The sequence below is a fragment of the Pantoea sp. paga genome (assembly GCF_007558755.1).
Lineage (GTDB): Bacteria > Pseudomonadota > Gammaproteobacteria > Enterobacterales > Enterobacteriaceae > Pantoea > Pantoea agglomerans.
Map to the genome: position 1 here is coordinate 747,250 of NZ_VLTF01000001.1, position 57,381 is coordinate 804,630.

General features: G+C 54.6%; 52 protein-coding genes, 1 tRNA gene and 1 pseudogene (2 of these 54 cut by a window edge). 27 read left to right on the plus strand and 27 right to left on the minus strand.

All coding sequences use genetic code 11. The features are described 5' to 3' along the window. The 12 genes from fliI to FOV68_RS03610 all read left to right on the plus strand — a co-directional run. Nucleotides 1-929, plus strand: the 3' portion of a protein-coding gene (gene fliI / locus FOV68_RS03555) for a flagellar protein export ATPase FliI (protein WP_031593205.1). Its footprint begins 433 nt before the window's first position; only the last 929 of its 1,362 coding nucleotides appear in the window; its start codon lies off the left edge, out of view; it ends in the stop codon at nucleotides 927-929. A 28-nt stretch (nucleotides 930-957) separates the two neighbouring features. Beyond that, complete coding sequence (gene fliJ / locus FOV68_RS03560; protein ID WP_003854478.1) at nucleotides 958-1,401, plus strand: flagellar export protein FliJ; 444 nt, start codon at nucleotides 958-960, stop codon at nucleotides 1,399-1,401. Then, entirely contained in the window at nucleotides 1,398-2,666 is a 1,269-nt protein-coding gene (locus FOV68_RS03565) for a flagellar hook-length control protein FliK (RefSeq protein WP_143990331.1), read from the plus strand. Before fliJ ends, FOV68_RS03565 begins: the two co-directional genes overlap by 4 nt. A 127-nt stretch (nucleotides 2,667-2,793) precedes the next feature. Next, nucleotides 2,794-3,282: a flagellar basal body-associated protein FliL gene (fliL, locus tag FOV68_RS03570; RefSeq protein WP_039388789.1), complete on the plus strand. Its 489-nt coding sequence runs from the start codon at nucleotides 2,794-2,796 to the stop codon at nucleotides 3,280-3,282. Between the two features lie 4 nt (nucleotides 3,283-3,286). Continuing rightward, nucleotides 3,287-4,294, plus strand: coding sequence for a flagellar motor switch protein FliM (gene fliM / locus FOV68_RS03575; RefSeq protein ID WP_003854473.1), 1,008 nt, complete (start codon nucleotides 3,287-3,289; stop codon nucleotides 4,292-4,294). Further along, nucleotides 4,287-4,694, plus strand: a complete 408-nt coding sequence (gene fliN / locus FOV68_RS03580) for a flagellar motor switch protein FliN (protein ID WP_010247669.1) — start codon at nucleotides 4,287-4,289, stop codon at nucleotides 4,692-4,694. Before fliM ends, fliN begins: the two co-directional genes overlap by 8 nt. 11 nt (nucleotides 4,695-4,705) lie before the next feature. Next, on the plus strand, nucleotides 4,706-5,104 hold the full coding sequence (gene fliO, locus FOV68_RS03585) for a flagellar biosynthetic protein FliO (RefSeq protein ID WP_010247672.1): 399 nt from the start codon (nucleotides 4,706-4,708) through the stop codon (nucleotides 5,102-5,104). Then, a complete protein-coding gene (gene fliP / locus FOV68_RS03590) occupies nucleotides 5,104-5,835 on the plus strand; it encodes a flagellar type III secretion system pore protein FliP (RefSeq protein WP_010247675.1) in 732 nt (243 codons plus the stop codon). The genes fliO and fliP overlap by 1 nt, the downstream gene beginning before the upstream one ends. Before the next feature lie 26 nt (nucleotides 5,836-5,861). Next, nucleotides 5,862-6,131: a flagellar biosynthesis protein FliQ gene (fliQ, locus tag FOV68_RS03595; RefSeq protein ID WP_003854466.1), complete on the plus strand. Its 270-nt coding sequence runs from the start codon at nucleotides 5,862-5,864 to the stop codon at nucleotides 6,129-6,131. Continuing rightward, a complete protein-coding gene (gene fliR, locus FOV68_RS03600; protein ID WP_010247683.1) occupies nucleotides 6,131-6,916 on the plus strand; it encodes a flagellar biosynthetic protein FliR in 786 nt (261 codons plus the stop codon). Before fliQ ends, fliR begins: the two co-directional genes overlap by 1 nt. A gap of 627 nt (nucleotides 6,917-7,543) precedes the next feature. Continuing rightward, nucleotides 7,544-8,179, plus strand: coding sequence for a transcriptional regulator RcsA (gene rcsA, locus FOV68_RS03605; protein WP_010247685.1), 636 nt, complete (start codon nucleotides 7,544-7,546; stop codon nucleotides 8,177-8,179). Nucleotides 8,180-8,320: 141 nt separating this feature from the next. Beyond that, the gene (locus FOV68_RS03610) at nucleotides 8,321-10,027 is read left to right on the plus strand and encodes a methyl-accepting chemotaxis protein (RefSeq protein ID WP_083068887.1); all 1,707 of its coding nucleotides are present in this window, start codon (nucleotides 8,321-8,323) and stop codon (nucleotides 10,025-10,027) included. A gap of 108 nt (nucleotides 10,028-10,135) precedes the next feature. On the opposite strand, the gene dsrB is transcribed toward FOV68_RS03610, so the two are convergent. Both dsrB and FOV68_RS03620 read right to left on the minus strand, forming a co-directional pair. Beyond that, entirely contained in the window at nucleotides 10,136-10,330 is a 195-nt protein-coding gene (gene dsrB, locus FOV68_RS03615; RefSeq protein ID WP_010247689.1) for a protein DsrB, read from the minus strand. 62 nt (nucleotides 10,331-10,392) lie between these two features. Beyond that, nucleotides 10,393-10,551, minus strand: a complete 159-nt coding sequence (locus FOV68_RS03620) for a YqaE/Pmp3 family membrane protein (RefSeq protein ID WP_010247691.1) — start codon at nucleotides 10,549-10,551, stop codon at nucleotides 10,393-10,395. 318 nt (nucleotides 10,552-10,869) lie between these two features. Between FOV68_RS03620 and FOV68_RS03625 the strand changes: the two genes are divergently transcribed. The 3 genes from FOV68_RS03625 to FOV68_RS03635 all read left to right on the plus strand — a co-directional run bounded on the left by FOV68_RS03625 (nucleotide 10,870) and on the right by FOV68_RS03635 (nucleotide 13,499). Continuing rightward, the gene (locus tag FOV68_RS03625) at nucleotides 10,870-11,103 is read left to right on the plus strand and encodes a DUF2525 domain-containing protein (RefSeq protein ID WP_010247694.1); all 234 of its coding nucleotides are present in this window, start codon (nucleotides 10,870-10,872) and stop codon (nucleotides 11,101-11,103) included. A 353-nt stretch (nucleotides 11,104-11,456) separates the two neighbouring features. Beyond that, entirely contained in the window at nucleotides 11,457-12,248 is a 792-nt protein-coding gene (locus tag FOV68_RS03630; protein ID WP_022625472.1) for a mannosyl-3-phosphoglycerate phosphatase-related protein, read from the plus strand. 30 nt (nucleotides 12,249-12,278) lie between these two features. Continuing rightward, entirely contained in the window at nucleotides 12,279-13,499 is a 1,221-nt protein-coding gene (locus FOV68_RS03635) for a glycosyl transferase (protein WP_010247700.1), read from the plus strand. Between the two features lie 85 nt (nucleotides 13,500-13,584). On the opposite strand, the gene FOV68_RS03640 is transcribed toward FOV68_RS03635, so the two are convergent. The 5 genes from FOV68_RS03640 to FOV68_RS03655 all read right to left on the minus strand — a co-directional run bounded on the left by FOV68_RS03640 (nucleotide 13,585) and on the right by FOV68_RS03655 (nucleotide 15,850). Beyond that, the gene (locus FOV68_RS03640; RefSeq protein WP_010247703.1) at nucleotides 13,585-13,764 is read right to left on the minus strand and encodes a YodC family protein; all 180 of its coding nucleotides are present in this window, start codon (nucleotides 13,762-13,764) and stop codon (nucleotides 13,585-13,587) included. A 191-nt stretch (nucleotides 13,765-13,955) separates the two neighbouring features. Further along, nucleotides 13,956-14,087 (minus strand): hypothetical protein, encoded by a 132-nt coding sequence (locus tag FOV68_RS24265; protein WP_003854444.1) that lies wholly within the window; start codon nucleotides 14,085-14,087, stop codon nucleotides 13,956-13,958. A 33-nt stretch (nucleotides 14,088-14,120) separates the two neighbouring features. Next, complete coding sequence (locus FOV68_RS03645) at nucleotides 14,121-15,032, minus strand: DUF808 domain-containing protein (RefSeq protein ID WP_010247708.1); 912 nt, start codon at nucleotides 15,030-15,032, stop codon at nucleotides 14,121-14,123. 10 nt (nucleotides 15,033-15,042) lie between these two features. Then, complete coding sequence (locus FOV68_RS03650; RefSeq protein WP_010247711.1) at nucleotides 15,043-15,318, minus strand: hypothetical protein; 276 nt, start codon at nucleotides 15,316-15,318, stop codon at nucleotides 15,043-15,045. Nucleotides 15,319-15,370: 52 nt separating this feature from the next. Next, nucleotides 15,371-15,850, minus strand: coding sequence for a very short patch repair endonuclease (locus tag FOV68_RS03655; protein ID WP_031593194.1), 480 nt, complete (start codon nucleotides 15,848-15,850; stop codon nucleotides 15,371-15,373). 190 nt (nucleotides 15,851-16,040) lie between these two features. Here FOV68_RS03655 and dcm point away from each other — a divergent pair, with 190 nt between their 5' ends. Next, nucleotides 16,041-17,417: a DNA (cytosine-5-)-methyltransferase gene (gene dcm, locus FOV68_RS03660; RefSeq protein WP_010247715.1), complete on the plus strand. Its 1,377-nt coding sequence runs from the start codon at nucleotides 16,041-16,043 to the stop codon at nucleotides 17,415-17,417. 43 nt (nucleotides 17,418-17,460) lie between these two features. On the opposite strand, the gene FOV68_RS03665 is transcribed toward dcm, so the two are convergent. Both FOV68_RS03665 and FOV68_RS03670 read right to left on the minus strand, forming a co-directional pair. After that, nucleotides 17,461-17,742 carry an Arc family DNA-binding protein gene (locus FOV68_RS03665; RefSeq protein ID WP_143990333.1) on the minus strand — a complete coding sequence of 94 codons (282 nt, stop codon included), beginning with the start codon at nucleotides 17,740-17,742 and terminating at the stop codon, nucleotides 17,461-17,463. 71 nt (nucleotides 17,743-17,813) lie between these two features. Continuing rightward, nucleotides 17,814-18,518, minus strand: a complete 705-nt coding sequence (locus FOV68_RS03670) for a phosphohydrolase (protein WP_010670862.1) — start codon at nucleotides 18,516-18,518, stop codon at nucleotides 17,814-17,816. Between the two features lie 618 nt (nucleotides 18,519-19,136). Here FOV68_RS03670 and FOV68_RS03675 point away from each other — a divergent pair. The 3 genes from FOV68_RS03675 (at nucleotide 19,137) to FOV68_RS03685 (ending at nucleotide 20,948) form a co-directional block, all read left to right on the plus strand. Then, nucleotides 19,137-19,814 (plus strand): hypothetical protein, encoded by a 678-nt coding sequence (locus FOV68_RS03675; protein ID WP_010247721.1) that lies wholly within the window; start codon nucleotides 19,137-19,139, stop codon nucleotides 19,812-19,814. A 178-nt stretch (nucleotides 19,815-19,992) separates the two neighbouring features. Then, on the plus strand, nucleotides 19,993-20,769 hold the full coding sequence (gene mtfA / locus FOV68_RS03680) for a DgsA anti-repressor MtfA (RefSeq protein ID WP_186289712.1): 777 nt from the start codon (nucleotides 19,993-19,995) through the stop codon (nucleotides 20,767-20,769). A gap of 103 nt (nucleotides 20,770-20,872) precedes the next feature. Continuing rightward, nucleotides 20,873-20,948, plus strand: a tRNA-Asn gene (locus FOV68_RS03685). 245 nt (nucleotides 20,949-21,193) lie between these two features. Here FOV68_RS03685 and FOV68_RS03690 read toward each other — a convergent pair. Beyond that, complete coding sequence (locus FOV68_RS03690) at nucleotides 21,194-21,451, minus strand: LysM peptidoglycan-binding domain-containing protein (RefSeq protein WP_143990335.1); 258 nt, start codon at nucleotides 21,449-21,451, stop codon at nucleotides 21,194-21,196. A 157-nt stretch (nucleotides 21,452-21,608) separates the two neighbouring features. Between FOV68_RS03690 and FOV68_RS03695 the strand changes: the two genes are divergently transcribed. After that, nucleotides 21,609-21,869 carry a GlsB/YeaQ/YmgE family stress response membrane protein gene (locus FOV68_RS03695; RefSeq protein WP_010247728.1) on the plus strand — a complete coding sequence of 87 codons (261 nt, stop codon included), beginning with the start codon at nucleotides 21,609-21,611 and terminating at the stop codon, nucleotides 21,867-21,869. 26 nt (nucleotides 21,870-21,895) lie between these two features. Further along, entirely contained in the window at nucleotides 21,896-22,276 is a 381-nt protein-coding gene (locus tag FOV68_RS03700; protein ID WP_010247730.1) for a YidB family protein, read from the plus strand. A 430-nt stretch (nucleotides 22,277-22,706) separates the two neighbouring features. On the opposite strand, the gene FOV68_RS03705 is transcribed toward FOV68_RS03700, so the two are convergent. Continuing rightward, nucleotides 22,707-23,138: a hypothetical protein gene (locus tag FOV68_RS03705; RefSeq protein WP_143990336.1), complete on the minus strand. Its 432-nt coding sequence runs from the start codon at nucleotides 23,136-23,138 to the stop codon at nucleotides 22,707-22,709. An 18-nt stretch (nucleotides 23,139-23,156) separates the two neighbouring features. Then, entirely contained in the window at nucleotides 23,157-24,068 is a 912-nt protein-coding gene (locus FOV68_RS03710; protein WP_143990337.1) for a VENN motif pre-toxin domain-containing protein, read from the minus strand. Between the two features lie 343 nt (nucleotides 24,069-24,411). On the opposite strand from FOV68_RS03710, the gene FOV68_RS03715 reads away from it, so the two are divergent. Continuing rightward, the gene (locus FOV68_RS03715; protein ID WP_069026488.1) at nucleotides 24,412-24,627 is read left to right on the plus strand and encodes a SymE family type I addiction module toxin; all 216 of its coding nucleotides are present in this window, start codon (nucleotides 24,412-24,414) and stop codon (nucleotides 24,625-24,627) included. Between the two features lie 41 nt (nucleotides 24,628-24,668). Here FOV68_RS03715 and FOV68_RS03720 read toward each other — a convergent pair whose 3' ends face one another. From FOV68_RS03720 to FOV68_RS03755, 9 genes and pseudogenes are all read right to left on the minus strand, one after another. Next, on the minus strand, nucleotides 24,669-25,172 hold the full coding sequence (locus FOV68_RS03720) for a contact-dependent growth inhibition system immunity protein (RefSeq protein ID WP_143990338.1): 504 nt from the start codon (nucleotides 25,170-25,172) through the stop codon (nucleotides 24,669-24,671). Next, on the minus strand, nucleotides 25,172-25,300 hold the full coding sequence (locus FOV68_RS24535; protein ID WP_370513268.1) for a hypothetical protein: 129 nt from the start codon (nucleotides 25,298-25,300) through the stop codon (nucleotides 25,172-25,174). Before FOV68_RS24535 ends, FOV68_RS03720 begins: the two co-directional genes overlap by 1 nt. Nucleotides 25,301-25,535: 235 nt before the next feature. Then, a pseudogene (locus tag FOV68_RS03730) lies at nucleotides 25,536-26,611 on the minus strand (IS3 family transposase). Between the two features lie 232 nt (nucleotides 26,612-26,843). Then, the gene (locus FOV68_RS03735) at nucleotides 26,844-27,290 is read right to left on the minus strand and encodes a hypothetical protein (RefSeq protein ID WP_143990339.1); all 447 of its coding nucleotides are present in this window, start codon (nucleotides 27,288-27,290) and stop codon (nucleotides 26,844-26,846) included. Then, entirely contained in the window at nucleotides 27,287-38,566 is an 11,280-nt protein-coding gene (locus tag FOV68_RS03740) for a hemagglutinin repeat-containing protein (RefSeq protein WP_255473598.1), read from the minus strand. The genes FOV68_RS03735 and FOV68_RS03740 overlap by 4 nt, the downstream gene beginning before the upstream one ends. Nucleotides 38,567-38,581: 15 nt before the next feature. Then, nucleotides 38,582-40,249, minus strand: coding sequence for a ShlB/FhaC/HecB family hemolysin secretion/activation protein (locus tag FOV68_RS03745; protein WP_143990340.1), 1,668 nt, complete (start codon nucleotides 40,247-40,249; stop codon nucleotides 38,582-38,584). A 412-nt stretch (nucleotides 40,250-40,661) separates the two neighbouring features. After that, nucleotides 40,662-40,817, minus strand: coding sequence for a hypothetical protein (locus FOV68_RS23960; protein ID WP_010247735.1), 156 nt, complete (start codon nucleotides 40,815-40,817; stop codon nucleotides 40,662-40,664). Nucleotides 40,818-40,964: 147 nt separating this feature from the next. Further along, nucleotides 40,965-42,077 carry a beta-propeller fold lactonase family protein gene (locus FOV68_RS03750; protein ID WP_143990341.1) on the minus strand — a complete coding sequence of 371 codons (1,113 nt, stop codon included), beginning with the start codon at nucleotides 42,075-42,077 and terminating at the stop codon, nucleotides 40,965-40,967. Between the two features lie 196 nt (nucleotides 42,078-42,273). Continuing rightward, nucleotides 42,274-43,683 carry an EmmdR/YeeO family multidrug/toxin efflux MATE transporter gene (locus FOV68_RS03755; RefSeq protein WP_010670873.1) on the minus strand — a complete coding sequence of 470 codons (1,410 nt, stop codon included), beginning with the start codon at nucleotides 43,681-43,683 and terminating at the stop codon, nucleotides 42,274-42,276. 465 nt (nucleotides 43,684-44,148) lie between these two features. Here FOV68_RS03755 and FOV68_RS03760 point away from each other — a divergent pair, with 465 nt between their 5' ends. Both FOV68_RS03760 and FOV68_RS03765 read left to right on the plus strand, forming a co-directional pair. Beyond that, nucleotides 44,149-45,603, plus strand: coding sequence for an AMP nucleosidase (locus FOV68_RS03760; protein ID WP_010670874.1), 1,455 nt, complete (start codon nucleotides 44,149-44,151; stop codon nucleotides 45,601-45,603). Between the two features lie 613 nt (nucleotides 45,604-46,216). Continuing rightward, nucleotides 46,217-46,570, plus strand: coding sequence for a hypothetical protein (locus FOV68_RS03765; protein WP_186289713.1), 354 nt, complete (start codon nucleotides 46,217-46,219; stop codon nucleotides 46,568-46,570). Between the two features lie 211 nt (nucleotides 46,571-46,781). Here FOV68_RS03765 and FOV68_RS03770 read toward each other — a convergent pair whose 3' ends face one another. Further along, nucleotides 46,782-47,036: a hypothetical protein gene (locus tag FOV68_RS03770; RefSeq protein WP_143990342.1), complete on the minus strand. Its 255-nt coding sequence runs from the start codon at nucleotides 47,034-47,036 to the stop codon at nucleotides 46,782-46,784. Nucleotides 47,037-47,114: 78 nt separating this feature from the next. Between FOV68_RS03770 and FOV68_RS24270 the strand changes: the two genes are divergently transcribed. Beyond that, the gene (locus FOV68_RS24270; protein WP_255473599.1) at nucleotides 47,115-47,741 is read left to right on the plus strand and encodes a GIY-YIG nuclease family protein; all 627 of its coding nucleotides are present in this window, start codon (nucleotides 47,115-47,117) and stop codon (nucleotides 47,739-47,741) included. Nucleotides 47,742-48,294: 553 nt separating this feature from the next. Here the strand turns inward: FOV68_RS24270 and FOV68_RS03780 are convergent. Then, complete coding sequence (locus FOV68_RS03780) at nucleotides 48,295-49,593, minus strand: NCS2 family permease (protein ID WP_222104191.1); 1,299 nt, start codon at nucleotides 49,591-49,593, stop codon at nucleotides 48,295-48,297. A 422-nt stretch (nucleotides 49,594-50,015) separates the two neighbouring features. Here FOV68_RS03780 and FOV68_RS03785 point away from each other — a divergent pair, with 422 nt between their 5' ends. Continuing rightward, nucleotides 50,016-50,759, plus strand: coding sequence for a response regulator (locus FOV68_RS03785; protein WP_143990344.1), 744 nt, complete (start codon nucleotides 50,016-50,018; stop codon nucleotides 50,757-50,759). Here the strand turns inward: FOV68_RS03785 and FOV68_RS03790 are convergent, their stop codons facing one another. The 4 genes from FOV68_RS03790 to FOV68_RS03805 all read right to left on the minus strand — a co-directional run bounded on the left by FOV68_RS03790 (nucleotide 50,760) and on the right by FOV68_RS03805 (nucleotide 55,037). Further along, the gene (locus FOV68_RS03790) at nucleotides 50,760-51,458 is read right to left on the minus strand and encodes a D-lyxose/D-mannose family sugar isomerase (RefSeq protein ID WP_143990345.1); all 699 of its coding nucleotides are present in this window, start codon (nucleotides 51,456-51,458) and stop codon (nucleotides 50,760-50,762) included. A gap of 44 nt (nucleotides 51,459-51,502) precedes the next feature. Next, nucleotides 51,503-52,441, minus strand: coding sequence for an ABC transporter substrate-binding protein (locus FOV68_RS03795; RefSeq protein ID WP_010247755.1), 939 nt, complete (start codon nucleotides 52,439-52,441; stop codon nucleotides 51,503-51,505). Nucleotides 52,442-52,531: 90 nt separating this feature from the next. After that, entirely contained in the window at nucleotides 52,532-53,512 is a 981-nt protein-coding gene (locus FOV68_RS03800) for a ribose ABC transporter permease (protein ID WP_010670880.1), read from the minus strand. A 10-nt stretch (nucleotides 53,513-53,522) separates the two neighbouring features. Further along, complete coding sequence (locus FOV68_RS03805) at nucleotides 53,523-55,037, minus strand: sugar ABC transporter ATP-binding protein (protein WP_143990346.1); 1,515 nt, start codon at nucleotides 55,035-55,037, stop codon at nucleotides 53,523-53,525. A gap of 147 nt (nucleotides 55,038-55,184) precedes the next feature. On the opposite strand from FOV68_RS03805, the gene FOV68_RS03810 reads away from it, so the two are divergent. Beyond that, nucleotides 55,185-57,381: the 5' portion of an ATP-binding protein gene (locus FOV68_RS03810; RefSeq protein WP_143990347.1), read on the plus strand. The gene runs 422 nt beyond the window's last position; the window shows 2,197 of its 2,619 coding nt (coding positions 1-2,197); the start codon lies at nucleotides 55,185-55,187; its stop codon lies beyond the right edge, outside the window.

Consider the following 57,381-nt stretch of genomic DNA (forward strand, 5'->3'; position numbering starts at 1 on the left):
CGTTTAACCCGCTGCAGCGTACGCCGATCACCGACGTACTGGATACCGGCGTGCGGGCGATCAACGCCCTGCTGACGGTCGGTCGCGGACAGCGTATGGGCCTGTTCGCCGGTTCGGGCGTGGGTAAAAGCGTGCTGCTTGGCATGATGGCGCGCTACACCAAAGCGGACGTCATTGTGGTCGGTCTGATTGGCGAACGTGGCCGCGAAGTAAAAGATTTTATCGAGAACATTCTCGGCGCTGAAGGCCGCGCCCGTTCGGTGGTGATCGCCGCCCCGGCCGACGTTTCGCCGCTGCTGCGTATGCAGGGTGCCGCTTACGCCACTCGTATCGCAGAAGATTTTCGCGACCGCGGCAAGCATGTGTTGCTGATTATGGATTCCCTGACCCGCTACGCCATGGCGCAGCGTGAGATCGCGCTGGCGATTGGTGAGCCGCCGGCCACCAAAGGCTATCCGCCTTCCGTATTCGCCAAACTGCCTGCGCTGGTTGAGCGTGCCGGTAACGGCATCGACGGCGGCGGCTCGATCACCGCCTTCTATACCGTCCTGACCGAAGGCGACGATCAGCAGGACCCGATCGCCGACTCCGCGCGCGCCATTCTCGACGGCCACATTGTGCTGTCGCGTCGGCTGGGCGAAGCGGGTCACTATCCGGCCATTGATATAGAAGCCTCGATCAGCCGAGCGATGACCTCGCTGATCGATGAGAACCACTATGCGCGGGTGCGCCAGTTTAAGCAGCTGCTCTCCAGCTTCCAGCGTAACCGCGATCTGGTCAGCGTCGGCGCTTATGCCGCAGGCAGTGATCCGATGCTTGATAAAGCGATCACGCTCTATCCGCAAATGGAAGCCTTCCTGCAACAGGGCATCTTTGAGCGCAGTGATTACGACGACGCCAGCCTGCATCTGCATGCGCTGTTTGGCTAGTCATACGAATTAACGCGAGGTAACGGCAATGAAAACTGCAAATGCCATCGATACGCTGCGCGACTTAGCGGAGCAGGATCTCGAACGCGCTGCCATCTATTTAGGCGATATGCGTCGCGGCCAGCACGCCGCGAACGAGCAGCTGACGATGCTGCTCGACTATCAGGACGAATATCGTAACAAGCTCAACGATGACATGTCGTCGGGCATCGCCAGCACCCGCTGGACTAACTATCACCAGTTTATTCAGACGCTGGAAAAAGCGATTGAGCAGCACCGTAACCAGCTTAATAACTGGAATCAGCGGCTGGAACAGGCGCTGATCAACTGGCGTGACAAACAGCAACGGCTGAACGCCTATCAGACGCTGATTACGCGCGCAGCGGAAAATGCATTACGACAGGAAAACCGTCTCGATCAGAAACGGATGGACGAATTTGCCCAACGGGCCGCATCGAGGAGAGGTGAATGATTACGCTGCCAAACATTGCTATGAAAGCGACGGTAAAAACCGACGCAGAACCCTCAGTCTCAACTGACCTTGCTGCGGGTGATGATGCCCTGCCGCAGGACTTTCTGACCGCACTGGGAAATCAGTTACTCGGCCTGGCTAAACAGCAGGGAAAAGCGGCGCAATCCGCTGACGTCAAAGCAGAAACTGCCGATGACGCCCGCCCGAAGGCCCCGCTGAATGCACTGATGGCAGCACTGGAAAATCCTGCTGCGCTGACCGCTCTGTTTAAGCCGGAAAATATTAAAGGTGGGTCAAAATCAGCCGATGATAAAGACAAGCCGGACGTTGCACCCTTAAGCGCCAGCGATATGCAGAATATGCAGGCGCTGTTCGCCATGTTACCGGGTGTGGCGGCTGTCACAGCCACCACGTCGACCCCGGTCAGCAGTGAAGCGGGCGACATGATTGCCCAGACCGATACCGGCCGGAAAAGCCAGACCTCGCTGACGCAACTGCTGAACAGCGCGCAGCAGAGCCACGCACCGGGCGAAGATGAGAAGTCTGACGCAAGAAGCGACGCACAGAGCAAACCTGCCGTCACAACTGCCGCCAGCCAGAGCAACAACGCCGCGCAGAGTGCGACCAGCAGCGGCCTGACGCTCGACAGCAGTTTCCAGCAGGCGCTGAGCAACATGGTTAAGCAGGATGATCAGGCTGCAATTAAAGCCAGCGCCAGCGATAACGCGATCAGCGCTACGCCAATCGCCACCGCCAGCAGCCTGCCCGCGCAGGTGACCGCCTCCGCGACCACCAGCACGCCGTCAACGCCGATGCTGAACTCACAGCTGGGTAGCGACGAGTGGCAGCAGGCGCTGAGTCAGCAGATTGTGATGTTCAGCCGCAACGGCCAGCAGAACGCGGAGTTGCGTTTACATCCGGAAGACCTTGGCGCTATCCAGATCAGCCTGAAACTGGATAACGACCAGGCACAAATTAATCTGGTTTCCAGCCATAGCCACGTCAGAGCAGCACTGGAAGCCGCGATACCGCAGCTGCGCAACGCGCTGGCAGAGAGCGGTATCAACCTGGGCGAGAGTCAGGTGAGCAGTGACAGTTCCGCGCAGGGCCAGCAATTCCAGCAGCAGCAGGAGGCGCGCCGCGATGGACAACATGGCCGCTTCTCCCTCACCCAGGACAGTGACACCGACATTACGCCGATCGCCGTTCCCGCCGCCCTTCAGGCTCGCGTTAGCGGTAACAGCGCCGTCGACACTTTCGCCTGACAGCGGCAAACGCTGAAGGTAAGCGTAAAACCCGCGTCTTTTCTACCCATTGGTTTGACTTAAGACGCGGATAATCTGTCTCGTGAGCCGAGAGGCTTGCCCATAATTCACAGGAAGTAACTGCACCATGTCTGATAACGCGAAAGCAAAAAAAGGCAGCAAACGTAAACTCTTAATACCAGTGCTGCTCATTTTGACGCTGGCCGCTTGCAGCGTGGCAGGCTATGCAGTCTGGCGAATGATGAACAAACATGAGGGCGATAAGCCTGAGGTGGCGAAAGTTGAACCGCCTCCCGCTCCGGTCTTTTTTGCACTTGATACATTTACGGTTAACCTGGTCAATCCCGACAACGATCCTGACCGCGTGCTTTACGTAGGCTTTACCCTGCGTCTGCCCGATGAGGATACCCGGCGTCGGATGAACGACTATCTGCCTGAGGTGCGCAGCCGTTTGCTGCTGCTGCTCTCGCGTCAGAGCGCTGCGGCGCTGGCGACAGAGCAAGGAAAGCAGGCGCTTGTTGAACAAATCAAACAGGCGCTGACACCCCCGCTGGTAAAAGGTCAACCTCCGCAGGCTGTAAACGATGTGCTGTTTACTGCCTTCATTTTGAGGTGAATCAATGGGCGATAGCATTCTCTCCCAGGCTGAAATTGACGCCCTTTTAAACGGCGACAGCGGCAGTGCGGAAGAAGAAAAGAAACAAAACGGACCGGAAGGCGATATTCGTCCTTACGATCCGAATACCCAGCGTCGTGTGGTTCGCGAGCGTCTGCAGGCGCTGGAGATTATTAATGAGCGTTTTGCCCGTAGTTTCCGTATGGCGCTGTTTAACCTGCTGCGCCGTAGCCCGGATATCAGCGTCGGGGCGATCAAGATTCAGCCGTATCACGAGTTTGCCCGCAATCTGCCGGTGCCAACCAACCTGAACCTGATCCACCTGAAGCCGCTGCGCGGCACTGCGCTGGTGGTGTTCTCACCGAGCCTGGTGTTTATCGCTGTCGACAACCTGTTTGGTGGCGACGGACGTTTTCCGACTAAAGTCGAAGGCCGTGAGTTTACCCATACCGAGCAGCGCGTTATTCGCCGCATGCTGAAGCTGGCGCTGGATGGTTACAGCGACGCATGGAAGGCCATTTATCCACTGGACGTCGAGTATGTACGTTCAGAGATGCAGGTAAAGTTCACCAACATCACCACTTCACCGAACGACATCGTGGTTAACACGCCGTTCCAGGTGGAGATTGGTAACCTGGTGGGTGAGTTTAATATCTGTATCCCGTTTTCAATGATTGAACCGCTGCGCGAGCTGCTGGTGAATCCACCGCTCGAAAACTCACGTCAGGAAGATAACCACTGGCGCGATAACCTGGTCAAACAGGTGCAGCACTCTGAGCTGGAACTGATCGCTCACTTTGCCGAAACCTCACTGCGTCTGTCACGGATTTTGCAGCTGAAACCCGGTGATGTGCTGCCGATTGAGAAGCCGGAACGCATTATCGCCCATGTCGATAGCGTCCCGGTCTTAACCAGCCAATATGGCACGATGAATGGTCAGTACGCGCTCCGTGTCGAACACCTGATTAACCCGATTTTGAATTCGCTGAACGAGGAACAGCCCCATGACTGACAGTAATAAACCGTCTGACGATATCTCTGCGGACGATCTGTGGGCTGAAGCGATGAATGAGCAGGTCGGCAGCGGCAGTGCGCCGCAGACCGACGAAGTCTTTAAATCATTCGACAGCGGCAACGTCGCTGGATCGCTGCAGGATATCGATCTGATTATGGATATCCCGGTGAAACTCACCGTGGAACTGGGTCGCACCAAAATGACCATCAAAGAGCTGCTGCGTCTGGCGCAGGGTTCAGTGGTGGCACTGGATGGCCTGGCGGGTGAGCCGCTGGATATCCTGATCAACGGTTACCTGATTGCTCAGGGTGAAGTGGTGGTGGTGAACGACAAATATGGCGTGCGCATTACTGACATCATCACCCCATCTGAACGTATGCGTCGCCTGAGTCGCTAAAGAGTTACATTATGAATAGCCAGAATCAAACGCTGCAACCGGCCGCACCGCACGCTCAGGCGATCTCGACCGGCTCCATGCTGGCCCAGGTCAGCAGCGTGTTAGCCGTGATTATCTTATTGATTCTGGCCTGCGCCTGGCTGGCACGCCGTGTCGGCTTCGCGCCGAAAAAGGTCAGCGGCCAGGAGCTTAAACTCACAGCCAGCGTCTCAGTGGGCCAGCGTGAGCGGGTGGTGATTGTCGATACCGCTGATGCCCGTCTGGTACTGGGCGTCACCGCACAGCAGATTACTCATCTGCACACTCTGCCGCCGGGTGAACCGGTCTCTGTGACGCCGGTTAACAGTGCGCCACAGGATTTTCGTCAGCTTTTACAGAACCTGGTTAAACGTCCCGGAAAACCACAATGATGCGTCGACTGCTTCCTTTATTGCCACTGTTGTTACTGGCACCGGTTGCCCATGCCCAGCTGCCGGGCCTGGTGAGTCACTCGCTGCCGAATGGCGGTCAGAGCTGGTCACTGCCGGTACAGACGCTGGTCTTTATCACTGCGCTGACCTTTATTCCGGCCGTGCTGCTGATGATGACCAGCTTCACCCGTATCATCATTGTGTTTGGTTTACTGCGTAACGCCCTGGGCACGCCCTCTGCGCCGCCTAACCAGGTGCTGCTCGGACTGTCGCTGTTTCTGACCTTCTTTATTATGGCACCGACCTTCGACAAAATTTATCAGGATGCCTATCTGCCGTTCAGCCAGGACAAGATCAGCATGGAAGTGGCGATTGATAAAGGTGCCCAGCCGCTGCGCGAGTTTATGCTGCGTCAGACCCGTGAAGCGGATTTAGCCCTGTTTGCCCGTCTGGCGAATACCGCCCCGATTGCCGGTCCTGAAGCGGTGCCAATGCGTATTCTGCTGCCCGCCTATGTCACCAGCGAGCTGAAGACGGCTTTCCAGATTGGCTTTACCGTCTTTATCCCGTTCCTGATCATCGACCTGGTGGTTGCCAGCGTGCTGATGGCGCTGGGGATGATGATGGTCCCGCCAGCGTCCATCGCGCTGCCGTTTAAACTGATGCTGTTTGTTCTGGTCGACGGCTGGCAACTGCTGGTCGGTTCACTGGCGCAAAGCTTCTACTCCTGATCCCCCTTTTCTTACCGGAGCAACACATGACACCCGAATCAGTAATGGTAATGGGACAGGAAGCAATGCGCGTCGCCCTGATGCTGGCCGCCCCGCTGCTGCTGGCCGCACTGGTCAGCGGTTTGCTGATCAGCCTGATCCAGGCCGCGACCCAGGTCAACGAACAGACCTTATCCTTTATTCCTAAGATTCTGGCGGTTGCCACCACCGGTATCATTGCCGGCCCGTGGATGCTGAATCTGCTGCTGGACTATATCCGCACCGTCTTTACCAACCTGCCTTACATCATCGGCTGATGATTACTCTCGACAGCAGCCAGCTGGTTCAGTGGGTCAGCCAGTTCTTCTGGCCTCTGGTGCGCATCATGGCGTTATTCGCCACCGCACCGATCCTCAATGAACGATCCGTCAGCAAACGTGTCAAAATCGGTCTGGCGGTGATGATCACCTGGCTGCTGATGCCGTTGTTACCTGCGGTCAATGTCACCCTGTTTTCCCCTGAAGGCTTCCTGCTGCTGATTCAGCAGATGCTGATTGGTATTGCACTCGGCTTCACCATGCAGTTCGCTTTTGCTGCCGTGCGCCTTGCCGGGGAAGTGATTGGTTTACAGATGGGTATCTCGTTCGCCACCTTTTTTGATCCTGGCAGCCGTCTTAACATGCCGGTGCTGGCCCGTTTTCTCGACATGCTGGCGATGTTGCTCTTCCTGACCTTTAACGGACACCTGTGGCTGATCTCGCTGCTGGCGGACAGTTTTCATACGCTGCCGATTGGCGGTCAGCCGCTAAATGCCAATGCATTTATGGCACTGGTGAAATCTGGCGGATTAATTTTCCTTAATGGCATGATGTTAGCGCTGCCCTTAATCGTTTTGTTACTCATGGTAAATCTGGTACTGGGTTTGTTAAACCGTGTTTCACCACAGTTATCAATCTTCGCAATTGGCTTCCCGATTACCTTATCAGTCGGAATTTTAACCATCAGCTTGCTGATGCCTCTGCTAGCCCCGTTCTGTGAGCATTTGTTCGGTGAAGTATTTGATTTACTCGCCGTGTTCCTGACAGAACTATCCCGCCCCTGAACATTAAGTTTCTAACTATCTTTGCATAACGATACTTAAGTATCGCAAAACCATCCGTGCATTTTCCGAACCATGTTTTCCAGAATGCAACTAAGGAAATTCTGATAAACATGCGGAGAGTCTGAAAATAATTCTTATTAAACCGGGCTTCGCGTATTTTAGTTGGGTGGTTCACAGAAGCTGTCAGACTGTGAATGTGCAGGCAAAATCGACAAGACACTGAATTTACAAGAAAAAAATCTTTAGGTGATTTTTCTTGTTAAAAAATGTTTTTTCCGGCATTGTCAACGCACGCTGAGACATCACACTTTCGTAAAACAAATGTTTTTGAGAATTGTCCTATCAGAAAACCCTGTGTTTTCAGGGATAGTGACCTGGCTCCCAAAAAATGAGTCTTACTTAACCTCCGACATTTCACTGGCATTCCCCGCCAAGGCCGGAGAGTGTGTGACGTCACGGCAGCACAAATTTTTTGCAGAATGGGTCAGGGATGAAGACTTTTACGGGCGTTTGCCCGTTGCCAAACTGCACGAGCAGAATAAAAAAGTACCTAAGAAATCTCTCTCGTACCGCAACGCGTATTCATCGTTGATTTAAACGGATAACAAATTGGTGAGGGTCGCTATTATGCCAACTATTATTATGGATTCCTGCAACTACACACGCCTGGGATTATCAGACTATATGTCTTTAAAAGGAGTTAAGAAGAAAAACATCTCTTCTGTCTCCGATATTGAGCAACTACAGCAAAAATGTGAGCAATTAAACCCTGGTGTCGTCTTTATTAATGAAGATTGTTTCATTCATGAATCTGATTCCAGTGAACGTATCCGCAGCATTATTACGCAGCATCCTGATACGCTGTTCTTTATATTCATGGCGATTAGCAACATCCATTTTGAGGAATACCTCTACGTTCGTAAGAACCTGATTATTACATCAAAATCGATGAAAACTTCTACCCTGGACTCCTTACTCAGCACCTATTTGCAGAAGAAGCTTAACCAGTCTGCGCGCATCTCTTCGGGCATGGACGTACATCCATTAACGCTGAGCCAGACTGAGTCAAACATGCTGAAGATGTGGATGTCAGGTCATGACACCATCCAGATCTCAGATAAAATGCAAATTAAGGCCAAAACGGTATCGTCACACAAAGGTAATATTAAACGCAAAATCAAAACCCATAATAAGCAGGTTATTTATCATGTGGTGCGTTTAACGGATAATGTGACTTCAGGTATTTACGTTAATATCCGCTGAGCATAACATCTGAAGAACCGGCCTCTCTGGCCGGTTTTTTTTTGCCCGGAATTGCGATCCAGGTCTCACTCTTACTGCTAAGCCTTTACGCTCTTTTGCCGATGTTATGCCTTATAACAACAGCCTCAAGAGAGCAAGGATATGAACACTGCACGAGATAATAATGGACAGAAAAGCGCAGGCATCTGGCAGAATCTCCGCCTGGTGCCGCTGTTTAGCCTGATCTTCGGCGGCATTTTGCTGCTGTTCGCACTCTGTATTGGTGTCGCCAGTTACTTTCTGATTTCCGGCAATCACTCCCTCGATGATGCCACGGACGAAATCCAGGTTCGTATGGGCCTCTCTAACAGTTCAAACCACCTGCGTACTGCGCGCCTGACCATTATTCAGGCCGGTGCCGCCGCGCGTATTGGTGAAATGGATGAGTTTCGCGCCAATATTGCCGCCGCCGAAAAACGGATCCAGCAGGCAAAAGATGGCTTCGCGATTTATCAGGCACGTGAAGTAAAGACGCCCGCGGATATGGAACTGGATGCCACGCTGCAGGCTCGCTTCAACGATTACATTACTAAAGGCCTGATACCGATGATTGAATCCGGTAAACAGGGCAGCTTTGAGGGCATCATCGCTCAGGAGACCGATGTAACCCGCAAGCTGGATGACGACTATAACGCGGTGTTGCTGAAGGCGATCAAGATCCGAACTGATCGCGCCAATGCCATTACCGCCCAGGCCGATCAACAGTCGCGCATCGGCTTTATCTCCATGGCCGTGGCATTCAGTGCCGCCCTGGTGCTGGTGCTGTTGACCTTCGTCTTCCTGCGCCGCGTGGTAATTAGTCCGCTGCGTCAGTCGGTGCTGCGTATCGAACGCATTGCGCAGGGTGATCTGACCTCCGCTCCCCTGCCCCATGGCCGCAGCGAGATTGGTACGCTCATCCATAACCTGCAACTGATGCAGCAGGCGCTGGTGACCACCGTTGGTACAGTGCGTGAAGGCGCCGTCGCGATTTATCAGGGCTCCAGCGAAATTTCAGCCGGTAACACCGATCTCTCTTCACGCACCGAGCAGCAGGCTGCGGCACTGGAGCAGACCGCAGCCAGCATGGAACAGCTTACCGCCACGGTGAAGCAGAACGCCGAGAATGCGCATCACGCCAGCCAGCTGGCCGCGGATGCCTCGGGTAAAGCGCGCAGCGGCGGCGAGCTGGTGAACAGCGTCGTGAAAACCATGACCAATATTTCCGGCAGCTCGAAAAAAATCGCTGAGATCACCAACGTCATTAACAGCATTGCGTTTCAGACCAACATCCTGGCGCTGAATGCGGCGGTAGAAGCGGCGCGTGCCGGTGAGCAGGGTCGTGGCTTTGCGGTGGTGGCCAGCGAAGTGCGTAATCTGGCCCAGCGCAGTGCGCAGGCGGCGAAAGAGATTGAATCGCTGATTGCAGAGTCCGTCACGCTGATCAATGACGGTTCGCATCAGGTTGGCGCAGCCGGTAGCACCATGGGTGAGATTGTTGAAGCCGTACGGCGCGTTACCGATATTATGTCGGAGATCGCGGCGGCGTCGGACGAGCAGAGCCGCGGTATTCAGCAGGTGAGCCAGGCGGTCACCGAAATGGATAACGTCACCCAGCAGAACGCCTCGCTGGTGGAAGAAGCCTCCGCTGCAGCGGCCTCGCTGGAAGATCAGGCGGGTAAACTGACGCAGGCGGTCGCGGCATTCCGCCTGCAGGACACCCCCGCAACCGCAGGTGTGGCTGCACGCGTCTCTTCACCGTTAAAGACACCGGCTCTGGCACCCCGTCCGGCACTGGCGGGCGGCAGCGATAACTGGGAAACCTTCTGAAGTTATAGCGGTTAAACGTCAGCGGCTGATGTCAGTCGCGTAATCTCCGACAGCAAAAAGCCGCCTTTCCGGCAAACGGGAAGGCGGCTTTTTTATTGCGCGTCAGGCTCAGGCTTCCTGGTAAGGCTCGACGAAAATGCCATCCGGCTGGTGCGTCTCGTTAAAAAACCAGATACCCAGAGGATAATCTTCCAGCGCCACCAGGAACATGGTGCCTTCATTGAACGGCTCCATAGCCAGAATGGTGCCAACACGACGCGGGCCGCCATCGGTTTTGACGCTGACGCGGTCATTTACCTTCATTTCGGTTCTCCTGATTATTGACTGAGTACAGTCTAAACGAAGAACCGTGGCGATGCAGCGCGTTAGCGGCGGGCAATGACCCAGACGGCGTGGATAATACCTGGGATATAACCACAGAGTGTCAGCAGGATATTCAGCCAGAAGGCGCCGCCAAAACCGACCTGCATAAACACGCCCAGTGGTGGCAGCAGAATAGCGATAATAATTCGTAAGATGTCCATAACCATTCCTTTAGGTATTGATAAAAATCAGCTTTATCACTAACTATAGCTGAATCTGCTCTGTTTAGTCGAAAAGTCAGGTAAATCTGAGTAAGGAGAAACTTTTGCAATTCCTTAACATTTCACCGCAAGACTTCTTACGCGTCAGGCCTTTAAACTCTTCTCACTGCATCACCCCCATAGGTGCAGCCACAACCTGAAAGTAACAAGGATTTTGCCCGCGCAGCGCGGGCTTTTTTTTGCCTGCGATCTCTCCGCTCCCGCCTTTCTGCCCTGCGTTCTATACTGATTACTCTGTTTGCTCTCAGGAGTCAGAAAATGACAGACGAAAAACAGCACGGCGATGCTCAGCCATCCGATCTGCAGATTGATGTCGAGGGTTTACTGGCGGCAATTCAGGCCAGAACGTCGGGAGAGGTACGGGAGTATATGGAGCAGGATCAGACACCACGGCTGGAAGTAGAAGGCCGGGTTTTCCACTCCTATAGCGAACTGGCGGAGGCGTTTGAAATTGATATTTGTGATTATCGCGCCTATGAAGCGAACCGCTGAAATCGATTTCAAAAAAAAACCCGGCGGGAAGGCCGGGTAAAAATTCAATTCGTTACACCAGGGAATTCTTAACACCCCTGCAGATTACCCTTTCCCGACGCCGAAACAAGCATCAGATATGCACGTTTCTGCAACTGACCGGGTAATTATGGAGCGACTGTTACCAAAAACATCGCGCCCGCCAGTCACTTAGCCCTGCACACTTATTGCATACCCACTTTTACTGCGGTTTCGTTTTAAGAATTATCCTGGATTTCCAGACAGCGTGGCTGGAAAAAAAGTGTGAGCCATATTCAACTATAATATTGAAAAATCGCCGCTTTAGTCGCGAATGTGATGAAAGGAGCCCGTTAATGCCCGATCTCCACCAGCCGTTAATGATAATTACCGATCTGGATGGTTCATTACTTGACCATCATACCTATCGCTGGGATGCGGCCACCGAATGGCTCACCACGCTCAGGCAGTACGCTGTTCCGCTGGTGATCTGTTCCAGTAAAACCGCAGCCGAGATTATTCCGCTGCAAAAAAGGCTTGGCATCAGCGGTTCACCTTTTATTGCTGAAAACGGTGCCGTGGTGCAAACGCACGATCAGCAGCGGATCCGCCTGCCCGATAACACGCTGACCTATGACGCTATCTGCCAGCGGCTGGCTGCCTTGAAAACAGCGTACCGTTTTACCGGCTTCCATGACTTCTCTGATCCGGAAGTGGCCTCGATGACCGGCCTGAGCGAGGCGGATGCAGAACTGTCGCGTCAGCGCGATGCGTCAGAAGTGATTGTCTGGCGCGACAGTGACGAGGCGTTTGACCAGTTCCATGACGCACTGCGTGCAGAGGGCCTGGCGCTGACCCAGGGCGGGCGTTTCTGGCATGTGATGCCTGCGGGCAGCGGCAAAGGCGAAGCCCTGCGCTGGCTGCTGGCGCATTCACCCGGTGAGGCACGCGTGACCATCGGACTGGGTGACGGCCCTAACGATGCGCCGATGCTGGATGCGGTTGATTATGCGGTCGTGATTAAGGGCTACAGTAAAACACCGGTGACACTCAGCCGCTCCGATCAGCAGCAGATCTATCACACGGCTCACCATGGCCCAGAGGGCTGGCGTGAAGGACTTGACTATTTTTTGACTCAACCTCAATAAGCTGCCCACGGGCATTAAAAGGATGATGCGATGAGTGACTTTTATCAGAATGGCGTAATCACCAACTTTCACAACCTCACCCACCGTAGCGTGGAGTCGCTGGAAAAAGAGATGGTACGCTTTGCCCGCAAACGCAAAATGGGGCTGATCCTGCCATCGCTGTTTTCCGAACTTGAAGGCCCGGCGCTGACGAAAATTGTCGATGAGCTGGCTAAAGTGCCCTATCTGGATGAAATTGTGATTGGGCTGGATCGTGCCGACCGCGACCAGTTCCTGTTTGCCCGCGAGTTTTTCTCCCGTCTGCCGCAACGGCATCGCATTCTGTGGAACGATGGCCCGCGTCTGAAGGCGATTGATGCCGAGCTGGATAAAGAGGGTCTGTCACCCACCAATCCCGGCAAAGGTCGCAACGTCTGGTTCTGCACCGGCTATACGCTGGCGTCAGACCGTACCAGCTGTGTGGCACTGCATGACTGCGATATCGTCACCTATGAGCGCGGAATGCTGGCACGCCTGCTCTACCCGGTGGCCAACCCGGCATTTCAGTATGAGTTCTGTAAGGGGTTCTATGCGCGCGTCGCGGATGGCAAGCTTAATGGCCGCGTGGGACGTCTGCTGGTGGGTCCGCTGCTGCGATCGCTGCAGAAAGTTTATGGCCATTCAGAATATCTGGAATATCTGTCGAGCTTCCGCTATCCGCTCTCCGGGGAGTTCGCCATGCGGACGCATGTGCTGAACGGGATTAAAATCCCCGGCGACTGGGGGCTGGAGATTGGCGTGCTGTCGGAGATTTATCGTAACTACACCACCCGCCAGTCGTGCCAGGTTGAGATCGCCGATAACTACGATCACAAGCATCAGCCGCTGGCTGAAGATGACGGCACCGGCGGCCTGAAGCGCATGAGCAGCGATATCGTCCAGTCACTGCTGCGTAAGCTCGCCACCATGGGTGTGCCGCTGACCAGCGACTCGTTCCGGGTGCTGAAAGCAACCTATTACCGAAATGCGCTGGATATGATGGAGACCTATAACCACGAGGCGGCTATGAACGGGCTGAAGTTTGATCAGCATGTGGAAGAGGCAGCGGTAGAGATGTTTACCCAGTCGATTCTGGAAGCGGGTCAGGCGTTTATTGAGCGTCCTAACGATAAGCCGTTTATACCGAGCTGGAGTCGCGTCCAGTCAGCCTTCCCGGATGTGCTGCAGCGGATCTATCAGGCGGTTGAAGAAGATAACGACGGTAACGTCTGAAAACAGGGCGGCACAGGGAGTGTGCCGGGCCAGAAAAAGCAGAAACCGGGCCTGGCGGGTTGCAGAACCCACAGGCCTGATGCTGTCAGCCCGCCAGTTGCTGCGCGGGATTCAAAGCGCAGAGTTCATCGCTGCGAAAGGCTTCGCTGCGCACGGCATAGCCATCATACCAGCGGCACTCCACCATGCCGCTCGCGTAGCCGGTCACCACCATCGTCTGCCCCTCTTCCTTATGCTGCACTTCTTCACTGATTGCGAAAACCATGATGCGCTCCTTTTATTAACCTGAGTGTTATTAACCAGAGTGATTATTTTCTTTATAGCAGGCAAAGCCGACCCTTGCCTGTTAAGGCACGCAAAAAAAGGGCAAATTCGGAATTAATCAGCTGGATATGCGGAAAATAAAAAAAGCGGATAAAAAAACTTATCCGCTTTGATGAAGTATTGACGCTGACGTCAGATTTTACAGCCTTCGCAATCGGCTTCGTCGCCGAGATCATCCGGCACTTCGCTGGCTTTTTTCTCTGCTTTCGCTTCAGCCTGCTCCAGTTGTGCGTCGATATCAAATTCAAACATGTCGTCGTTCATCGTCATTCTCCTGACCGTAAATCACAGTGCGCTTTATACCGATTTTCCGCGCACTCTGGCAATAAGGTTAACCACTAACAGCACGATCGACCCAATGATAAAGCCGAGCACCAGGTTGGCACCGTTGCTGAGCAGCATAGCGATCCAGCCGCTGAAGCCACTGCTGACTTCCTCGATCAGATGATGCAGCGGTGCGATGCCGTGTACCACAATACCGCCGCCGACCAGGAACATGGCGATGGTGCCGACCACCGAGAGGATCTTCATCAGCCAGGGCGCGGCAGCCAGCAGCACACTACCCAAACCCTGCGCAAGGCGGGACGGTTTCTCACGCAACCAGAATCCGAAGTCATCAATTTTGACGATGGCCGCCACGATGCCGTAAACGCCCACCGTAACCAGAATTGCGATGCCCGCCAGGATAATCACCTGATTGAGCAGCGGCGATTCCGACACGATGCCTAAGGTAATCGCGACAATTTCGGCTGACAGAATAAAATCGGTGCGCACCGCGCCTTTGATCTTCTTCTTCTCAAACTCAGCCGCATTCTGATTCGCCAGCGAATCGAGTCGCTGCTGACGCGCTTCCGGTGATTTGCTCTGCTTGTCATGCTGCAGACTGTGCATCACCTTCTCCACGCCTTCGTAGCAGAGATAGGCACCGCCAATCATCAGCAGCGGCGTAATCAGCCAGGGCGCAAATGCGGAGATAATCAGCGCCAGTGGCACCAGGATCAGTTTATTAAGAAACGATCCTTTGGCAACGCCCCATACTACCGGCAGCTCACGGTTGGCTTTCACGCCGCTGACCTGCTGCGCATTCAGCGACAGATCGTCGCCCAGTACGCCAGCGGTCTTTTTCGCCGCCACTTTCCCCATGACGGAAATATCGTCCAGAAGTGTTGCAATATCATCAAGTAAAGTCAGTAAACTGGTTCCCGCCAAAATCTTATCCTTAGTCTGGTTCGTTATGTTGACAACATGGGCAGCGCTCAATTTCCGTAACGGTCATCTCGGCGATGCCCTCACAATCCCACTCTACCCGCACCGTCTCGCCTGCTGCTCCTTCAGCATGCAGATATTTGCTGACCGGGCTTTCGGTCATGCCGGTGATCTCCTCCGTGGCGACAAGCCTGTCGCCGCAGTAAACCCGCGCGGTCGCTTTAGTATTCACCATCCGCTCGTCACGAATCTGGTAAAGGCGTTTTACCGTCAGTTTTATGCTGCTCATTTCAGGCTCCTGGCCACGGAGAAAGCGCAGATCTAACCAATTATGTCTGTGATTAGCAATCGGCGTTGTAATGATGAATGCCCTGATGGTCGATTTCGGCACTCTCCGGCATCGCCAGCAGCCACTCCTCCAGCCGCTCCAGCAGATCCTGATCCGTCAGGCGCAGTTTGCCACGTAACGCACACTCCCAGATGATCAGCACTTTCCAGCCGCTCTCCTGCAGCTGGCGCACATAACGCCGGTCACGTTCAACGTTGCTGTTGATTTTGCCGGTCCAGAATTCTGTGCGCGTCGCCGGCAGTTTAAACAGATAGCAGTGATGACGATGCCAGAAGCAGCCATGAACAAAAATAATTGCCTGATGTTCTGTCAGAACGAAATCGGGCCGACCCGGCAGGTTTTTATCCTGCACGCGGAAGCTGAAGCCCCGATCTTTCAGCAGCAGCGCAATACGTTGCTCAATGGCCGTATCCTGAGCGCGAATGGCACGCATATTTTTGCTGCGTATTTCGCTGGAGTGAACATCAGCCATAACCTCTCCTTTTTTGCTGGTCCTTCAACTTTAGCCTGCGCCACGAAAAGCGAAAGCTGCCGCACGACGACTTCACACAGTGTGCCGCAAAAACAGAACATTCCGGGGGGCTGGCTCAGGGCACATCCAGGCAATTTCCTCACAGCGTCTGGAGTGATAGCATAGGCACCTTACTGTTAAGGAAAAACGCATGCATCCCGCCGCCCTCGCTGAACCACTCTCTGCTGCACTTTCATCTGCTGATGCGTCTGAACTCTTTCAGCAGGTGCTGGCAATCTATTCGGTTCGTGATCTCACGGCCCGCCTGCAGCAGGCAGGATTTTCCTGCTGGACGCCGGCACTCCTGAACCGGATTCGTCAGGGTAAAACCGCCCTGCCACCGTTGTGTGAAGCGGAACTGTCGCTGTTACAGGGGCTGCTGCCGTCCCGTCCCGCCCATTATGATAATCCTGAATTTCGTTTTATCGATCTCTTTGCCGGTATTGGCGGCATTCGTAAGGGGTTCGAGGCGATCGGCGGCAAGTGCGTGTTCACCAGTGAATGGAATAAAGAGGCGGTCCGCACTTACAAAGCCAACCACTACAGCGATCCGCTTGAGCATCACTTCAATACCGATATCCGTCAGGTCACCCAGCCGGAAGGTCTGACCGACGATGAAGCGATATACCGCGCGATTGATGCGGCAATCCCCGATCATCAGGTGCTGCTGGCCGGTTTTCCCTGCCAGCCCTTTTCGCTGGCGGGCGTCAGCAAGAAAAATGCGCTGGGCCGTGCACATGGCTTTGAGTGTCAGGTGCAGGGCACGCTGTTTTTCGATGTGGCCCGTATCCTGGCTGCCAAGAAGCCGCCGTTCTTTGTGCTGGAGAATGTGAAAAACCTCAAGAGTCATGACAAGGGCCGCACCTTCGCCATTATCATGGAGACGCTGGATGAGCTGGGGTATGACGTTGCGGATGCGGGCGCCAGCAGCCCGGATGCCAAAGTGATCGATGCGCGTCACTTCCTGCCGCAGCATCGCGAACGCATTGTGCTGGTGGGTATTCGCCGTGACCTGAAAAAGCAGGATTTTACGCTGCGCGATATCCGCCGTTTCTACCCGGCGCAGGTACCCAGCCTGCAGAGCCTGCTGGAGAGTGCGCCGGATGACAAATATATCCTGTCACCGGTGCTCTGGCGCTATCTCTACCAGTACGCGAAAAAACATAAAGCCAAAGGCAATGGCTTTGGCTTTGGCCTCAACGATCCGCGTAATCCTGACTGCTGCGTGCGTACGCTGTCAGCACGTTACTACAAAGATGGCTCAGAGATTCTGATCGATCGCGGCTGGGACAGTGCGCTGGGCGAAGCGGAGTTTCAGGATGCCGATAACATGGCGCGTCGGCCACGCCGTCTTTCCCCGCGCGAGTGCGCCCGCCTGATGGGCTTTGATGTGCCAGGCCGCGAGCCGTTCCGCATTCCGGTTTCCGACACTCAGGCTTATAAGCAGTTTGGTAACTCGGTGGTAGTGCCGGTGTTTGCAGCGGTGGCTCAGCTGTTACTGCCACATATCCGTCAACTGAAGTCGTAATCACCGTGAAATGAAAAAACCCGTCTGGCGACGGGTTTCTGTTTTATTTCTTCTTCTTGCTCTGCTTCTTCAGCAGCAGCCGAATCTGCTTCAGCTCTGTTGCACTTAGTGCATCGGTCTTCACGTCAGCGGCACCGGATCCCTCAGTCCCCTCTTCAGTGATATCCTGGTTATCAATCGCCGGATGTGGATGCGTTTCCAGACTGGCCTGCAAACGTTGCACAATCTCCTGGCTCATCGAAATCTGATTTTCCAGCGCCAGCTGTTTAATCGTTTCTTTCAGCTCAGGATCAATTTTAATCGTTAAATTAACAGTTTCAGTCATCGGGCAGCTCCTTTTTGTTATTGCTACAAGCTACCGGATGGCCGTTTCGATTAACATACTGTCATAAAAATTTAATATTCGGTTTGCAAAGGTGTGAAGTCCCGCAGCACACCCTCATCCATTCCCACCAGATTGCCCTGCAGCTCGGCATAAAGCTTCGCCATATAGCGCACCAGGAAATCGGCATTATGTTCAGCCAGCATGCGGCCGGTTTCAGTGTGCATGGTTTCCGGCAGACGCAGCAGCTTCTTCTGGAAATGATCCAGCGTCCACTTAACATCATTCAGTTCGCGATCTTTACCCAGCGGGTCCTGGCTGTCGAATAATGGCCGATTCAGCGCACCGGCGGTGTAGAAGACCCGCGCCAGCCCAATCGCGCCCAGCGACTCCAGCCGGTCAGCATCCTGTACAATTTTAGCTTCCAGCGTCTGAGGCGGTATGCCAGCGCTGAAACTGTGGGTTTTAACGGCATGCATCACGGCATCAATCTTTTCAGCCGGGAAATCGAGAAAGTCCTGCTGCAGAATGCGCTGGGTTTCCGTCGCGGCATAGGTAGAGGCGAGGTGACGTTCCGGATGGTTCTTCGGCAGGTTCACCACATCGTGAAAATAGCAGGCGGTCAGCACCACCAGCGGATCAGCGGGCGTGCCGTTCATGATTCGCTGTGCGCTCATCCAGACACGCCGCAGATGGGCGATATCGTGCGCGCCGTCGTCGTGGATCCAGTTCGCCTGAAACCAGCTTTCATAGCGAGATTGCCAGAGTGTGAGTGACATAATCTATCTCCCTGTAGTGATCGACAGCAGTTTTTCTGTCGCGATCAGTGCGCAAACGGCAAGCCATCATAGCGACTGGCTAATGACACTTTTTTTACAGTGCAGTTGAAAAGAGCAGCGCTGCCAGCGATTCCGGGCAGAAAAATGAGATCTGGATCATCTGTATAGCATCTCTGTTACACAATAACCGCAATTTCGGCTGTTTTCAGTCTTTCCTCAGTGAATTGCTGCTAAGAAAATTAGTTTAACAGGCGTAATGTTTGGTTCGATCTTAACCAACTTCCTGCCTCATGCTCAGCGTTTTTTTGTCACGCGATTAAGTGTAAAACTGCACGTTATGACAGGTGAAAAAGTCTGAAAAGGTTCCTATTTTTACGGTTATAACGTACTGTATCCGGGCTATTCGTCGCTTTTTGCCAGTTGCGTGATAAGCTTTGGTGCGCTTTTTGCATTTTGCATTTTGCTGGTTTTTAACTACTAAAGTGACAATTATACAGTGACAGTCAGCCTACAAATTATTAAGCAAAATGATTTAAAGCTTTTATGATAACTCTCAGATGTGAAGCAAATGGACTTTTACAGCAGTAACCGGGTTCTACTAATAAAAAGAGGTAATCCATGAAAGAACGGCCGATTCTTTTTTCCGAACAGCGTGTTCGTGCCCTGTTGGTTGGCCAGCAAACGCAAACCCGGCGCATTATGAAAACTCAGGCTTTCGGTCCGGGACAGGATCATCACGAGGGCGTACACGCTTTCGATGTGAGTGCTAATCATCTGCATGGTTATAAAATGATGTCGATGACGGACATCAGCTATCAGTGTCCTTACGGTAAACCGGGTGACGTGCTCTGGGTGCGTGAAACCTGGCGTGGCCCGATGGTACCCGAGCAGTATCTGGCCGATTATGAACGCGACCCGACGCCCTTCCGCCAGCCAGAATATTGCCAGTATCGTGCAGACAGCAACGAGCTGGGCCAGCATGCACTGAGCACGCCGGAAGCAGAGCAGTTTGGCTGGCAAACCGCCATTCATATGCCGCGCTGGGCCAGCCGCATCAATCTGGAAATTACCGGCGTGCGCGCCGAGAAAATTCAGGACATCAGTGAAGATGACATTATGGCGGAAGGCGTGCAGACCGATTCGCACTTCCTCAACAACTTCTTCACCATGAACGTCAATTCTGAATCGCCCAAAGAGGCGTACCGTAAAGCCTGGGAAAAACAGTATGGTGCGACCAGCTGGGAAGTGAATCCCTGGGTGTGGGTGATTGAGTTTCATCGTATTGAGCGCAACTGACGCCCCGGCCCCACGCTTTGCGGGCTGAATCACAGACAACGACCGTGCTAACGGGTTGAATAGACGGCCCTTAGCCCTGTCGCCAGATGAACAGTGCCAGCATGGTGTTTCGATGCTGGCATTTTTATGTCTGCCGCGTCAGGATAGCGAAATAGTCCGGTTCTGTGCGGGAGTTGCGATGTTTAAATGGCCCTGGAAAACGCATAACGACGCCACCCTGGCCGCGCTGCCATGGCAGCACGGGCTGGCGCAGCCGATATTCAGCCAGCTGGATGAGGCTGAACAGCAAGCGCTGGTTGAGCTGGCGCAGCGCTTTCTGCAACATAAAAAACTGGTGCCGCTCGACGGTGTTCAGCTGGATGAACTGCGCAGTGTGCGGATCGCCCTGCTGTTCTGCCTGCCGGTACTGAAACTGGGCCTGGAGTGGCTGGACGGTTTCCACGATGTGCTGATCTATCCCGAGCCGTTCGAGGTCGACGATCAGTGGCAGGATGACGATGGGCTGGTTCACAGCGCGCCCGCGGTTCACGCCGGGCAGAGCTGGACGCAGGGGCCGGTAGTCCTCAACTGGCTCGATATTCAGGACTCGTTCGATCTCTCCGGCTTTAATCTGGTGATCCACGAGGTTGCGCACAAGCTGGATGCCCGCGGCAGCGGTTACACCAGCGGTATTCCGGTCATGTCGCTGCGTGACGTCGCACTCTGGGAGAAGGATTTGCGTGCCGCGATGGCGGAGATTGAGAGTGAAGTTGAACTGGTGGGTGAGCAGGCCGCCACGATCGATCCCTACGCCGCCAGCGATCCCGCTGAGTGCTTCGCCGTGCTCTCTGAATATTTCTTTACGGCTCCGGTACTGCTGGCCGAACGCTTTCCCGCCATGTATCAGCATCTGCGCCAGTTTTACCAGCAGGATCCCCTGCCCAGAATCGCCGCTGACACTGCGCAAACTGCTTAAATCACGATCGCTTTGCGTTAAAGCTAGCCAGTTGAATGATAATGTATTTTTTGCTGTTGACACCTTAGAGCGACGCCGTTAATATTCGCCTCGTTCACACGATTCCTCTGTAGTTCAGTCGGTAGAACGGCGGACTGTTAATCCGTATGTCACTGGTTCGAGTCCAGTCAGAGGAGCCAGATTAGAAAAACCCGCTCAGGGAAACCTGAGCGGGTTTTTTGCTTTTCAGCGATCCCAGTATTCTCTTCCTGTCTGACTGTTCATCTCAGCTCGTCTGCGGCTGCTATTACCGAGACCACCGTTAAGTCTGAATCAACGCAGGCTGTCTGGCTCAACTCTGTCATGGTGTTATGACAAGCTGGATTTAAATAAAAAACCAGCCGGGCAATATTTGCGCCAGCTGGCTCATACTATTGACGAATTATTACTCAGGAATGGTCAGTACCTGACCCGGTGCAATTTTATCCGGGCTGCTGAGAAGGTTTTTATTCGCCTCAAAGATTTTCATATACTGGGACGCATCATTGTAAAACTGCTTTGCGATGGCGCTGAGCGTGTCGCCTGATTTAACCGTATATGTACGATTACTCTCTGCGGCGGTTACAGACTTATCTTCAACATTTTTATCTACAGCATGTAACAACTCATCGCCTATATTTTTAATATTATCCAGAATGCTCATATTTACTCCCCTATCGTTTCTGATACGTTTAGTTTAATAAAGAAAACAGGATTGCCAGGCGAATACTGCTCGGCGTACGATACACCTGCTTTTAATTCATGGGTTAAACCACTGCTAAACGTTGCTGTAAATAATATAAAAATAGAGGATATTAATGATGGGCATATTGTCATGGGTTGTATTTGGATTACTTGCCGGCATTATCGCCAGATGTATTATGCCAGGCAAAGAACACATGGGCATTTTCATGACCATTATTCTGGGTATTATCGGTGCGCTGATTGGCGGTGTAGTCAGTACCGCTCTGGGTTTTGGCAAGGTCGATGGCTTCAATATTTACAGCATTGCTATTGCCACCGTGGGTTCAATTATTGTGCTGTTTGTCATTCATAAAATCAGAGCGTGTAAACAGTCTTAACAGATTAAGTTAAAGAGGATAACAGAATGAGTTTACTGGAAACAGTACTGGCCATGTGCGGCCTGAATAATCAGACCAGCCAGGAAGTGAAAGGTGTGCTGGAGTGGGTTGAGCAGCAAGGTGGTTTACATACTATTGTGAGTCACCTGCAGAGCGGCGAGTACAGTGAGGTGGTCAACTCCTGGCTGGGCGATGAGCAGAACGTTGCGCTGAGCAGCGACCTGGTGCAGAAGATGATTAACTCTGAGGCGATTGAGCAACTGGCTGCGCGGATGGGTATTAACACCAGCGATGCACTGAATCTGCTGGCGAAATATCTGCCGCAGCTGGTGGATAAAGCGTCAACGGCGGGCGTCGTGGATAAAAAAGCCGATCTTACCGGTCTGGTGAGTCAGTTAATGCACTAAGCGTGATGCCATTGAAAGATAAAAGCCTGCTGCGAAAGTATGAGGCTTTTATCTTTTAGATTTGGTGAGGGAGCACTGAGCAAATTATTAGCCAGCGAGCAGTCATTGTACCTGCTGACCGAATTATTAAACTAGAATGAACGCAGAGTGAAATTTGACTCTAATAATTATCACCTCACCAAAAGCTCTTATATAGTTCGTATGATAACTTGATAGTCCGTAGCCTAGGGAGCGTTAACAATATTACTCATTTATCGCTAGGTGAATAGCCAACTAGCGAGACTCAACGCTCTAACTACTACAAGAAAACCAGCGGAAAATAAGCAGTTTTCATTCTCAGCCTTGAATTTATGAGAAATGCAAAAAATGAAATATTTTTAACGGGTTATTTCTTAGCTGCACTCTGAAACCCCTTTTCGTTTCTGACTTTTTAAACTTCTATTTTATGTAAAAAAACATCCGTATTAGAGTATTGCATTACACCCTCTACAATCCTCAGGCATCCCTCAACTTCAATGAAACTAACCCCACAATCACCAAATTCAATAAATACGCCAATACAACCTTCCTTGATGTTTTTAATCCTGTACTCGTATACAGCCGAAATTTTTAATCCTAAATACTTATCCAGCCCTTTTAATGAGCTTATAGGGTACGCAAAATTATCACTAATTTTTGACAGGTCGATTAACTCTGGCTCAAATTTCGACACTTCAAACTTTGAAGTGCCCTCGCTTACTGTTAACGATACCCATCCTACAGTGGACACTTTAAAAAAAAGAGCCAAACATTCGCATACCATCTCTCCATCCATAAAAAATGAACGAAACCTGATATCCTGTAAAACTTCATTAATTAACATGCACTCTCATTCTCCTGGTTAAAACTTCGATGATTTCTCAGGTATCAACGTATCAAACTCATATTTACCGTCCGGCAACACCCTTAAGCTTACAGTACTGTTAGTCTTTGAACTATAAACATGGACAAGATCATAATTGCCTCGAACAGTTGAGCTAGGAATTAATTCGCTCACTGATGTGGCGTTCTCTAATGTTTCCCTAACCGTAGCCTTCGCCTGCTCGACACCAGCTTTGCTTGCTTCATAAGGTAAGCGTCCCTCACCAATTTTTGCTCCCAGTTTTTTATTGAGATTAATCGATTGTGAGGTAACAAAGTCATTAACTTCTCCTAAGCCCGGAATCTGCTGGATACCTGGGGCATTCTTAACTGACTCATTGGATGTTCCGGCCTTTCCTGTTGTCGCGGGCAAGTCTTTGATAGCAACAGGCAATATAACCTTACCCCCAACCGACCTGATACTGCCCTCATCATCTACAATCCCAGCTTGTGCGGGTTTGATAGAAATTATTTTAACCGGGCGATTACCATGTTCCCGCTGCAACTCCTCTTCATCATTTCCCAGTGTATTATTCTCAACCGCATTCTTACCGGCAACCGCCCCCTGAATCCCACCTTCAACAGAACCAGAAGCCACTCCCGCGGACAGTTGCGCAGCCAGCTGGCCGAGCGCGCTGACAACCTGCTTTTGTTCCTGCGTCAGTTCGCTGGCCTGCTTGCCGGGATACATTGAGCTGAGGATAGCTCTGGCCATCAGCTCGCCACCCGCAGCACCGGCTGCACCCGCTGTTGCGTTGTTGCCCGCCAGCTGCGCCAGTACGGCACCCGCAACCGCGTGCGCCATGGTGTTAGCCAGGACGTTAGTCTGCTCCTGTCCGTCGACAACTTTGCTGGTAGCTTGCTTAATTTTATTGGCGATGTAAGGCGCCATTCCACCTGCTGCGGCTGCACCCAGGTTACCTGCGCCAAGGCCACCCAGCACGCCCGTCACGGCTGCGATAGAATAGCTGCCGATCAGGCCTGATTTTTTTCCTCGCGCTGATGCACTTCAGGAAGAAGGGATAAGTGAAATACTGCTCAGAAAAAATAATCCGTTTTACAGAGGTGCCTCGCAGTTTATTATCCGGCTTTCAGCGAGTTTATGCAGCAGAAGGTGTATATTTAAACAGGTTAAATCGGAGCAGGAAGCACTTAACGAGACATTTTTAGCGCGGCTGAAGCGGGCGGCAACCCGCAGCAACCGCTGACCACAACTAACTATACGGGAGTTAATTATGGCTGACATGCATCATAAGTCAGGAACCCGCACGGTCACAACCGCCGCGCATTATTACAAAGTCGGATACCGGCCTAACAGGGGGCAGCCGAACCCCCTGCCCCAGCTCACCATCAAGGGCCGCTGGCTGGAGCCGCTGGGCTTTACCACCGGGCAGAAGATCGAGGTGATCCCGGAGGCGGGGCAGCTGATTATCCGGCTGGCTGGGAAGTGATCTGCTGGTAAAAAGATCCCGGTGCGAACCGGGATCTTGACCTAGCCTTTGCAGCGACTTAGGGCTAATCGCAGACCGGCACCGATTTCGTCTGGGGAACTGTCTACAGGAAGAACCACATAATCAGATTCGTTGATCCTGGCACCGCTCCAGGCTTCCAGCTTTTCATGGTAGCTGGGACGAATAGTAATCTGATTATTTACCAGATGAATACCACATTTTTTCATATTTTTAAACAATGCTCGTTTAGTTTTATAGCCATGTTTTTCCATCAACATAGCTATCCAGATTGCATATTTTTCTTTGCCTTTTTCAAGATCAAAAAATTCTACACGATCAGCAAGTTCGGTTAATGTTCGGCTATCAAACAATGCTTGTAAGATCTCCTCTCCCAAACTTTTATCATCTATATCAAGTGGTAATAGACGAGATGGGAACAAGGGATCTCTTCTCGTCATACCTAATCCTGAGTAAGTCTCAATATTCAAAAACTCATTGGTAACAAAAGCATTAGCCCAATAATCTTGATCTTTATTAAATTCCATCATTTCACCTGAGTTACCGTCACTTTGACGCCCTGGGATTTACCATATTCGATGGCGCGGTTTATTTCTGTCCATTGGGTTTTAGTGGAATTTTGAATTGATAGATAAGCTGATGCTCTTTGGATCAGTTTGTGTCTCGCTACCCAGCAATGTTATTTTGAGAATATTCATCACTATTTACCTTTGATCAATTTATTGTATTCCGCCTTGCTTATATCGCCACGAGCAAAAAATTCGCGTAAAAGTTTTGGAGATGCTTCGGTACCGGGTATAGGATAACCGTGCCAACCTGACCTGCCTCCAGTATTATATACAACCGTCATTAGTAATGTCGGTTTGTTTACCTTCACATTTTCCATTTTGCTACCGTGCTGCAAACTCTGATGGTGTCTGATAATTCAGTGCTTAATGTGGACGGCACTCGTTATAGTGCTGCCGCCAGTCATTAATGATTTTCCTGGCGTGAACAATATCTCTGAACCAGTGTTCATTCAAACATTCATCGCGAAAGCGTCCGTTAAAACTCTCAATAAATCCGTTCTGTGTCGGCTTGCCGGGCTGGATTAGTCGCAGCTCCACTCCATGCTCAAAGGCCCACTGATCGAGCGCGCGGCAGGTAAACTCCGGGCCCTGATCGGTTCTTATCGTAGCCAGATAGCCGCGAAACAGCCCAATGCTGTCCAGAATACGCGTGACCTGCACGCCTGAAATCCCGAAGGCAACAGTGACAGTCAGGCATTCCCTTGTGAAGTCATCGACGCAGGTAAGGCACTTGTTCTAGCGACCGGTGGCCAGTGCATCCATGACGAAATCCATTGACCAGGTCAGATTGGAGGCATCCAGGCGAAGCAGCGGAAGCCGCTCAGTCGCCAGACCCTTACGACGTCGTCTGCGCTTCACACTCAGGCCGTTAAGGTGATAAATGCGGTATACCCGCTTGTAGTTGACGTGAAGGCCCTCCTGGCGCAATAACTGCCAGATGCGCCGGTAACCAAAACGCCTTCGTTCGGGCGCCAGTTCAGTGATACGCCCTGATAAATGTGCATCAGTCGCTGGACGCTGAGCCTCATAGCGTCAGGTCGACAGGGACAAACCTGTTAGCCTGCAGGCACGACGTTGCAACAGACCGGTCGCATCACACATAAACTCAACGGCTTCCCGCTTCTGGTCTGCCGTCAGTACTTTCGACCCAGAGCCACCTGAAGCGCCTCCTTATCCAGCATGGCCTCGGCGAGCAGCTTCCTGAGTCTGGCGTTCTCTTCCTCAAGTGACTTCAGGCGCTTAACCTCAGGCACCTCCATGCCGCCATACTTCTTACGTCAGGTGTAAAATGTGGCGTCGGAAATGGCGTGCTTACGGCAGAGCTCACGGGCAGAAACCCCGGCTTCGGCCTCGCGGAGAATAATGATGATCTGTTCCTCGGAAAAACGCGTCTTCATGGGGATGTACTCATGTGGCTTATGAATACATTACTAACATCGCGGTGTGTTAATCAACGGGGAGCAGGTCAGGCGTATTGAGCAGGTAAACCATAGGTCGTCAGGATGGGTGTAAAAGGGATGCAACTTAACTGCAGAAAGGATGCAAAAAGAGTGCAATCAGAGCGTCACAGAAACTGCAATACCGGCGCAAGAGTGCGCCGGATCTCAGCCAAAGCAAAACACCCGATGATTAAGACTCTGGCAAAATCGAATATACTGCTTTGAAAATATGGGCTCCATCATCAACGGCTGACGATGCTTCATATATTGCTTCGCTCGCTGTCATAAGCGAATTTTCTCCACCAGCTAAGGACAGCGCCGATACAGCACGAGCTTGACTAAACAACTGAAGACCTTCTAGATTTAAGCTTTGCCCTTCATCTAGGTTGTCTTGCAAGTCAAAATACTTCTTATCTAACTTTGCAGCTAAATCATCTAGCCCAGAAACCTGATCGGTTGTGAGTCTATTACCAGACAGTAGTTGCCTAAGAGACTCGACAACAATAGGCACATCTACTGGACAAGCCTGAAAAGCAAGTTCGCAAGCCACTTTTACAGCAACTCTTCGTTGCTCCTCACTGACCAACTTAAGTTTTTCTACAAGTCCTTTCTCAACCATTTCTAAACGCATAATCATTTTTTAGCCTTTGGCAGTGGTTTTAATGGCGTTGACACATTGGCCCCTGTCGGCTCAATTACGTTCTGACATGATGCACAGACAGGACGTGTCGCACCGATATCAACAACTTTCAATCCGTTAGCGTTGGCATAGCTGACTATATCCGCTTCTGCGTGGCCAGTTCCAACAACTACTTTTTCGCCTTCTTGCAAACTCACTCCAGGACGAAGATAGCCACGAGGTTCACTTGTACTAACCAGAACAGAGCGAACACCATTGGCATCCTCTACTACCGCAACACCCATAGTTATTCGGCCTTGAGAATTCGCAGGTATTTGTGACTGAATTTCACTTACACGGCTTTGGATAAGGTTAGATGGGTTATCGTAGGCAAGGCCACGCCCCAGAGACGTACCTGCGCCTTTTGGACCTCCAGGAATAATACCGCCCATTCCCTTCACATTGCCATCATCATCCACCACTCCAATTCTTTTCGGAGTGAAAGAAATAATTTTTACAGGGCGATTGCCGTGTTCCAACTTGAATTCATCATCATCATCATCACTTCCCAGCGTATTATTCTCAACCGCATTCTTACCGGCAACCGCCCCCTGAATCCCACCTTCAACAGAACCAGAAGTCACTCCCGCGGACAGTTGCGCAGCCAGCTGGCCGAGCGCGCTGACAACCTGCTTTTGTTCCTGCGTCAGTTCGCTGGCCTGCTTGCCGGGATACATTGAGCTGAGGATAGCTCTGGCCATCAGCTCGCCACCCGCAGCACCGGCTGCACCCGCTGTTGCGTTGTTGCCCGCCAGCTGCGCCAGTACGGCACCCGCAACCGCATGCGCCATGGTGTTAGCCAGGACGTTAGTCTGCTCCTGTCCGTCGACAACTTTGCTGGTAGCTTGCTTAATTTTATTGGCGATGTAAGGCGCCATTCCACCTGCTGCGGCTGCACCCAGGTTACCTGCGCCAAGGCCACCCAGCACACCAGTTACCGCTGCTGCTGCCATGGAATAGCTGCCACCAGTGCCCCACTTTTCTGCCACGGCCTTATAGCCCGCATCATTTACAATGAGATTGTTTAATTCTGCTTTGGAATAACTGGCATATTGCGGGTTTGCTTTCAGCAACCTTTCTCTGGTTTCATCTTCAGCAGCCTGCATTTTGTAGCTGCTGACATCGCCTGCTACACGCTGACCCAGCTCCTGCATTCCCTGTGCAAACTCAAGCTTGCGTGCGACCTTATCCTTGTCGAATATCTTGTCGATATGGCCGTTGGCGTTGTCGGTATCTCTGCTCAGGTCGGCGACGTTCTGTGTCTGAGCCTGACCGTTACGTACCGTGATGGTACCGTCCGCCACGGCTGAACGGGTGGTGCCAGATGCACTGCCATGGGTATTAGCAGAGGTTGGTATCGCACCGCCTGACATTTTATTATCTTCGTTACCTCCACCCATGCTGATGGATGAGCTACTGGCTTTGTAAGAAGCGTGGTTGTCGATGTCAGACCAGCCCAGCGTACCGGTGGAGAGCGCATTGTTCGCGGACTGCGCCGTTGAGGCGATCACCGCGCCATTCAGCTGGGTGTGGTTGCCAGCATAGATGTCATAGCCACCATTCCCTGCAAACAGGCCGCTCTGATCGCCGACGCTGGCATACTCACTGTTCACTTTACTCTGGCTCAGACTGAGGCCAGCGGAGCCGGTCATGCTGCCGAACGTGAAGCTGAAGCCGCCGCTGGCGCTCTGCTGCTTGCTTTGATAATCATCGGTATCCTGCAGGCTGGTCATCGTCAGATCGTGGCCTACATCGGCAACAATCCGGTTACCCAGAGCCTGCGCGCCAGACAGCACGGTGTCATTGCCGCTGCTCAGGGTGAGGTCATTGCTGGCGTTCACCCGGCTGTTGACGTAATCGGTGGTTTTGCCGTTCTCCTTGCCGCTGGCCATAAAGCCACTGGCCTGTATGCCAATACCTGTTTCTTTACCTATCGCGACATGAACGCCGCCACTCCAGCCGGAAGCCTTATTGCTGCTTTTCTGTTCGGTGTTGTTGGTTGCCGCCGTGAGGTTGAGATCGTGCGCTGCAGCAAGCGTGACATTTTTGCCGGTAATGCCGCTGCCAGCGAGCGTAATATCACCGCTGCTGCCGTTGGCACCGGTCGCCACCACGGCAATGTTGCCGCCGCCGTTGAGTGAACTACCTTTAACGGCATTGGCGTTATACTCCGATGACGATTTACTCTTACTCGCGCCGACGCTGAGCTCAATTTTTATCCCTGCTTCACTCATATTGCCGTTGGCCAGCGCCTGGCCAGACTGCATGGTTTTTGCGCCCGACATCGCCCAGCCACTTTCAAGAGCTTTTACCGCACCCAGTGCTTTGAGGCGATCGTCGCCCGCCTCGCTGGCGGATTTTGCCTGTTCCCCAAGGCTTAATAGGGCATCGGTAATCGGGCTGGTAAGCTGCAGAGTTAAGCCGCTTTTCTTCTGCTCATATACCTGACGACGGCTGATAAGATCGTTGCCAGGATCGATATCCACGGAGCCACCGACCACGCTGATGTCTTTTTTAGCGATGACATCAGAGCCGCCGATATGGGCATTATTACCGGCAATCAGCGTGACGCTACCGCCGGTGCTGCCTACGGCGCTGGCGCTCTGGCTTTGGGTGGTGCCGTCGCGATTAAGTTGCTGGCGAGTGGAAGCGCTACCGAAGGTCACGCCAATACTTCCGCCACTCATCATGCCGCTCTTTTTGGTTTCTTTCAGGCTGTAGCTATGCTGCTCTTCAGTGGCCGCAGTGATCGCAAGATCACGTCCTGCCTTCAGCGCAACGTTGTTATCGCCTACCACGCTGGAACCCGTTACAGCCATATCACGTCCGGCAACGATCGCGACATTGTTACCACTTAACGCCGAAGACTGTTCAGTTGTTGCTGAGTTCTCATGAACTGTGTGCGTGGTTTTTTTAGAGAACAACTTTTTCTTAACTTTTGTATCTTCGTCGTAGTGATAATCGCTTTCGGTCGCCGTTGTGATAGCCACGTCTCGTCCTGCCTGAATAGCAAGATCGCCTCGTGCATCTACTCTCGCCGCTTCCGCGACCATGTCCCGTCCAGCTTTAACCGTCGTACTCCCACCACTGGCAATTTCAGTGCCCTGCTGGCGTACCGACTCATTAATCTCAACCTTCTTGCCGGATTTGTAGCTATTGCCAGAACCGGTTTCAGCCGCCAGCAGATTGACATCACGTCCCGCCTGTAAGGTCACGTCTTTGTCTGCGGCGATGCCTGCCGCCTGGCTATTGAGATCGCGTCCGGCCTGAAGTGCTAAATCGCCTCCGCTGGTCAGCGTCGTGCGATCCAGCCCGGTTGAATGGGTTTCACGTTTGCCCTTCACATCATTCTGGCTGGTGGTCGCGCTGTTGAGATTAAGATCGTTACCGGCTGCCAGCGCCGCGTTTTTACCTGCGCTGATGTTGCTGGCGGTAACAGTCAGATCGTGGCCCGCCTGCATCGCCATATTGCCGCCTGCGGCGATCTGGCTGCCGACCGTGGTGACGGTGGTTGTGCTGGTTGGGTCAACTTTTTGCCAGCGGTTTCCGAAGCCGGATTGTGCGCTGCCAGTGACGTTCTGGTTCCCGGTGATAGCAATATCATTCCAGGCGTTCAGCAGCAGATCGCCACCCGCTTTGAGGTTAGCGCCGGTGACGATAATATCGTTGCCCGCCTTAAGGCTCAGAGAATCCAGTGACGTGATGCTCGCCGTTGGCCCGCTCAGAGTTTCGGTATAGGATTTCTTCGCACCCTTACCGTTGTCTGCATCCAGATGCCAGAGCTGTGATGTGGTCAGGTTGTTGATGTCACCGTTAACGCTCTCCAGTGCCACCTTTTTACCGCTGATAGTCGCGCTGACGTTGTTGATATCATTAAGTGCGCTAAGTTGCAGATCGCCACCTGCATGGAGCAGACCGGCGTTGAGGTTACTGAGCGTGTTCTGACTGTCGATAGTCAGATCGTTTTTGGCCATCACGCTACTACCGGTATTGGTGATGTTACCGCCTTTCAGCGTCACGTTGTTACCGGCAATCACGCTGCCATCGCGCATCTCCACATCTTTTGTAGACAGATAGAGCTTCGGCACCATCACCGTTTCACCGTTGATGGTGGTGGCTTCCCACCAGACCATACTCTTGTCTAAAGAGGCGAGTTGCCCGGCAGAGAGTGAGACACCAAACTCCAGTCCCAGCGACTTTTGCGCCGCCGCAGCGTTGTCCATCAGATAGCGCATCTGGGCGAGATCGGATCCCAGGCCATTGATGTAGCGATTACCGGTCTGATTCAGTACCGCATTGCTGACGTAGCGGGTATCAAACGCCGCATCACCGAGAAAACGATAATCATAATCTGGCTTCAGGTTCAGGCGGCTCAGCATGTATGAGGAGCCGAGGAAGGCGTTCTCGTCTGTGTATTGAGGCCGCGTTTCCTGTAAAGGCGTGGTGGCAGGCTGTTTGCCCAGTTTTGCGTTCAGCTCGCCGAACAGGCTCTGATCAAGCTGACCCAGGCCATTAAGTTTGGGGTTAACGGTAATCAGATAGCGGCTATTGGTGTTCGACGCAACAAAGTAGCCGTTCTGACCAGAAGGTAATGGATAGGCGCTGATATCAACCTCAGCGACCTTATAGTTATGCAGCGACGCAGGATCCTGAGCAGCATTCGTCAGGTTAATGGCTTTACCCAGCGCTGCGTTGTGTTTACCCGCAGTTGCATATTGCGTCAGCGGTGCGCTGCCCTGTGAAGCGGTCTCCAGCGCACCTGCACCATTGACCTGCTGCAAGGCATTCTGGAGCTGATCGCGCCATTGCGGGGTATTGATTGCGGCTTTGTCGGCAGCAGCCAGTTGCTGATGAGACTGCGCGCCTGCGGTGCCTGCTGCTGTTAGGCCGCGTATAGCGGGGGCCGAAAGGGTGTTACCGCTCCAGCCGGTATTCGCTGTGGTGTTAGTGTTGCTGATATCGCCGCTGAAGTTAGCTGAGACGTTGCCTCCGGCCTGGATAACGGCGCGTAATCCATTTCCGGTATAGGCAGTCTCGTACTCGGGGCCACTGGAGAGAATATATTTTACGGTATCGTCACTTGTGTTTGTCGTGGCTCCTGTAGAATTTTTTGGTGCGTAAAATTCCAGATTTGTTTGATTTAAATATTCCTGGTTGGGTTTCTTCCTGACAATCAGCTCACTTGGCGGAGCAAGGGAAGTTTTCGGGGCCAATGCAAAGCTTAAATATTTGCTGGAAACCCCACTTTGCCAGGAGGCATTATTAAGCACTCCTCCGGACAAATTAGCATCATTACCAGCCAGCAAATTGCTCGCCTGATTATCCAATTGCAATGCCCTTATGAACAAATTGCGACCCGCAGCAATTCTCGCAGCCCCTCCCGAAGCAACGGCGGTTGTAGTTGTCTGGCTTACCAGGTAGCGTTTAACACGCGCTTTTTCAGTAGGAACTAAGGTATACCGGTCAGCACTGCCTGCCCCCTCAGCGTTGCCGCCGCCGGCATCTTTAAGTAAATAGCCGAGCTCGCCAGCATCTACTGAAAGCTCGGATAATCTCATATCAAACGAACCATTATCAGCGCCTGACGGAAGTCCGGAATTTGCAACAGTTGAGGAGCTCGTACTCAAACCATCCCTTGTATTCAGCAAATGTCCCGTATTAATCGTGATATCGCCGTTCTGCGTTTCGATGGTGCCGGAGTTATTAACTACCTCGCCGTTGGCGTTCCCCGCCGCGTCGCCCTGAAGCCACATACTGCCGCCTGCCAGCATATCGGCACGCTGGTTGCGGATGCTGTTGGCAAAAAGAGAGAGATTGCCTGCCGCATAGAGCAGCGCATTGTTAACGATGCTGCCAGGTGCACTGAGCACCAGGTTGCCGCGGGTACCGGTAAAGCCGTCCAGGACAATATCGCTGCGGCTGGCTAAGTTGATGTTACCGCCGCCCTGCAGACTGCCATTCCCGTTCATGGCGATACGATTGCCGCTTAACGCACTGTCACCGGTTCCCGTGGTGAGCTGACCATTATTAGTGAGATCGCCGCCTGCACTCAGCGTCAGCGCGCCGCCCTGCATCGTGCCCTGGTTATCTATCGCGCCATTACTGCTGACGGAGAGTCGCCCGCCCGCAGCCAGCACATCGCGACCGGTAAAACCATTCGCGATCTCCAGCGTGGCATTACCCAGCGCCACCACCTGACCGGTCTGGTCAAAGCCATTGCTGTGAACCAGCAAACTGCCGCCACTGAACAGACGACCACTGCTTTGCTGATTGACCTGAGCGGCCATTACGCTCAGCCGGTTGTTACCCAGCAGCGTGCCGCTGTTGTTTACCTGCTGATAATTGACCTCAAGGTTGCCGCCCTGGACTGTGCCCTGGTTGCTGAAGCCATTGCCGGTCAGCGTGCCCTGACCGTCGGCCAGCAGCGTACCGTTATTGCTGGCATTGGTGGCATTGAGAATCAGCTGCGACGCCTGTAACCAGCCGTTGTTATTCAGCTGCGGCGTATTCAATGTCTGCGCGCCACCCGAGAGCCACCGGCCATCGTTTTGCGTTAAACCGGTTATTGTCGCGACACCGTTGCCATTGCCCTGAATCAGGCCATAGTTGAACAGTTCAGGCCCGGTCAGCGTCAGGGCGTTTTGCGTGATCATGGCGCCATTGCCGCCGTTGGTGATGCGTCCACCGGCATTGACCAGCAGGCTGTTGTCACCCTGTAAGCGCCCGTTGTTATCAACCGCACCACTGGTGATCTGCAGATCGCCGCCCTGCACGCGTCCGGCATTATTAAGCGAGGAGGACTGAAGCGTCAGCCTGCCTGCGCTGAGCAGCGTTTTATCCTGCTGCTGAGTCAGTGCACCGTTAAGGCCAACCGTCAGCGCGTCGACACCGGTCACTGCGCCGTTATTGTTTAACGTGTCGCCCCGTAGCGTCAGGTTTCTGGCAATCCATTCACCCTGATTGGTCAGCGTCAGTGCCTGCAGTGCCGCTGTGCCATTCGCTGAGATCTTACTGCCAGCGCCCGTATCAAGGCGATCCGCCAGAATCAGTTGCAGCGCATCCGCACTCTGGATCGCGCCATTATTGGTCAGTTTCCGGGCATTCAGCAGGATCTGCTGTCCCTGCCAGCTGCCGTTATTCACAACGTCCCCGCCGTTAATGTTCAGCGTGCCCTGCGTCAGCAGCGATCCTCCCTGGTTATTGATCAGCTGACGTGATGGCGCGGCCAGCGCTCTGAGCAGCATTCGCCCGGCCACCTGTGGCGCAGCGGCAAACGTCAATGCCTGCAGACCAATCAGGCTGCCCTGATTAATGACGCTGGCGGGTGAAATGGTCAGGGTTTTGCCCTGCACCGATCCGCTGTTATTCAGCGCGACACCGTTCAGCACCATCGCCCCTTCGCTGAGCAGTGAGCCGCTGTTGTTCAGCGTGTTCGCCGTAACCTGTGCGGTGTTCTGACTCATCAACGAGCCGGTGTTATGCAGTTCATTGCTGATGCTGGCGTTCAGATCTTTGCTTCCCAGCAGCGAACCCTGATGCAGCCAGTTATCAGCGTTAACCGTTGCCTGCTCGCCCTGCAGCATTCCCTGGGTGTTGAGCTGACCTGCGGTCAGCGTCAGTGTTCCGCCGCTCAGCGTTTTGCCACCGGCAGATTGCGTGATGTTATCGGCCTGAGCAGTCAGCGCCGTGTTGCCCTGTAACAGACTGTCGTTGTTCAGGCTGGTGCCCTGCAACCCCAGGCGGTCCGCCATTATTTTGCCGCTGTTGCGCAGCGTGGTGGCATTAATGTCGCTCTCTCCCTGGCTGACCAGCGTGCCACTGTTGATCAGATCGCTGGCGATATTACCGCGCAAGGCGCTGATGCCATTGATGCTGCCGCGATTGTCGAGAGAATCCAGCGTGACGTCGAGTTGCTGGCCCTGCCAGCTGCCATCATTGATCGCGTTACCGCCCTTGACGATCAGTCGATCGCCGCTCAGCAGTTGCCCATTGTTGTGGTTGAGGGTCTGAGCAAATCCGAGATCCAGCAGGTTGTCGCCCTGAAGCAGTCCGCTGTTCTCCAGCGTATTACCGCTGGCGCTGAGTTGCTGTGCCGCAATCTGGCCGCTGTTACTGAGCGTTTGGGCATGCAGGTCGGCCTGCTGGCCGGTCACGATCTGTCCCGTACTGCTGTTATTCAGCGTATCGGCAATCTGAAGATCGAGGTCATCGCTCAGCAGGCGTCCGCTGTTGTTGAGACGGTTGCCGTTGACTGAAAGCTTACCGTTAACCTGCAGCAGCCCGTCGTTATCCAGTTGCTCTAACGTCAGCGTCAGCGGTCCTCCGGCGATTAACTGGCCGCCATGGAGGTTGTGGAGTTGCTGATGATCCAGCGTTAAGGTGCTGTTGCCCTGCAGCAGACCGGCGTTACTGAGCACTGGCGCATGCAGGCTGAGGTTATCTGCCGCCAGTGTGCCTTTGTTATCGATCTCCCCAGCCTGTAAATTCATCTGCTGCTGGCTGATCAGACTTCCGCTGTTATCCAGCACACCCCCGACCTGGGCTGTCAGTGCTTTCCCGGCGCGAACAGTGCCACTGTTCTGCAACGCCTTCGCGTTTAACGCTATCTGATCGGCCTGCATTGCGCCGTGGTTATTCAGTGAAGTGATGTTGCCATTCAGGGTGCCGTCACTCAGCAACTGTCCGCCCTGCTGATTATCCAGCTGGTCGCCTGCCAGCGTAATCTGCTGATTACCCTGAATCAGGCCACTGTTAATCAGGTCGCCACGCAGCGTCAGCGCCTGAGCAATCAGCCAGCCGCTGTTGTCAGTGTGATTCGCTTTTAGCGCGATGCCCTGTTGTCCCAGAATCTTGCCGCTATTGACCAGCGTGTCGCTTTGCAGCTCGGCGTCGGCTTCACTGAGGGCATTGCCGCTATTCTGCCAGCGATCAGCATTCAGTGTCAGCTGTTTGCCCTGCATCAGTCCGCTGTTGTCCAGCGTCTGCTGTTGCACATTCAGCTGGCCTGCGCTGAGCAGCGTGCCGCTGTTGGTTAACCCGCTGCCCTGCAACGATACTGCCTTGTCGCCCTGGAGTGTTCCGCTGTTATTGACCTGGCTGACATCGCTATTCAGCGTTGCGGCGGCGATGATGCCCTGATTAGTCAGTACATCGCCGTGCAGCTGGAGTGGATCACTGGCCAGCAGTTTGCCACCCAGCTGATTATCCAGATGCCCGTACCGGGCGCTGAGGCTGGCAGCGTTGATTTCCCCGCTGTTGTTCAGCTGGTCGCCACTGACGACCAATGCTTTGCCGCTGGTGATCAATCCGCTGTTATTAAGCTGTGGCAAATCGAGCGCAAAATCGTTGTCGGAGCTGATCGTCCCCGCAGCAAGGTTATCCAGCATTCCGGCATGTAAAGAGAGCTGATTAGAGCCCTGAAGCAGGCCGCCGTTACTGATTTGCCCGGCGGTCAGCGTCAGATTTGGTGCGGTTAACGAGCCCATGTTACGCAGTTGTGCACTGTTCAGGATGAGTGCGTTCTGACTGCTGATAGCCCCCTGATTTTCCAGCCTGCCACGAGCGGTCAGTTGCGCGTCACCGCGTGCAGTGATGGAGCCGTTTTGTTGTAGCGTATCGCTGTTAATCACGGCATCGCCATGACTCACCATCTCGCCACTGTTATTCAGGGTCGGGGCATCGATTTGCAGACGCTGACTGACCAGATTGCCGCTGTTGCTGAAGGTGTCGGCAACACTGAACAGTGCGTTGCCCTGTGCGGAGAAGATCCCGTCCTGATTCAGTCGATTAGCCGTGATCGTAGCATCACCCGTACTGATCAGTTTGCCGCTGTTATCAAGAGTGCCGCTTTGAATATTCAGGCTGCTGCCACTGATTTCATCGCGGTTAGTCAACTGTCCGCTAACAGCCACAGTGTTTTTACCCTGAGCCAGCAGCTTACCGTTCTGTTGCAGAGTGTTAGTGCGAACCTGTACGTCACCATTACTGGCCAGGCTACCACTGTTAGTGATATGCGCAGCCTGAATATCGAGTGTTTTTGCGGCGGCGAGCTGACCGGCATTGTCCAGCTGAGAGGTGGCAGAGAGTTGCAGCGCGTCTACCGCACTACCGCTGCTGCTGTTATCAACACTCAGGTTAGCACCGCTGAGACGCACATTCTGTCCTGCCTTCACGCTGCTGCCTTTGAGCGTGATACTGCCCTGACTGTTGAGGTCCAGCGAGGCGTCGCTGCCCAGCGAGGCCGCGTTTAAGGCAATATCCTGCTGCGCTGTCAGCGCAACGTTGCCCCCGGCTTTATGTTCGCCTTGCAGTGCGATGCTGCTGCCTTTTGCAATCAGGGTGCCGCTGGTCAGGCTATTGTTGATGCTTAACCGACCCTGCGCATCCAGCACCATATCGCCCTGACGGGCATTAAGATTGCCGAGATTGACGCCAACGCCGTTTTCGCTGGAGACCAGATGGATGCGGTTGGCGTACATGCCGCCCAGCGCGCCGGTATCTACGGCGACCGATGGCGCAGCACCTTCGCCCGCGATGGGTGTCACGCTGCCATCAGCACCAACCCGGTTTGCGCCCAGCGTCACAGTGAGATCTTTGGCATGGATGCCCGCGTTGATTTCGGTTGCGCGCGCAATGATCGAGACAGCATCTGCCTGGCTGCCATCCAGTCCTTTACCCTCAATGCTGATTGCGCCTTTCGTCACTTCAAGCGATTGCAGATTGCCCTGCGCATCAAGCTGCGGTTTACCGGTGGTCAGCGTAACGTTGGGCGTATTGATAAAGCCGCAGCCGTTACAGGTAATGCCATAAGGGTTAGCGACCATCACGTTGGCCGCTTTGCCCGCTACCTCGGTATAGCCCTGCAGCTGTGAACGGTTAGCACCCACCACCTCATTGATAATGGCCCGGGCTTCCTGCCCTGCTTTGAGATTCGGGTTGTTCTGGACAAGTCCACCCAGCTGGGTCTGCGTCAACCGGCCGGTTGCGTTGTTCAGGATCAGCCCTTCCTGACCCACGTTGTAATTCTGATACTGGTTATGCGACAGGCCCGCCGCATTTGGCGTCGCGATATTAATGACCGGGACACCATTCCCGGCAGCATCGACTTTTGTCCCTGGTGTGACGGGCGCTATCGCCGCAGAAAAGGCGGGCAGCAGTGGCTGAAACGCGATCAGCGAGCAGATGAGATAGCTCAGCAGACGACGCGGCAGTGAAAGCTTTAATTGATCATCCATAATCGGGGCCTTTTTTTAAAAAACGAGTCCAACACGCGCGTAAACGCTGAGGCGATCGGGCGCAAGATAATTGGGGTAGCTGACAGGGATACCCAGCGACAGCTGAGTGGAGACATGCGCGTTACGGGTGCCAAGTCCCAGCGAACTGCCCCACAGCGTGCCTGCTGCGTAGCGATCCTGTTTGTCGCTCTGGAGCCACCCGCCGTCCAGCGCCAGGGTGGTGCTGACCTCGCCGATTGCAGGCAGGGTAAACAGCGAGTAATTCAGTTCGTTACGCAGATAGCCGCCAACATCGCCGGAAAGGTATTGCTCCTTGTAGCCGCGAACCGAGTTCTCGCCACCAATTGTCAGGCGTTCGCTGCCATAGAGGCGATCCGGCGACCACTGAGCGTAAAAACTGCTGAGCCACCACATTTTCTGAGTGACTGGCCGCTGATAGCTGCTGCTGACGCTCCATTTACGGAATTCAGCTTTCGGAAAATCGTCGCTTTTACCCTTGTCGCTTTCCGCATCAAACCACGGCATCCCGCGGCTCAGCATCGGGTTCAGGGTGGCCACCCCACCTGCAATTTTTTGCGTATGGTTAAAACCGATCTGCAGGCTGGTCAGTTTGCGGCTACTGCTTTCAAGCAGGGTCTCATTCAGCCAGTTATGGCTGACGTAATGGTTCAGCCCAAGCTGAAGGCCGGTTTTGATTTGCCCGTTGCGGAACAGCACCCACGAGCCGCTGAGGCGGTTAGAGATGTTGTCACCGTTGCTATACCAGTCGAAACTATTGGCGTTAAAGCGGCTGTGATAGTTGCTCCAGCTATAGCTGTAATCCAGCAGCCCATAGCCATAAGGCACGCTGACGCCCGCCTGGAAATTTTGCGCATCGCGCCAGTCGCTGAAAGCGCTGCTGCGACCACCGCTGACAAACCAGCGATCGGCAACACCCAGCAGGTCGTTACCCACCAGCGAGCCGGAAAGCTGACCGATGCCGGTGCTTCGCTGGCCGCTATTGTCCATATTCAGCCCCAGCGTCAGAGGAAACTCGGGGGTGCTGGTCAGATTAACAATGGAATAGCCCGGCTGAGTCGATGGGATGATTTCAATCTGAACCGGCGTAGTACGAAGCCGGTTTATCTGCTCCATTCCCTGTTCAATGTCTCGTAAATTTAAAATAAGTCCTGCACGGGTCGGGAACGCCATGTTCAGCTGACGTGCACTGGCACCCTGCAAATGAATCGCCTCAAGCTTTCCTTCCAGTACGGTGATATTTAATGTCCCGTGGGAAAGATTCTGTTCTGTCAGGAAGGCCCGGCTGGTGATATAGCCGCGCTGGACATACCACTCTGAAATGGCGCGTACCAGCTGATTAATACGATCCAGACTCAGGCACTGATTGATATAGGGAGCGACAAGTCTCTTCTGTGTATCAGGCGTGATTAAGCTCGCCTGTTGCAGTGAAATCTGGTTGATTTCAAAACAGGGGCCGCTGGCTGGCGCCGATTCGGTTTTTTGCAGCTCAACCTGATGCGTCTGTGTTAATGCGTCACGCTGCTGCTGATCCTGCTGCAACCGCTGCTGCTGCTGATTTTGAATAACGTCAAGATCGCCCGGTGTGACCGGTGCAGCCATGACATTGCTGATAAACAAACTGGCTCCGAAAACCAGCCACTTCCCTGTTTCAGGCATTTTCATCGAAGGATTAACAACGCTTATTGTAAGTTTTGTGTAAGCACAGGCGTGCAGATTACCACCTTAACAATCGGAAGTTCCTTATTGACTTAAAATAATGATGTGGTTTTACAAAAAGTAAAATTAGCGGTGATAAAACGTTTTCTAAGCCAAATTTGTAATGATTTAGCCACTTTCTATATGCGGAGGTCATTTATGAGTGTTAAGGGAATGGATGTTAAGGCGAACACTGAAGAATATACATGCGCGACGGATTAATTATTCATATAACGGCGCAGGGATATTAAGTGGGATAAAATACAATGATGTTGCTGTTTTTCGTGGTGAAGCCTGCTGGCTGAAATGACCAGCGCAATACAGATGCAAAAAGGCCCGCAACGTAGCGGGCCTTTAACCAGACAACATGCAACAACCATTATTTTTCATGGTAGCGATGCACTGCCGGATAATATTCCAGTCCATACAACTGGCTCAGCGGCAGCAGCAGTTCGACGTTAATATCATGCACACGGTCACTCGCCACAGGGCCGCTCAGCAGCTGTTCAAACCAGGCTATCAGTTTCTGTTTCATCTCAGGCTCTCCGCATCAGTTGATGCTCTGAGTAAACCCGCTTACACGCCCGATCAGAACCAAAAATTTCTGCGCTGCTTATGCCGGAAATGGCATAAGCAGCCCTCATCTGTTTAACCATTGCCATACACCGGCTGCTCAAAACGGTTACTGCGTTATCAGCGTCACCCAGTTCGCCCCTTTACCGGCCGGGGCTTCAGCAACCCGTTTGAGTTCGCCGCTGGCGGGATCGATAGCGTAACTGCCAATCACCGCGCTCTTCTCCCCGCTGGCGATCAGCCATTTACCCTGCACATCAATCGCAATACTGCGCGGCTGTTTTTCAACCGGCCAGCTGCCGATGAGTGTTAACTCACCCGACTGCTTATCGACCCGGTAGCCACTGACGGTGCTGGAGGTGCGCTCGGTGACATAGATAAATTGTCCGTCAGGCGTGATTTTGATGTCTGCCGCCCAGATACGCGGCGTGGGATCGCTGTAGCCCGCCGGGCGCTGCTCGCCATGCTGCAGGTTATATTTCTTCGCCACCGCATTCGGCCAGGTTTTCAGCGCCGTCAGCGCCCCATCCGCCGCGCGACGGAACTGCGTAATGGTGCCGCTCATCTCCGCGAGGTTATAGAGAAAACGATTGTCGGGCGATATCACGGAATGCCGTGCGCCGCTGTTCTTCTCGCCCTGAACAAAACCGGTTCCCAGCGGTGTTATCGCGCCGTTATCCGCAAAGGCATATTGCAGCACGCGATCCGCGCCAAGGTTACCGACGTAGAGGGAATGATTACTGACGTCGGTGATCACCGAATGGGCATGCGGCCCGGTTTTCACCTCGCCCGTGACCTGTGGTGTCACAATGCCTTTGTCATCAATCCGGTTACTGGTGACGATATCGCTGTCATAAGAGGCAGCCAGCAGATAGCACCCACTTCTGTCGGTGGTGATCCACGGAAAGCTGGCTGCAACCGGCGTCACCGCCAGTTTCTGCAAGTCACCGTGCGAACCCGAGATGCGCCAGCTGATGATCGAGTAAGGCGGACTCCGCAGCGCACCATAGAGCCGTTTACCATCCGGGCTGGCCGCCAGCGGCATAATCTTTTTACCGGCAGGCGTATCGCCACGCCATTGCAGGCTGCCATTTGCCTCGCTGAGCTGATAGCGGGAAACGGTGCCGGATTCAGCATTGGAGACATAGACAAAGGTTGCCGCCCATAACGGGGCGCTACACAGCAGCGGCAGGAGTGCCAGCGCCGTTTTCAGACGGATCATAGGGTCACCTTGATAAGTAGTGTCTGCATCATTGCGCAGCAGGCATTACGCTAACCCTGTCTGAGAAGGCTGGCTTTGTGCAACTGTCTGAAATCAGGTTCGAAAGTCTGGAGATGTGACGGAGATGTTATTTTTAATGGTGCTGAAAGAGGTATGACGCCTTTCCCCGGGGCGGGGGAAAGGCGTGAACAGTGCGCTAACCGGTTTTCGCGATCATTTTTCGATAGCGGTTGAGCCACTTGCCGCTGTTAAGTCGCCACCAGAAGAAGATGCCACGCACCGTCCAGTCGAGAAACATCCCCAGCCAGACGCCGGTCACGCCCATCCCCAGTTCAATCCCGAGCAGGTAGCCGACCACCACGCGGGCGCCCCACATGCTGAACATCGACACATACATGGTGTAACGTGCATCGCGTGCGCCCTTGAGGCCGGCAGGCAGCACCCAGGACGCGGCCCATAACGGCATAAACAGCGCGTTAAGCCAGATCAGCTGCTTCGTCACGTTAATCACTTCCGGATCGCTGGTATAAAACCGCGCCAGCAACCCGGCCAGCGGCACCGTCAGCAGGGCCATCGCGGTCAGGCAGACCGTCGCCAGCCAGAAGACGTGCCGCACCTGGCGTTCCGCCTGGAACACCTGATTCCTGCCCAGACGGGTACCGGTGATAATGGTTGAAGCCGAACCCAGCGCATTGCCTGGCAGGTTGATCAGTGAGGCGATAGAAAAGGCGATAAAATTCCCGGCAATCTCGCTTGTGCCCATTCCGGCAACAAACACCTGTGTCAGCAGTTTACCGCCGTTGAACAGCACCGACTCGATACTGGCAGGCACGCCTATACCTAAAACTTCCATCAGAATGCTGCTGTTCCAGCGCCGGAAATAGCTCGACAGCGTGATTTTCAGTGACGCGTTAAAGCCGATCATCAGCACGTAAATCACCGCGATCGCCCCGATATAGCGGGTGATGGTCAGTCCGAGCCCGGCACCGATAAACCCTAAACCGTCCCACGAGAAGCAGCCATAAATCAGCACGCTACTGATGATGATGTTGAGGATGTTCATTCCGCCATTAATCAGCATCGGAATCTTGGTGTTACCTGCACCGCGCAGCGCTCCGCTGCCAATCAGGGTGATGGCGGCGGCCGGATAGCTCCAGGCGGAAGTCTGCAGATAGCTCAGCGCCAGCGCTTTGACTTTCGGATCGGCGGCACCGGCAATCGCATCGACAATCAGATGGCCCCAGAACTCAATGGCGATCACCAGCACAAAGGCGAGTATCGTCATCATGGCCAGCGACTGACGCGTGGCGGCACGGGCGCGCTTGCCGTTGCGTTTTGCCAGGCTGAACGCCACCACCACCGTGGTACCGAGATCGATGGCAGCAAAGAACGAGATGATCACCATGTTGAAGCTGTCGGCCAGGCCCACACCCGCCATCGCCTCTTTACCCAGCCAGCTGACCAGGAAGGTGCTCAGTACGCCCATCAATAGCACACAGGCGTTCTCGAAAAAGATAGGCACTGCTAATGGCGATATCTCACGCCAGTAGAGCGTGCGATACGAACGGCGTTTCGGGTACCACGCCGTGCGCTTGATCGCCTGCATCACTGCTACGCCGGGATTTTGCAAAGGATTACCAAATCAGAAGAGACTGGACAGGAGTTCTAATGATGATAGTGGGCAGAGAAATATGCAAAGTCTTTCCGGTGCAAATTAATCATGGTTACAAACTTTTTAATGTCGCCACGGCACAATCTGTCTCACTGCCCCGCCTGCTGTAGCAAACCTGAATATTTCCCTGATGTTATGATCGATTGGGCATGCTTTGCTGCTGGCGGTTTTTCCACCCTATCCTCATCAGTAACGTATTAAAAAGAGGTGAATCACCGCTTCTGATCGTAAAGCTTTTCTTAATGAATTTCAGTGCGGCGAATCCTCATTTAAAACAGCACTGCTCAGAATTCCCGCTTCGCTGGCACAAAAAAACGGCGATCACAGATTCTTCACCAATCTCCGCAACAAACCCGCTAAGCTTGGGGCAAATTGCGGAAAAAAATGGAAGGAGAAACCATGCCGACACTACGGAAAAACCTGACCAGCCAGCAGGCGCTGGATGAACTCGAACGCCTGTACGATGGCGCCGTCGATGCGCTGCGCGAGGCGATTAAAGCCTTTACCGAAAACGGCACGCTGCCCGATGCCACCGCGCGGGCGCAGGGACTATTTGTTTATCCGGAGCTGCGCATCACCTGGCGCGGCGACGGTCCGCAACAGAACCGCACGCGTGCCTGGGGACGTTTCACCCACACCGGCAGTTACAGCACCACCATCACCCGCCCGGCGTTGCTGCGCCACTATATTTCGGAACAGCTTCAGATGCTGGAGAAGGAGTATCAGCTGGAGATCGACGTGGGCCCCTCCAGCCAGGAGATCCCCTATCCTTACGTGATCGACGGTTCCGACCTGTCACTGGATCGCACCATGAGCGCCGGTATTGCGCGCCACTTCCCGACCACCGAGCTGTCACAGATTGGTGATGAGACCGCCGATGGCCTGTTCCATGCCGATGCAAAATCCCCTCTGTCGCACTTCGACGCGCTGCGAACCGACTTCTCGCTGGCCCGCCTGCGTCACTACACCGGCACCAGCGTAGAGCACTTCCAGCCGTTTGTGCTGTTCACCAACTACACCCGTTATGTTGATGAGTTTGTGCGCTGGGCGATCGAGCAGGTGCGCGATCCCAGTACTCCATACGACAGCCTGGCCTGCGCGGGCGATGTGGTGCTGACCGCCGACACCGCTGACAGTGAGTCGATGCTCTCGGATCTGGCGTGGAAGAAGCACCAGATGCCCGCCTGGCATCTCACCTCGCCGAATCGTCGCGGTATTACGCTGATTAACATTGGTGTCGGCCCGTCGAATGCCAAAACCATCTGCGATCATCTGGCGGTGATGCGTCCACATGCGTGGCTGATGATTGGTCACTGTGGCGGGCTGCGCGAGAGCCAGCGGATCGGTGATTATGTGCTGGCCCATGCCTATCTGCGCGACGATCACGTGCTGGACAGCGTGCTGCCGCCTGATATCCCGGTACCCAGCATTGCCGAAGTGCAGCGCGCGCTGTATGACGCCACCAAATCGGTGAGCGGCATGCCAGGCGAAGAGGTGAAGCAGCGGTTGCGTACCGGCACTGTGGTGACCACCGACGATCGCAACTGGGAACTTCGCTACTCCGCTTCGGCACTGCGCTTTAACCTGAGCCGTGCGGTGGCGGTCGATATGGAAAGCGCCACCATTGCCGCACAGGGTTATCGTTTCCGGGTGCCGTACGGCACGCTGCTGTGCGTTTCAGACAAGCCGCTGCACGGTGAGATTAAGCTGCCAGGTCAGGCGAACCGTTTCTATGAAGGGGCGATTTCGGAGCATCTGCAGATTGGTATTCACGCGGTTGAGCTGCTGCGCGCCGAGGGCGATAAGCTGCATTCGCGTAAGTTGCGTACCTTTAATGAGCCGCCTTTCAGGTAAGCGTTAGCCGCCTGATGCGGGGGATGTTCGCTGCGCGAATGGGCTGGGGTGCAGCGCTGAAGCTGGGATTGTTCGCTGCGCGAACGGGCTGAGGTGCAGCGCTGAAGCTGGAGTTGTTCGCTGCGCGAACGGGCTATGAGAAGGTTTCGTTCGCCTGGTAAGCCGGGCAGTTTCAGATTCGCCTCTGCAGGCGACCGACAAGGGGGCGCCAGTCGCCGCGCCCCCTTGACCCCGGGCTCCGGCCTGCTTCACCGCCGCTTCGCGGTTCCTTCGCTACTTCAGGATTTCTGACGGACCGGCGGGACGCGCCATCCCTGGCGCGAACCCGCCTCTTCGCGACATCCCTGTCGCTCGTCCTGAAATCCCTCATCCGCTCAGCGGCTCTGACGGCCTCCCCAACCCCTCGCTGTTATCTCTGCTTTTTATGTCGGGTACTTTATCGCTGTGGGTTTTGGGATTGTCTTTGCGATCAGACCATCAGACAGCACGGCAACAGCGAAATGAAAAGATAATTACAGGCGGGGGTTTGTGCGAGGCGTCCGAAGCCCTGAGGAACAACCGAAGGCAAGGATGAGCCGACAGGACGTCAGCGAAAGGACGGCACGAGCCTGGGATGGCGAGTCCGGACGGTCCGTCGGCCGCAGCGAATGACGAAGGCACCGCGCGAAGCGTGGCGCGCAGGCAGCCGGGCGCCGGGATTCATGCGACCTTCGAATCTCCCTCATCCGTATTTATCGAAAAAGAATGGGAGGTGGTATATCTGCTGGTCCGCGGAATGAAAATCAAACAAATAAGCAGCATTCCGGCAATCTCAGTTGATGCCGTTAACGGCAGGCTTCGAAGCTGTTACCGAAAAGCGGGTCTCAACGCCGTTTCCGCCCTCACTGACTATTGTCCTCAAAGCCAATTTGATAACTATATACCGGCGCTCTTTCTGAAGAAGGGACATATCGTAATCAGAGGCTAAGCTGATGAATCAAGAACCGAATCCTCTCAGATACTATTTTGACCACTCCCTGTTTGGCTGGGCAATAAAGGACAGCGCTTCACGCTATGTTTATGGTTTTTTTGTTGCCTGAAATCCAGCCTATTTATAATCAACCATCTAGATCACACCTTGGACGCCAGTGGCGACAAAATGGCGACAGAGCCTTTGCAGTGGGGCGTAATTTGTTGTTCTATGCCATTTCAATTGCATACAACAATTCAACCAAAGCAACCGCGCCGACATCATCCCAGCGCAAATAACTAGCCAAAGAACTTGTTCCCGAATCCCTTCCTAAAACTTTATGACAGATAGCCTGATGATCCGCAGATGCTGAAACCCAAACAGTTCCACCATGTTGGCAAAAGTAGGTCGAACCTTTCAAACCATCTCGCTGAATACGTTTTTTCCAGGTATCCACCTGCTGCTGCGTAACTCTTAAACTCATCATTCCCCCTTATTAAATCAAACATTCCCAGGCAATGATCTCATAAAATACCAGCATGAATCAGAGCGGAGAATATGTGTGTTTAATTTTTATCCTGAAAAAACATTCAGCAGAGCAGAGGTCATGTGCCGTCCCACGCCTGTTCCTGCGGTGAATGGTATCTATTTCTGGTGGTTCAAAGAGATTCCCCCAGGCGTTCCGACTGAAGGTTGCATCACAAAGGATGGATACACATTGCTCTACGTCGGTATTTCGCCTGATAAGAAGGGAAAACCTAATAGCTGCGCCAATCTCAGACAGCGCATTAAAACCCACTATAGCGGTAATGCCGAAGGGTCAACGCTAAGGCGCACGTTGGGGGTATTGCTTGCGACGGAAAGTAATTTCCCGCTCCGTCGGGTTGGCTCGGGTAAAAGAACAACGTTTACCCATCCTGGCGAACAATGGTTAGATCGATGGATGGAAAAGAATGCAAAAGTGTACTGGGTAGCAGATGAAGAACCATGGGTTGTTGAAGAAACGTTAATTGCCAGCATTTCGCTGCCATTAAACCTTCAGGGAAATAAACATGCCTTTAAACCCGTCCTTTCAGCAATGCGTAGCAAAGCTATGGCAGAGGCCAAAGTAATGGAAATCGCGGATGAAACAGGTTTTAGCAGAAGTGTCGTTGCAGAAATGATAAAGCAGGCTGTGCAAGTAGACTGAGCCACATATGATATCTGCCACTACGCAATCTCCGAGGTCACCAGGTACCGAATCACGTTTGTAAGGACCAAAGGTAAAAAGAAACCTTATGAATCTTTCCCCGCTTTCAGTAACTTGAGCCCCTCCCATCCGGGTAACAAACCCACCGGCGGGGGGTTTACCAGAGGCGTACGAAGCGCTGAGGAACAACCGGAGGCCGGGAGCCGACAGGACGTCGGCGAAAGGACGGTACGAGCCAGGGATGGCGAGTCCGGACGGTCCGTCGGCCGCAGGACGTGACGAAGGCACCCCGCTACGCGGGGCGCGCAGGCAGCCGGACGCCGGGATTGTTAAGGGGCGGGCGTCCGACCCTTAACGCGTCCGCCTGCACGGGCAACCTGAAACTCCCCATCGACTGGCGGGCGTAACCCGCTCAGTGCTAACGCGCAGCTAAATGACCTGAAACTCCCGAACGCCTGGGCGGCGTAACCTGCTCACAGCCAGCCCGCTGCCAAGTGAAACTTACTCAGTGTGCCAGCCCGCTGCTAAGCGCCCCCCTGCCGCCAGGCAACAACTAAGCACTCAACCATCCCAGCTTAATCACAAACAGAATCGACAGGATAACCAGCGCCGCATTCACCTCTTTCGCGCGTCCGCTCAGCAGCTTCACCAGCGTCCAGGTAATAAAACCAAACGCGATGCCGTTGGCGATCGAATAGGTCAGCGGCATGGTCAGCGCGGTCACGGTGACCGGCGCGGCGGTGGTGATATCTTTCCAGTCAATCTCTGCCAGGCCCGAGGCCATCAGCACCGCTACAAACAGCAACGCAGGCGCGGTGGCATAAACCGGAACACTTGAGGCCAGCGGCGAGAAAAACAGGGCCAGCAGGAACAGCACGCCGACCACAATCGCGGTCAGGCCGGTACGGCCACCGGCACTCACGCCCGCCGCCGATTCCACATAACTGGTAGTGGTCGAGGTGCCGAGCAGCGAACCAAACAGCGCAGCCGCACTGTCGGCAATCAGCGCACGGCCCATCTTCGGCACGTTACCCTGCTCATCCGCCAGACCGGCGCGTTTGGTCACACCCAGCAGCGTGCCCGTGTTATCAAACACATCAACAAACAGGAAGGCAAAAATCACGCTGATCAGGCCGACGTTAAACGCGCCGGCAATATCCAGCTGCATAAAGGTCGGTGCAATCGACGGCGGTGCAGAGAAGACCCCGGCAAAGGGCGACAGACCAATGCCCATGGAGATAAAGGTCACCAGCAGAATACCGATCAGCACTGCGCCCGTAACCCGACGTGCTTCCAGTACCACAATAACCACAAAGCCGAGCATCGCCAGCAGCGGACCCGGTTTAGTCAGATCGCCAATGCCCACCAGCGTCGCCGGGTTATCGACCACAATGCCCGCCCCTTCCAGCGCAATCAGTGCCAGAAAAAGGCCGATACCGGCACCAATCCCGGCGCGCAGCGGCAGCGGAATACTGGCAATAATCCATTCACGAATCTTAAATAGCGACATCGCGAAGAAAATCACCGCCGAGAGAAACACCGCGCCCAGCGCAATCTGCCACGTATAGCCCATGTGCAGCACGACGGTGTAGGTGAAAAAGGCGTTCAGTCCCATACCCGGCGCCAGCGCAATCGGGTAGTTGGCAATCAGCCCCATCAGCACGCAGCCAATCGCCGCCGCCAGACAGGTGGCGACAAATACCGCGCCCTTGTCCATGCCGGTTGCGCCCAGAATGCTTGGGTTCACAAACAGAATATAAGCCATCGCCAGGAAGGTGGTGATCCCGGCGATAATCTCAGTACGAACCGTCGTGTTATGCGCTTTGAGTTTGAATAGTTTTTCTAACATCATCATCTCTCGATACAGGAGACATCAGTCTCACTTGCCAAAGGGGTTTGCATGCTGATTATTCTGTTTCCGGGACACTGATGCTGGCCGCTGCATACTTGCGTGCCAGAATCGCCTGAAATCCCTGACTTACCCACTGCCCAAAGCAATTGCCATGCCATCTCCCGACGCAATCGATTACCTGGCGGAGCCGGGTACGCCTAAGAGAATTCCGAACCAAAACGAGGCGCGATTATGGTGCAATGCACCGATGCCGCGCAATCGTTTTCCTGCGGCAAACAGGCAACCCCGAAAAACTCTGCGCCAGCGCACGCTTCCGCACTCTCACAGGCGAAGCTGGTCACGTTTCAGCACGCTGCCTCAGCAACCTTTTCTGGCCTGTGTAGACTCCTGAATTAACTCTTTCGTAACATTGAGGCCGCGCAATGAAGCCAGCAATTTTGGTGGTGGATGATGATCCTGCAGTCTGCGATGTCCTGCAGGATGCGTTAAGTGAACATCTGTTAACGGTCTACCGCTGTCATCAGGGACGCGAGGCGCTCTCGATGCTCAGCGAGCACCCTGAAATCTCGCTGGTGATGCTGGATATGCTGCTGCCCGATACTAACGGGCTACTGGTGTTGCAGCAGCTTCAGCGTCAGCGACCCGAAGTGCTGGTGATTATGCTGACCGGTATGGGTTCTGAAGCGGAGATGGTAGTGGGCCTTGAGATGGGCGCAGATGACTACATCGCCAAACCCTTTAATCCACGCGTGGTGGTGGCGCGAACCCGGGCGGCCCTGCGTCGCAGCGGACGCATTGCCCAGGCCGACCCTGAACAGGAGGGCTGGCGTTTTGGCGGCTGGCAACTGGATGATGGCCGCTGCCAGCTGTTTAATCCGCAGCGCGAGCTGGTGCCGCTGACCCAGGGGGAATATAGCCTGTTACGCGCGCTGGTACGCCACGCCCGCAAGGTACTGACCCGCGATCAGTTGCTGGAGCTGACCCACAGCGAAAGTCTCGACGTGTTTGACCGTACCATCGACGTGCTGATCATGCGGCTGCGCCGTAAAATCGAAACTAATCCGCACCAGCCCGACCTGATCCGCACCATTCGCGGACTGGGCTATGTCTTTTCGGCCGATGTGGTGAAACGCGATTCAACAACGCGTGCCAGTCAGATTGCCTGATTACGCCTGCCGCGCGCAGGATAGCCAGTGCGCGTAATCGTTGCACAGCAGCCAGCGCGGCGCTTCATCCTCCTCCAGCGGGTTGAAACGAGCCAGCGGCGTCAGAAACACATTGTCGTTTTCATCATCGTTGGTCATCGATACCTCGCCCACCAGCACGTCGCCGAAGCCACTTTCCCCCCAGAAACTGTGCCAGATGCCCGCCTCCAGCGTCACGCTTTCACCCGGTGAGAGCCGCAGCAGTGAACCGGCGGCGTGGGTCTGGCGCAGGCCATCCAGCGACACCGCCACCAGCGAGTCAGCCAGCCCGTCACCATCGCGGTTATGCAGTTCGACAATCAGATTCCCGCCGCCGCGATTAATGATGTCTTCCATCTTGCGCGGATGGTAGTGCATCGGCGTCTGCTGCCCTTCCCGTACATGCATTATTTTCTCGGCGTAAGGTTTATGCCACGGCTGCCCACCCGGCGAACCGTTGCGCAGGGTAAACAGTGTCAGCCCGGTCTGCAGAAAATCAGCCGCGCCAAAACTGGTGAGATCCCAGCCCAGCCGCAACGCCAGAATCTCCTGCGCCACGTCACGATCCTGAGCCCGCCACTGGCTCACATCGAAATCGGCCCACGGCGGCAGATGCACATCCTGCTGTCGGAAAAACTCGCGCGTATGTTGCAGGTAATAATTAACCTCTGAACGTTGCATGGTGGCCTCCTGAGAGCGGCACCCTAAAGGTGCCGCACTAAAGCTTATTTCACCGTCCAGCCCTGGTAGCTGCCGATATTATTACGATCGATCAGTTTCACCGGGATCAGCACGGGCTTATCGGGTGCCGGTTTGCCCTGCAGAATGTCATAACCAATCTCGACCGCTTTGGCGGCCATGACCTGCGGGTCCTGCGCAGGCGTCGCGACGAACAGTGAATTCTTGCGCTTCAGCGCCTCTTCACCGTCCGGTGAGCCATCGACGCCAACGATAAAGAACTCACTGCGCTGCGCCTGTTTCGCCGCTAAGTCTGCACCAATCGCTGTCGGGTCGTTGATGGCAAACACCGCATCAATTTTTGGATTAGCAGAGAGCAGACCGGTCATGACTTCCAGTCCGCCTTCACGACTGCCTTTGGCGTTCTGGTTGTAAGAGAGCAGCTTGATGTCAGGATGGGTTTTCAGCTCGGTCATGCAGCCTTCAACGCGGTTCTGCACTGCAGAGACCGGTGGTCCGTTGATGATCACCACGTTGCCTTTGTTCTTCAGGCGGTCAGCAATATATTTACAGGCCATCGCGCCCGCCTCGGTGTTATCGGAGGTGATGGTCGCATTAGCGCCATCGGCCGCCACGTCGACCGCCACCACTACAATACCGGCATCACGCGCCCGCTTCACCGCCGGGGCGATCCCTTTGGAATCCGCGGCGTTGAGGATAATCATGTCGACTTTAGCCGCAATAAAGTTATCAATCTGGCCCACCTGCTGACCGAGATCGTAGCCGCTGGAGACCAGCGTCACATTCACCTTATCGCCCGCCAGCTGACGCGCCTTCATCTCTGCGCCTTTGGTGATCTGCACGAAGAAGGGGTTTGCCAGATCGCCGACCGTTACGCCGATAGATTTGAGTTCTTTTGCCTGAGCCAGGCCGGTACTGAACAGCGTCGCCGCCAGCAGCCCGGTTACAATCGGATTAAAACGCATAGACCTTCTCCTGCTGTTTTCAAGGTGCCAACCACTTAATGGCGTTTTTTAGGTGGCGGAGGTGAAATGGCACAGCCGCCCTTTTAAGACTCAACTCACATGATGACGGGTACGATATTTGTCGATCAGAACCGCGATGATGATGACCGCGCCCTTGATTACCAGCTGCCAGAAATAGGAGACCCCCATCAGCGTCATGCCGTTATTCAGCGTGGCGATAATCAGCGCGCCAATCAGGGTGCCAGTGATGGTGCCGATGCCGCCGACAAAGCTGGTACCGCCGAGGATCACCGCCGCAATCGCATCCAGCTCATAGCCAACCCCGAGGTTGCCGTTGGCGCTGTAAAGCCGCGAGGCGCTCATCAGACCGCCCAGCCCCGACAGCAGGCCACTCATGCCGTAGACAAACAGCAGCACCATTCCGACCTTGATACCGGTGAGACGCGCCGCCTGGATATTGCCGCCGACCGCGTAAATATGGACGCCCAGCGTGGTGCGGCGCAGGATGAACCAGCAGATGGCGATCACCGCAAAGGCAATCACAATCAGCCACGGTACCGGCCCGAGATAGCCGTTGCCGATCCACTCAAAGTTAATATCGGAATTGATTACCGTGGTGCCATCCGCCAGCAGGTAAGCGGCTCCGCGCAGCGCGGTGTAGGTGCCAAGCGTGACGATAAAGGGCGGCAACCCGGCCCAGGCGACAAGAATGCCGTTGAACAGCCCCATCACCAGGCCTGCGCCCAGCGCCATCGGAATGGTCATGGAAGCCAGCATCGGATCCAGCGACGCCACCAGCGCCACCACCGCAGTGGTTCCCAGCATTGACCCCACCGACAGGTCGATGCCGCCGGTGAGGATCACAAAGGTCATGCCTGCCGCCAGCACGATGTTAATCGACGCCTGACGGGTGATGTTGAGCAGGTTTGCTTCGGTAAAGAAGTTCGGCGTGACGAAACCAAATACCGCCACGATCAGGATCAGAATCGGCAGGATACCCACCGTTTGCAGCAGATCGCCCATCAGAGCGCGTTTCAGCGTCGGTGCTTTGGTGCGGGCCAGTTGTGTCATGGTGGTCTCCTTAGATTTCGCCTGCTGCCGCGCTGTGCGCACCGGTTGCCAGCGTCATAATATTTTCCTGACTGATGTGGCTGCCCTCCAGCTCACCGACGATGGTGCCTTCGTGCATCACGTATACGCGGTCGCTCATCCCGACCACTTCCGGCAGTTCGCTGGATATCATCAGAATCGCCACGCCCTGCCGCGCCATCTCCTGCATCATCCGGTAGATCTCGCTTTTCGCCCCGACATCGACGCCGCGTGTCGGCTCATCGAGGATCAGAATGCGCGGACCAATCGCCACCCAGCGTGAAATCAGCAACTTCTGCTGGTTACCGCCCGACAGACCGCCCGCCCGGACCTGAGCGTGAGGAACGCGAATATTGAGTGAAGCGATCGCCTCACTGGCGATGGTCTGCCCTTTGCGGCGGTTCAGCATCCCGTAACTGGCATCACGTTCCAGCGTCGCCATCACGATGTTCTCCTGCGCCGCCATCTCCAGAAACAGTCCCTGCTCTTTGCGGTTTTCGGTGAGGAAACCGATGCCGCGTGCAATTGCATCGCGCGGTGAATGGATGGTGACCTTTTCACCATCGATCCAGATCTCGCCTTCTTTCGGCTTGTGCACGCCAAAAATCAGCTGTGCCAGCTCGCTGCGGCCTGCGCCTACCAGTCCGGCCAGCCCGACAATCTCTCCGGCACGCACTTCAAGACTGCTGGGATGCACTTTGCCGCCGTCGGTAAGGTGATTAACCGCCAGCCGGATATCGCCCAGGGGGATAGTGCGGTCTTTGTTAAACAGGTCGCTGAGCGGCCGTCCGACCATCATCCGCACCAGTTCGCTGGCGTTGAGCTGGTCACGGGTCAGGCTGCCCACATACTCCCCGTCACGCAGCACGCTGACGCGGTCGGACAGCTCATATACCTCCGCCATGCGGTGGCTGATATAGATGATCGCCATGCCTTCGCTGCGCAGCCGTTTGATCAGCGCGAACAGCTGTTCGGTTTCGCGGTTGGAGAGCGCGGCGGTCGGCTCATCCATCACCAAAATGCGGCTGTTGCGCTGCAGCGCGCGGGCGATCTCCACCTGCGGCTGCTCGGCGATGCTGAGACGGCTGACCAGATCCCAGGCGCTGAACTGCGCGCCGAGCCGGTCAATGACCCGCTGCGCCTCTTCGGCCATCTGCCGCCGCCTGACCAGCCCGCCGGGCGCGATTTCGCTGCCGAGAAAAATGTTCTCTGCAACCGTCAGGTTAGGTGCCAGGTTGATCTCCTGATAAATCAGGGTGATCCCGGCGGCCAGTGCCTCTTTCGGCCCTTTCAGCGCCCAGGGCTTGCCTTCAATTAAAATTTCCCCGCTGCTGGCGGTATAGGCACCGGCCAGAATCTTCATCAGTGTGCTTTTACCTGCGCCGTTCTCCCCCATCAGCGCGTGGACCTCACCGGGATAAACCGTGAGATCGACGCCCTTCAGGGCATAAAAGCTGCCGAAGCGCCGGGTAATTCCCCGCATTTCCAGTATCGGTGTGGCTGTCATCGCCTCGCTCCTGCGGACTGTGGATAGCCGTCAGTAAAGCAACGCCAGATAAACGGAAAATGTCAGCGTCCGTTCATATTTGTCATAAACGCCCGCCTGCACGCTCCTATACTCGGCCCATCGTTGCAGTGATTAAGAGGTCGTGGGATGCAGCGCACTTATCCGTGGCAGGCCGGGGCGCGTGGCCGCCTGTTGCTGTTCAATCTGCTGGTGGTGTCGGTCACGCTGATGGTCAGCGTGGTGGCGATCTTCGGCTTTCGTCATGCCGGGGCGATTCAGGAGCAGGCGCAGGCACAGACCCTGGCCGACATGAACGGCAGCCTGGCGCTGGCGCGGGATACCGCCAACGTGGCGACAGCGGCAGTGCGACTGTCACAGGTGGTGGGCGCGCTGGAGTATCAGAGCGAATCACAGCGGCTGCAGCAGAATCAGCAGGCGTTGCAGCAGTCGCTGAGCCTGCTGGCCAGTGCGCCGCTGGCGGCGCGTCAGCCGGAGCGCATCGCCCGGATCCGCGCCCGCAGCCTGATGCTGGAACAGACGATTAACAGCCTGCTGCTGACCGGCCACCAGCGTCATCTGCAGCGCAACAACATGCTGAGCGACCTGTGGCAGACGCAGATTCTGCTCAGCCACATCGACCAGCTGGTGCAGCGGGAACAGCGGACGTTGCCGGATGCCGCGCTGCGGGAGCAAACCGAACGGCTGATCACCATCGCGATCCGCACACCCTCGCCCATCGCCGTCATCGAACAGCTCCAGCAGGTGATGGCGCAGTGGCGCAACGTGCCGCTGACGGGCGTGACCGGCGAAAACGTGCAGCGACTGCTGGCCACCCAGCAGCGCCTCCTGCCGCTGGCAGAGGCGCTGGAACAGAGCGACCTGGCGATCGCCTATGCCACCTACCGGATTAAAGCGCTGGTAGCGATGCTGAATGAAGATATCAGCGCCTCGGTGCAGCAGGTCGCGCTGCAAAGCGAGGCGCGCACCCTGGCGACCCACCGTGAGCTGGATTCCATCATCGGCTTTATCGCGCTGTTTGCGCTACTGGCGCTGGCGATCACCGGCTATGCCGGTATCTACATCTACCGCAATCTCGGGTCGAGCCTGACGGCGATTGCCGGGGCCATGACGCGGCTGGCGCAGGGTGAGCAGAACGTCGGCGTGCCAGGGCTGCAACGCCGCGACGAGCTGGGCGAGCTGGCGCGGGCCTTTAACGTCTTTGCCCGTAATACCGCCTCTCTGGCTCACACCTCACGACTGCTGAAAGAGAAGAGCAACCAGCTGGAATCCACCTTTCTGGCGATGCGCGACGGCTTTGCGCTGTTTGATAACAACGGGCAGCTGGTGGTGTGGAACGCCCAGTATGCGGAGCTGCTCGGCATCGCGCCGCATGAACTGCATCGCGGCGTTCCCTGGCAGCAACTGCTGGCGCCGCTGGCGGTGGATCTGCACGATCCCGGTGAGCCGCAGGAGATCCGGCTGGACGATGGTCGCACGCTTGAGCTGCGCTTCAGCCCAATCCCGCGGCGCGGCATGGTCAATACCGTGCTGGACCGGACCTCGCGTAAAACGCTGGAGGAGGCGCTGCAGCACAGCCAGAAGATGAAGGCGGTCGGCCAGCTGACCGGCGGACTGGCGCACGACTTCAACAATCTGCTGGCGGTGATTATCGGTAGTCTGGCGCTGACCGAAGGCCAGCTAACGCCCGGCCCGCTGGCCAGCCGGATTGAGCGGGCGCGGCAGGCGGCCGACCGCGCTGCACAGCTGACCCAGCGGCTGCTGGCGTTCTCACGCAAGCAGGCTCTCTATCCCCGTGCGGTGTCGGTGGTGACGCTGGTGGATAACCTGCAGGGGCTGCTGCAGCACTCGCTGCTGCCCGGCCAGCAGCTGATTATTGATGCGCAGCGTCCCGGCTGGCCCGCCTGGATTGATGCCAGCCAGCTGGAGAATGCGCTGATGAATCTGGTGGTAAATGCCCGCGATGCGATGTATCAGCAAAGCGGCGAAATCCGGCTGCGCATCTGGAATCAGCGTCGTCTGGAGGGCAATGAAAAGCGTGACAGGGTCACAATCGAGGTGATAGACCACGGCTGCGGCATGTCGGCCGGGGTTCGTGAGCAGGTGTTTGAGCCTTTTTTCACTACCAAGGCTACCGGCAGCGGCAGCGGGCTGGGCCTGTCGATGGTTTATGGTTTTGTACGGCAGTCAGGCGGCCAGATTGAACTGGAAACCGCGCCAGGCCAGGGCACCACGGTGCGTCTGCTGTTGCCGCGTGCGCCGGAAGCCGCCGCCGCAGTGATCGCCCCGCCATCGCCCATTGAGGCGGACATATCGGCGGAGATTG

Bases quoted from the DNA above. Each gene is read 5' to 3' on its own strand.
- fliN (WP_010247669.1), top strand. From the start codon at position 4,287: ATGACTGACAGTAATAAACCGTCTGACGATATCTCTGCGGACGATCTG.
- fliP (WP_010247675.1), top strand. From the start codon at position 5,104: ATGCGTCGACTGCTTCCTTTATTGCCACTGTTGTTACTGGCACCGGTT.
- FOV68_RS03780 (WP_222104191.1), bottom strand. From the start codon at position 49,593: ATGATGTTAGAAAAACTATTCAAACTCAAAGCGCATAACACGACGGTT.
- FOV68_RS24265 (WP_003854444.1), bottom strand. From the start codon at position 14,087: ATGAACGACGACATGTTTGAATTTGATATCGACGCACAACTGGAGCAG.
- FOV68_RS03750 (WP_143990341.1), bottom strand. From the start codon at position 42,077: ATGATCCGTCTGAAAACGGCGCTGGCACTCCTGCCGCTGCTGTGTAGC.
- FOV68_RS03720 (WP_143990338.1), bottom strand. From the start codon at position 25,172: ATGGAATTTAATAAAGATCAAGATTATTGGGCTAATGCTTTTGTTACC.
- FOV68_RS03715 (WP_069026488.1), top strand. From the start codon at position 24,412: ATGGCTGACATGCATCATAAGTCAGGAACCCGCACGGTCACAACCGCC.
- FOV68_RS03765 (WP_186289713.1), top strand. From the start codon at position 46,217: ATGGCGAGTCCGGACGGTCCGTCGGCCGCAGCGAATGACGAAGGCACC.
- FOV68_RS03635 (WP_010247700.1), top strand. From the start codon at position 12,279: ATGAGTGACTTTTATCAGAATGGCGTAATCACCAACTTTCACAACCTC.
- FOV68_RS03610 (WP_083068887.1), top strand. From the start codon at position 8,321: ATGAACACTGCACGAGATAATAATGGACAGAAAAGCGCAGGCATCTGG.
- FOV68_RS03755 (WP_010670873.1), bottom strand. From the start codon at position 43,683: ATGCAGGCGATCAAGCGCACGGCGTGGTACCCGAAACGCCGTTCGTAT.
- FOV68_RS03640 (WP_010247703.1), bottom strand. From the start codon at position 13,764: ATGGTTTTCGCAATCAGTGAAGAAGTGCAGCATAAGGAAGAGGGGCAG.
- fliR (WP_010247683.1), top strand. From the start codon at position 6,131: ATGATTACTCTCGACAGCAGCCAGCTGGTTCAGTGGGTCAGCCAGTTC.
- FOV68_RS03735 (WP_143990339.1), bottom strand. From the start codon at position 27,290: ATGATTATGCGTTTAGAAATGGTTGAGAAAGGACTTGTAGAAAAACTT.
- mtfA (WP_186289712.1), top strand. From the start codon at position 19,993: ATGTTTAAATGGCCCTGGAAAACGCATAACGACGCCACCCTGGCCGCG.
- FOV68_RS03705 (WP_143990336.1), bottom strand. From the start codon at position 23,138: ATGTTAATTAATGAAGTTTTACAGGATATCAGGTTTCGTTCATTTTTT.
- fliO (WP_010247672.1), top strand. From the start codon at position 4,706: ATGAATAGCCAGAATCAAACGCTGCAACCGGCCGCACCGCACGCTCAG.
- FOV68_RS03745 (WP_143990340.1), bottom strand. From the start codon at position 40,249: ATGAAAATGCCTGAAACAGGGAAGTGGCTGGTTTTCGGAGCCAGTTTG.
- dsrB (WP_010247689.1), bottom strand. From the start codon at position 10,330: ATGAAGGTAAATGACCGCGTCAGCGTCAAAACCGATGGCGGCCCGCGT.
- fliL (WP_039388789.1), top strand. From the start codon at position 2,794: ATGTCTGATAACGCGAAAGCAAAAAAAGGCAGCAAACGTAAACTCTTA.
- FOV68_RS03800 (WP_010670880.1), bottom strand. From the start codon at position 53,512: ATGACACAACTGGCCCGCACCAAAGCACCGACGCTGAAACGCGCTCTG.
- FOV68_RS03620 (WP_010247691.1), bottom strand. From the start codon at position 10,551: ATGGACATCTTACGAATTATTATCGCTATTCTGCTGCCACCACTGGGC.
- fliQ (WP_003854466.1), top strand. From the start codon at position 5,862: ATGACACCCGAATCAGTAATGGTAATGGGACAGGAAGCAATGCGCGTC.
- FOV68_RS03695 (WP_010247728.1), top strand. From the start codon at position 21,609: ATGGGCATATTGTCATGGGTTGTATTTGGATTACTTGCCGGCATTATC.
- FOV68_RS03650 (WP_010247711.1), bottom strand. From the start codon at position 15,318: ATGAGCAGCATAAAACTGACGGTAAAACGCCTTTACCAGATTCGTGAC.
- FOV68_RS03795 (WP_010247755.1), bottom strand. From the start codon at position 52,441: ATGCGTTTTAATCCGATTGTAACCGGGCTGCTGGCGGCGACGCTGTTC.
- FOV68_RS03790 (WP_143990345.1), bottom strand. From the start codon at position 51,458: ATGCAACGTTCAGAGGTTAATTATTACCTGCAACATACGCGCGAGTTT.
- FOV68_RS03670 (WP_010670862.1), bottom strand. From the start codon at position 18,518: ATGTCACTCACACTCTGGCAATCTCGCTATGAAAGCTGGTTTCAGGCG.
- FOV68_RS23960 (WP_010247735.1), bottom strand. From the start codon at position 40,817: ATGAAACAGAAACTGATAGCCTGGTTTGAACAGCTGCTGAGCGGCCCT.
- FOV68_RS03710 (WP_143990337.1), bottom strand. From the start codon at position 24,068: ATGGCGCCTTACATCGCCAATAAAATTAAGCAAGCTACCAGCAAAGTT.
- fliM (WP_003854473.1), top strand. From the start codon at position 3,287: ATGGGCGATAGCATTCTCTCCCAGGCTGAAATTGACGCCCTTTTAAAC.
- FOV68_RS03700 (WP_010247730.1), top strand. From the start codon at position 21,896: ATGAGTTTACTGGAAACAGTACTGGCCATGTGCGGCCTGAATAATCAG.
- FOV68_RS03655 (WP_031593194.1), bottom strand. From the start codon at position 15,850: ATGGCTGATGTTCACTCCAGCGAAATACGCAGCAAAAATATGCGTGCC.
- FOV68_RS03665 (WP_143990333.1), bottom strand. From the start codon at position 17,742: ATGACTGAAACTGTTAATTTAACGATTAAAATTGATCCTGAGCTGAAA.
- fliJ (WP_003854478.1), top strand. From the start codon at position 958: ATGAAAACTGCAAATGCCATCGATACGCTGCGCGACTTAGCGGAGCAG.
- dcm (WP_010247715.1), top strand. From the start codon at position 16,041: ATGCATCCCGCCGCCCTCGCTGAACCACTCTCTGCTGCACTTTCATCT.
- FOV68_RS03760 (WP_010670874.1), top strand. From the start codon at position 44,149: ATGCCGACACTACGGAAAAACCTGACCAGCCAGCAGGCGCTGGATGAA.
- FOV68_RS03630 (WP_022625472.1), top strand. From the start codon at position 11,457: ATGCCCGATCTCCACCAGCCGTTAATGATAATTACCGATCTGGATGGT.
- FOV68_RS03625 (WP_010247694.1), top strand. From the start codon at position 10,870: ATGACAGACGAAAAACAGCACGGCGATGCTCAGCCATCCGATCTGCAG.
- FOV68_RS03675 (WP_010247721.1), top strand. From the start codon at position 19,137: ATGAAAGAACGGCCGATTCTTTTTTCCGAACAGCGTGTTCGTGCCCTG.
- rcsA (WP_010247685.1), top strand. From the start codon at position 7,544: ATGCCAACTATTATTATGGATTCCTGCAACTACACACGCCTGGGATTA.
- FOV68_RS03690 (WP_143990335.1), bottom strand. From the start codon at position 21,451: ATGAGCATTCTGGATAATATTAAAAATATAGGCGATGAGTTGTTACAT.
- FOV68_RS03785 (WP_143990344.1), top strand. From the start codon at position 50,016: ATGAAGCCAGCAATTTTGGTGGTGGATGATGATCCTGCAGTCTGCGAT.
- FOV68_RS03805 (WP_143990346.1), bottom strand. From the start codon at position 55,037: ATGACAGCCACACCGATACTGGAAATGCGGGGAATTACCCGGCGCTTC.
- FOV68_RS03770 (WP_143990342.1), bottom strand. From the start codon at position 47,036: ATGAGTTTAAGAGTTACGCAGCAGCAGGTGGATACCTGGAAAAAACGT.
- FOV68_RS03740 (WP_255473598.1), bottom strand. From the start codon at position 38,566: ATGGATGATCAATTAAAGCTTTCACTGCCGCGTCGTCTGCTGAGCTAT.
- FOV68_RS03565 (WP_143990331.1), top strand. From the start codon at position 1,398: ATGATTACGCTGCCAAACATTGCTATGAAAGCGACGGTAAAAACCGAC.